This is a genomic window from Rhizobium sp. AG207R (assembly GCF_027109195.1).
GTDB classification, from domain to species: domain Bacteria; phylum Pseudomonadota; class Alphaproteobacteria; order Rhizobiales; family Rhizobiaceae; genus Rhizobium; species Rhizobium dioscoreae.
The window spans coordinates 56,616-114,286 of sequence record NZ_JAEPVT010000016.1 but is presented as its reverse complement, the minus strand read 5'-3'; the positions used below and the strand labels follow the sequence as shown (position 1 = coordinate 114,286).

Sequence of the window (57,671 nt, the reverse complement as noted above, 5' to 3'; positions counted from 1 at the left end):
GGGCACCTTCGTCAGCTTCACGGCCTGCGTGGCGGCGACCTATCTGCAATCTGCCCCGCTCATCGGTATCCTCATTCTGACGGCCGCAATTGCCGTCTATGCCGCGATCGGCATCGTCATCTATATCAGGGATCTGCCATCGATCGTCGTGACGCTCGGCATGAGCTTCGTCTGGGGTGGCCTAGCAGTTCTGCTGCTGCCGGCACCGGGCGGCACCGCGCCCGATTGGGCGCGCTGGCTGATGACTTCGAAGCCGCCGTTCATCCCGATTGCGATCATAGCCAGCATCGTCATCGCGCTGCTTGCCCATCTGATCGTCATGCGCTCTTCCTTTGGAGTATTGATCCGCGGTGTGGGCGGTAATCAGCGGTCGCTGCAGCGGGCTGGCTGGTCCGTTGTTGGTCTGCGTGCCGCCGCCTATGCGCTGGCGGGCTTCTTCGCCGTATTGGCCGGCATTGCCCTGGTTGGGCTTACCACCTCGGCTGATGCGAATATCGCGCTGCGCTATACCTTGCTGTCGATCGCAGGCGTCATCCTCGGCGGCGGGGAGTTTACCGGCGGCCGCGTCTCGCCTATGGGCGCCGTCATCGGCGCCCTGACATTGACCCTGGCGGGCTCCTTCCTGTCGTTTCTGCGGATATCGCCCGACTGGCAGATCGGTGCGCAGGGCGCGATCCTGATCATCGTGCTTGCCCTCAGGCTCTTGCTCAATCGCGTCGAAAAGCGGGAGAAACAATCATGATCGCGCTTGCCACGCTCGGCCGTAAACCCTGGATTTGGTCCTTCATCGCCGCAATCGCGGTGTGGATCATCACCGTTCTCTTCACCGGCGGCGCGAGTTCCATCGGCCTGTCGCAGGCGGCACTCACCTTTGCGGCATTCTCTGTCATCGTCGGCATCGGCCAGATGTTCGTCATCACGCTCGGGCCAGGAAACATCGATCTCTCCGTGCCGGCGACCATGACGCTTGCTGGCACCATCGCGCTGAAACTCATGAATGTCGAGGACAGTATGATCGTGCCGGGTTTGCTGGTGTCGGTCGTCATCGGCCTCGGCATCGGTCTCGGCAATTACGCCCTGATCAAGCTCTTGCGCATTCCGCCGATCATCGCGACGCTCTCCATGAGCTTCATCATTCAGTCGACCGCCATCTGGAGCAATCGCGGCCTTCGCATCAAGCCGCCCGAATATCTGGCCGAGTTCACGACATCGGGGGTATTCGGCATACCAAATGTCGCCATTGTCGCCTTGTTGCTCTCGGCGCTTGCCTGGATTCTTCTGGAAAAGACGATCTATGGCCGCTGGATCTCGGCGATCGGTCAAAGCATGTTTGCGGCGCGCATGGCAGGCATCCCCGTCGACGGAACGCGGCTTGCGACCTATGTGCTCTGCGCCATCCTCGCCTCGATCTGCGGCTATCTGCTGGCGAGCTTCTCCGGCGGCGCGGCCCTTAACATGGGCGCGGAATATCTGTTGATGTCGATCGCCGTCGTCATCATCGGCGGGACGGCGGTTGCCGGCGGCGATTCCAACGTGCCGGGCATCTGGGGCGCCTCGCTGTTCATGTTTCTGGTCGTCTCGATGCTGAACACCTATGGCTTCGGCGCAGGCCCGAGGCTCGTTCTCACCGGCCTGATCATTATTGCCGTCATTCTCGTGGCTGGCGGCCGTCCGATTGGCGGGCGCTGAATTCTCTCCCAAAAGACCCCAGGAAAACTGTGATGTCCAACGACGCTCCTTCCATTTACGAAATCTACGACACGCGCTTCCGCCATCTGATTGTCCCGAGCGCCGGCCTGGAGGAGCTTTATTCCGATTGCCGCTGGGCGGAGGGGCCGGTCTGGTTTGCTGATGCCGGATGCCTGATCTGGAGCGACATTCCCAACGAGCGCATGCTGCGCTGGGTGCCGGGCGGCAATGTCTCGATCTTTCGCTCACCCTCGAATTTCGCCAACGGCAATACGCGCGATCGCCAAGGGCGGTTGATATCCTGCGAACATGGCGGCCGCCGTGTGACGCGCACGGAGATCGACGGCTCGATTACCGTGCTTGCCGACAGCTATAAGGGCAAGCGCTTGAACTCGCCTAACGACGTGATCGTCCGCTCAGACGGAACGGTCTGGTTTACCGACCCGACCTACGGCATTCTCTCGAATTACGAGGGTTATAAGGCGGAGCCGGAGCAGCCGACCCGCAATGTCTACCGCCTCGATCCGTCGACAGGGGAATTGGATGTCGTGGCGGATGATTTCCGCCAGCCGAATGGCTTGGCTTTTTCACCGGACGAGACGAAACTGTATGTTGCCGACTCCGCCGCAAGCCACGACATCAGCGCCCCCCGCCACATTCGCGTCTTCGATGTCGTGGACGGTAAGAGACTCGCAAACGGCCAAGTCTTCTGCAACATCGACACAGGTATTCCGGACGGATTCCGTGCCGACATCGACGGCAACATCTGGACCAGCGCTGGCGACGGCGTTCATTGTTTTGCAGCTGATGGGACTTTGATTGGCAAGATTAAGATACCACAGACGGTCGCTAATCTTACATTTGGTGGTCCGAAGCGGAACCAGCTTTTTGTTGCGGCAACGCGGTCGCTTTATCGGGTCTTTACTACTGCAACTGGGGCGCAGATGCCTTGAAACTCTAACTCCTGGTGCCTTGTGTTACGCCGGCGCCTTGCGCAAGGTGGAGGACTATTGTCACTGTTTGATGCTGCACAATGGATTGAGGGCAGGCAAAGATGTCCAAGGAACCGGCTCTCTCAGTGCATGATCAACGGTTCTTGACCATGTAGTGCAGGCGGCTTTAGATGCCTGGCTTGGCAGAAAGCGGTTGCTACTATTGGATACCAGGGGCGCGTCTTGCCGAAATAACTAAACTTCGGAACAGATCGCGCAGCTTAAGGTTCCGCTCACCTGTTTGCCTGTGCATATTCTAAAGCTTGAACGGTTCTATTAAAATAATTAATGATGGGCTGATTTCCGGCCAAGCAGATGGATAAAAGTATGTGGGCTTCTAAAACGGACTATGCCAAACTTTACTCGCCTGAGTACTTTGGAAAGTCCTCCGGGAGTGCCAGCTACAATGGCAGCGATTTTGAACGCGTTTTTTTCAATCTCTGCAAGGCCAATAATATTGATTCATTGGTCGATGTTGGCTCTGGAAGTGGAAAGCTTAAGCAGTCGGCCGTATCAGCAGGGATGACGGTCTTCTCATGTGATTTTGATCCCGTAGATAAAGATGCTTTTCATTTTGATCTCTCGCTTGAAGATGCAGAAGCCGCAGCCACACTATATAATCAAATAGGCGATCGGGTTGGTTCAGCAGAGTATATTACTACATGTCTCGACGTTTTGGAGCATATTGACATCGAGGATGTCAGTAACGCTCTCTGGAACCTGCACACGATAATAGGAAACCTGGCTGTCGTATCCGTGTCCACACGACCAAGCAGCCGCGGAAATAAGTATCACTCGACAGTTTTGCCTTTATCAACGTGGAAATATTTATTCGAGCTTTCGGGGTTTGAGATTGTCGATCCGCATTTTTGTTCCGAAGGTCGCAGAATTCTGCCGCCCACTAGCAATGATCCGCTGCTAGGACTTGTCTCTCATTGGGCCCAGGCTGATATTTTCAAGGATCGGCTTGATGGTGAGCCGACCTATCTTCTATTGCGGAAAGCAAAGCGACCAACCGACAAAGAAAGCCGCCTGATAAAAATAGACGCAGTGCTCGATATTGCCTATAGAAAGGAAAAACGACTTGCTTTTCATGAGCGACGTTTACAAGCTATTGCTTTAAATATCGGTCATTTTCAGGACTTTCTAACTCTTCGTCCTCTGTTAGACATTATTCCAAGGGGGCAGTGCTCCGCGCTAATTCGGGGCGACGAGCTTCAATCCGACGAAATGTCAATGATCGTGGGCCACTTCGAGCGCAATGGGATTCCGATAATAATCTATCGGACAGTTGCCGAGATCGATTGGCGAGGACTGTCCGTCCGCACCCTTGTTTCCGGCTCCGAATCAACGGCGGCAGTCAGTCATGCATTAAACGCGCAGGTTATCGAAGCTGCAAAGTTGTGGGGCGTCAAAACGGTGTTGCTACAGCATGGGATATGGATTGAACCCATGCAAGATCGCGAAATCAATTTTGCCTCCGACACTATTTTAGCATGGGGCGCGGAACATGAGCGGTTTAGCAGCGGTAAGCATTCTGCAGCCGGGATTTCCAGATCTTATAGCGCGTTGAACAATGGTCGCTTTAAAGCGGCAGGCTCGCCAAAATTTCATGACTCGTTGCTGCAAACGAACTCGGATGTCCTCCGATGGCGGTTGGGTATCGATATATCAAACTACAGCGAACACGTCCTTCTAGGAACGAACTTGAAATGGGCGCAACATCATGATGAGAGGTTGCATATATTAGCGGGCATACGCCGGATGATTCAAAGCAATCCGGAAAAGTTATTCATCGTAAAACCTCATCCGTCTGAACGGCATTCTGAATATGCTGAATTGAGAGCAGATAACACACTTGTACTGGACGACATCCTACTGGGCTGTCTCGATTTATCGGTGTCGAGGCTGTTGGGCGGAATCGCAACAGTTGTGTCTTCTCTTTCGACCTTGTTGCTTGACGGTGCTGTGTTGGGTCGCCGTTGCATCCAGTACGATACCGGAAACAGGCTTCACTATGAATTATGCAAGCCGATTTCCGTTAACGATCTGCATCTTGCGATAAAGAATCCTCTCGCAGCTTCGTTGAGCAGCAAAGATTTTGCATCATACTATAACGATGCGGGCAACGATCATTTTTACGAAGTATTTGCTGAAGTTGTTGGCGACCAATCCTCCAGTGGCCACAGTTGAGGCGACGACCTCAATACTCTCCCCGCGGCGGATGTAGCGTAAGCTGGAGGTCGCGCAAGCCACGGCTGCCGTCGCGGCTGCCGGTTGCGGCGACGGCGGTGAAGATGCGTTCGGCGTCGTCGTACATTTTCAGATTGAGGTAGCAGTATCCGCGCAGCACCATCAGATCGACGCGCTCCTGCTGCAACTGCGCGCGCTGGTCGAGATAGAGCAATGTCTCGTGATAGCGCTTGCCCTCGAAGGCCGAGAGTGCGCGGTCGGCCAGTATGGCGACCTGCAATTCGGCAGCGCGCTGGTGGTTCATCGGCGCCTTGGTCGCAGCGACGGCGGCATTATTGGCAAGGCCGGCCCGCAGATAGGCAAGGCTCTGTCCGTAGGCTGCTTCTTCGCGCGATTTCGGATCCGTGTTGCTCAAGGCAACATCAAAGGCTTCTACCGCTTCCATTGGCCGATTGAGGTTCATCAGGCACCAGCCGCGAGAAAGAGCACTAGCAGGCGTCAGCAGCCGCGCATTGACGGTGGTATTGCATCCCGCCGCGTGCCGTGTCGAGCGGGTCGCCACCCGGGCACGCGTCTCCGGTTCGGCATAATTCGGGGACGGCGCACGGCGCACAGGGGCTACTCGTTGCACCGGGGGCTCAGCGTTGACGTAGGGCTGCGTTACAGGAGGCTGGGGCGCGACCTGAGAGGCCATCGGTTGCAGGTTCTGCGGTTCGCCTTGCTGCATCGTTGTCTGGGGCAAGGTTTGTGGGGCAGGCTGCAGTGTCTGATTGGGAGACGGCAGCGGTTCTGACGTCGGCGTGCGCGGCGCCGGCTCGCCGAGTACGGCGATACGTTGGGAGCGATCGGCCCACAGTCTCTGGACTTCGGCGACGCCCACACGATCGTTCAACTGGTTGCGCGTAATCGCAAGGCCGTAGGCGGAAGGCTCGTCGTCGGGTTTCCAGCGCAAAGCCGTCTCGAACCAGCGAGCAGCGGCCTGCGGCTGGTTCATCGAGCGAGCAAACCATCCGAACTGCTGAGCCGTCGGGACATATTTCTGCTTCACGACTTCCGCGGCGATACGGCCCAGAACATCTTCGCTAAGGCTGGCCGGCGGTTGGAGCGCCATCAGATTGGCGGTTGCCGCAAGGTAGGTCGCCATCGCGTCCTTGGATTCATTGCGCCATTTATACATGGCGTCTTCGGCTTCCTGCGGCTTGCGGTCGGCAATCAGCACCAGAGCCAGCCCCTGCGAGATTGTGGCAGAATCTTCCTTCTCATGCGCGGCTTTGAACCATTGCTCGGCGTCGGGATAATTGCCGCGGCGCAAATCGTACCAGCCGAGGAGCGCATCATCGGATGCAAGGCCCTGACTGCGCGCGACACGCTCCACTTGAGACAGATAGTCTTGCGATACAGTCAGTTTGGGATCGTCATTGCCCTGGGCAACGAAGCGGCGAGCCAGATCGGTCCTTATGCTATCGAATTCGCGCCCGCCGTTGCCGTCTGGTTTTTCCAGAGACAAGAGATCCTGCATCGGCTGATAGGGCAGCAGGGCCGCCGCCTTCTGGATGGTCGCAAGTCTCTCCTGCGGATTGGTGCAGGTCTTCAGAATATATTTGTAGGCGTCCTGGCCGCGGGCTGCACGATCGGTGCGGATGAAAGCTTCGGCGACGCGCCAGAGAACGTCGATATCGCTGCAGGTCAGGAGGCTCGGCGTTCTGGCGCCGATGTCGATCACAGTCTGATATTGCTTCAGATCGGAGGCGTTGACGAGCCGCGTGCGTGCTTCCGCGATATCCAGACGCTCCAGCAGATCGGCGGGCGGTTGCCATCCGGATTCGGTTGTCTGGCGGTCGGCAATGGCCTTGCGCACCTCGGCATAACGGCCCTCTGAATAGAGCTGCCACATGGCCTCGAGCTGCTTGTCGCTGTTTCGCGGAATGGCCAGCGGATCGGCAGGCGGCGTCCAGTTCGGGTAGAGCGTCTGCAATCGGGATATTTCTGCCTGGAGCCGCGCCTTGTCGCCACGGCTTGCAAAATAGCGCAATGCGCTTTCATCGACCTTCGGTTGATTATCGGCAGCTTGTGCCGGATTGGTCTGCTGAGCCGACGGCTGCATTGATTGCGGCTGCGCCTGCTGTTGTGAAGTTTGGGCGATTGCGTCGGGGGCGGTTCCGTTTGCCGGCTTGGAGGGTGGGTCGGAGAGAACCGCCGATGGTGCAGCCGCTTGTATATGGTCGGCGAGTGCTTGCAAGTCGATCGGCTTTCCCGAGCTACTATCAGCGACGAGTATCGCCTGCGGCTCGAGGCGTGCCGACTTTGCCAGCTTGATCTTGTCTTCCGGCGAATCGTGATCCTTCGTCGCGAGCGTAAATCCCGCCACGGCGACGGCCAGGAAAGCCATGATCAAGGTGGACTTTATAAACACTCCGGATGTCTCTCCGTGACGAAAGCCAGGCTCAACAGCTGCAAGGTGGCTGGATAGTAAAGCGATGGGGTGAACTGCCGAACCGAAGCAGGCAGTTTCGCTCCGCTCACCACACACGCCACAACATCGTTAACAATTCTATAACCCGGATCTGGAAGCAGGTCCTTCGGCTTCCCGGTCGTCAGATCGATCGTTGCAGGTTCGTCCTCCTCGACGGTCATGCCCTGCTGCAGACGCGAAAGCAGCGCCTTGTCGCCGATGCCTGCGCGCGCCAGGTAAAGCGGGATCCTGACGCTATTATAACCGAATTCCGCCTCGAAGCCGTCTGCCGGTTCCGGCTTCGCCTTCACGCTAACCCAATCGGCGGGAAGCTTGCGCGGACCAAATTGCAGGGCGCGCAGCAGGGCAAGGCCATCATCGCTGAGCTTCTGCCAGCGATCGGAAGGCACCAGCAGTGCCATGACGGGAATTGCCTCGAAGACCCAATAGGATGGATTGATGACGGGTCCATCCTTGCGCCCGGGCGGGCGATAGCCCTCTACACCGGGAATGAGCAGTGTCCGCCCTGCGGAACTGATGACGACATGGGACAGGATGGACTTGGCCATGCTCGCAGCCGCCTGCAGATAATCCCTGTTGTTCCAGGCCGAACCCGCCAGGGCCAGTGCGTAGGCAATCAGCAGATCGCCATCCGAAGCGTTGTTCGTGTCCGCCACATGTGGAACAGCAGTCGGATCCCATTTCCAGACGGCAAGGCCGTCGTCGCGCAGCAGTAGCTCCGTGCGGGTAAAATACCAGATCTGTTCGAAATCGGCGGGATTGTTGGCGAGATAGGCAAGCAGCATGCCGTAGCCTTGGCCCTCGCTGTGGCTGATGCCGCCATTGCCGTTGTCGATGATGCGCCCGTTCACATCGAGGAATTTCGCCTTATAGGCAGCCCAGGCCTGCGGATCGATTGCCGGCCGCTGGGCGGCAGCCGGTTGCGCTGCTGTCATCATGGCCGCGCTGCAGATGGCAAGAACAAGGTGCCGGAGTTTCATTCGCGCCTGCCGATCTTGGAAAGAACGCTTGCCGTGCTCACCCCGAGCAGGAAGGAACCCACCACGAACAGGAAGGCGTAGGACAATATGTTGCTGGAAAGCCAATTTGCGGCGATCAGCCGATAATTCGTCAGCGACCAGGGTTGGGAGACGACAAAGGTGAACCGGCTGACCGGCACGGTATCGATCTTTCCCGTCTTGCCGGAATAGACGGTGATGCGGCCGCTGATCTGCGACCAGGTATGCTGCGCACTCATCGCCTCGGCACCCGCTCGCAGGTCTCCGGCACTGGGCGCGGTGACAACGGTCCAGGTCGCGTCATTGGTTGGATTGGCCTCCTGAGCGATCAGGAAGCTGTTGGCATTCGATGGGGTGAACACCTGCTCTGAACTGGGGATGAAGCGAAGCGAGCTCAAGGTGATATCGAAATTGCGGTGCATCCATTGCTGGAAGCTCTGCATCTGCCCCTGCAGCAACCCGCCGCTGATGCGGGAGCGCCAATCGGCGATCGTCACGGACGCTTCAGGTATGCTGCCTTGGCCCGGGGCAGGCGGGCGCCAGGCCACCTGGCTCGAGGCGGAGATATTCATTTGTGTGAGGATCGTCGACGGCAGCTGCGAGACGGAACCGATGAACAGCGCATTGCGGCTCCCGACCGTACTCGGCGAGGCGGTCGGTTCGAGCGCGATGGGATGGCCGGCGACAAGCGCCATCTGGCCGAGGAGCGTCGCGGTCGCAGACAGCGTGTCGGTGTCTGCGCGGTCGATGAAAAGCGCGGTTGGCTCGGTTTGGCGGTTGTAGGGATAGCCAGTGCCGGCAAGGGCTGCAAGGTTCGGCCGCTGAGCGATCCTTGCAAAATCCGGGACGGTGAACTGGCTGGTATCGAACAACGCGAAGCGGGGCGTCGTGCTTGAGGTCGCTGCGGGCGCGCAGGCGGTATCCTCTTCTGCCAGCAACATGGCTTCTAGCGTGATCGTGTTCAGACCCGGCTTGAAATGGCGCATGGTGATACGGATGGGCAATTGCCGGAAAATGCCGCCCCCGGTTGCCGTGATCGGCTTGGTCGTGGCGATGCTGCCGTTGACGTACACGTCGATATGACTGCCCGGACGCACATCCTTGGCATAGGCCGCATCGAGCAGGATGGTGGCCTCGCCATAGGCATTCGCATAGAAGTCGGACGGGATCGCCACGTTGAAGCTTGTATGGAAACGCCGTCCGGAAAATTCCGTCGTCCTGACACCCAGCTGTTCGAAGGAAAGGCTAGTGCCCGAGTAGATGAGCGGGGCGTCGGGTGCGGACCATCGTTGCGTTAACAGCAGATCGCGGCGGGTATTGGGGTCGCGGTCAGTCGGCGAAACAACCATGTCGATCGCGGATGCGATCGCCTGCCAGGACGGGCCGCTGATAAGGAGAAGCTGCTGACCGCTGCGTGGGTCCGTCGCAAAGGTCGCCAAGGCCCCATTTTGGGCCGCGGCTGGAACGGCAAAGACGGGCTGCAGCTCCGCCGGCGTGCCGACGACGACGGTCATCTTGCCGGGGCCTGCTGGAGGTAGGGCATCCGTGCCGAACGAAAAGGCTTCGTTCGGCATTCCGCTCAAAAGCGCCAGTCCCTGTGCCAGACGCAGGATCGGCTTGGTCGTTCCCGGTTGAGCCAATGCCGGCACGACCAGATTGAACTGTGTCTTGCCGGTACCGTCGACACCGATCGCGCGGATGGCGTCGGTGGTGGTGAGTTTCTCCGCTTCGCGACTGGCGAAGCTGAGATAAGTTCTTGCGGGATCGATATCGGACCAGAGCTCGTACGTCGACGGAATGTCGCAGTCGACGCGGTGGCGCTGCGTCGCCTCGAAGGTCAACAGATTGGCGCCGGGCTGCAGCAGCCCGCGCGGGATATCGAAGCTGATATCCGACTCGTTGTCCGAGGAGCCGATCTGCTGCTGATGGACGGCGCGGTCATTCACGAGGACCGTAAGCTGCGATGCCTCCGGGGCGACGACCACCGCGTTCTGGTAGGCAAAGGTAAGTTTCGCGGGCGCCGCCGCCTGCTCCGGCGTCAGATAGATCGACCAGGATTTGCGGTCGGCTTCACCCTCCAATCGCAGCTTTGCGTAGGGAACGACATAGCGGCGGAATGCCGACGGGTCGGTGCTGGCGGTTGCCTGTTTCGCCTTTGGCGCCACTTGCGGTGTCGTCTGGGCGGGAGTGACAGGGGTTGTGACCTGCGGCGTTGCCGTCTGTGGAGTAACGGTCGGCGGCGTCATGACCAGGGGCGGAACAGCTTGAGGAGCTACGGTCTGCGGTGCTACGGTCTGAGGAACCGTGACCGGAGGCACCGCTGCCTTCGGTGGCTCTGTCTGCGGCACGGCAGTTTGCGGAGTTATGATCTGAGGCACTGTCGGCGCTTCGCCTTTCGGCCGCTCGCCGGACATGTCGAAAGGCATCGTCTGGGCCTGCGCCGTAACGGCGCCAAGGATAAGCAAGAGAGCGGGGAGGGCGCGGTTCATCAGCTTCTGGCCTTCGCATCCTGCCGCTGCTGTGTGCGATCCGAGCCAACACCCCTGAACAGGTAGATCAGACCCCGGCTGGTCTGATAGAGCGACATGCTCAGAAACCAGAAGGTTCCGCGGATGATGCCCGGATTGCGCCGCCGCGCCTGCTGGAACTTCGTCCATTGATCGGAATTGGCAAAGACGAGGTCGGCAATCAGGCGATGGTCGGCAGCACCCCTCGGAACATATTGGCAGCCGATGGCGGTAATATCGCCCATCTGCTCGATATTACGAACGACGACCGACAGGGTCACCATGTCGGCGCCACTATAGGGCTGGAAGCGGATGATGGCTTCCGAGCCGACCGCGACCGGTTCCAGATCCTTGTTGAAGACGTTCAACCTGGCGCCATGGACGGAGACGTCCTCGATGGAAGCGGAATTCCAGCGGCCGTCGATCCCGAACTCGCTGCGGCGGTCGACTCTGACGCGCCGCGAAGATGCACGCTCGCCACGTTCGGAGACGACGCCGAGAGCGCAGCCGGAAAGGACGAGGTTGATGATGTTCCAGCCGCCGACGACAAGCGTAACGTCGGCCTTATAGGGCTCCGCATAGACGCGGTAGATTGTGACCGCCAGTGCGATGATCTGAACGGCGAAAATAACGAAGAACGGGCGGCTGATTTCCGAAAGCCGGCTGACGGCGATCGATTCGTCCTTGGCCGTGACCTTGAAAGTCGGCTTGCGGGGATTGAGCATGACCGAGACGACGGCCGGCAACAGGTGCACCGTCTGTACATATTCATAGAGTTCGGAAATCCACGGCCAGCGGAACGACCCGTAGAGATAGTTCTGCATCATCAGGTTCACGAGCATATAGGCAAGGGTATAGGCGAGGAACTCGCTGCCCGATGCCGTGAAGATCTCGAGATCGAAGAAGAGGTAGAAGAGCGGCGCAAACAGGAAGATGACGCGCGGAAACGGAAACAGCCAGAACAGCGTCGACGACATGTAGCAGAGCCGTTGCGGCAGCGTCAGGCCGCGCTTCAGGAGCGGGAAGCGGAAACGCAGGATTTGCATCATGCCTTGCGCCCAGCGGCTACGCTGACCGATGAAGCTTGCGAAGGTCGCCGGCTGCAGGCCGGCAATCAGCGGTTTGTCGACATAGATGCTATTCCAGCCGGCGCCATGAAGCGCAAGCGCGGTTTCGCAGTCTTCCGTGATGCTGATGCCGCTAAAGCCATTTTGCGATTGCAGCGCCTTGCGGCTGAGCACGGCGGCCGAACCGCAGAAGAACGCGGCATTCCATTTATCGAGGCCGCGCTGGATGATGCCGTAGAACATCTCGTTCTCGCTCGGCATGCTGTCGAAGGTGCGCAGATTGCGCTCCAGCGGGTCCGGATTGATGAAGAAATGAGGGGTCTGAACGAGAAAAAGCTTCGGATCGTCCTCGAAGTAGCCGACGGTTTCGCGCAGGAAATCACGCGCAGGAGCATGGTCGGCATCGAAAACGGCGATCAGGTCGCCGTTCGAATGCTCCAGCCCGTTGTTGAGGTTGCCGGCTTTGGCATGTTCGTTGCGGTCGCGCGTCAGATATTCGACATCCAGATCGGCGCACAGCCGCTTGAGCTCGTCATGGCGCGCGATTGCGGCCTGCGATTCCAGGATTTTGGTCGAATTGCGCTTCTGCAATGTGCCGCCATCGTCGAGCAGCCACACTTTGAGCTTGTCGGCCGGATAATCCATCGCCTTGGCGGAGGCGAGCGTGTTGGCCAGAAGATTGGTATCTTCGTTATAGGACGGAACGAAAACATCGACGCTCGGGAAATTCTTGGTTTCGGAAGCGCGCTTGGTTCGTGGCGGCAGCGGAGTAGCAACGATGAAGAGGCTGAGCATCAGCATCGCCACGTTGTACATTTCGGCGAGATAGAGCAGCAGCCCGGGAATGAAGTTTTCCAGCTGGTTTACGGGCGGTATCGTATAGGACGTGCGCCAATAGACATAGCGCAGAACGATGGCCGTGCCGAAAGCGAGCGCCACGAGCCGCCATGTTCCCTGACGCTTGAGGATCTTGATGATCGCCATCAGGGTGACAACCACGGTGCTGGCAATCAGCTGCGTTTGAAGGTTGACCGGCAACGTGATCAGCACGATTCCGCATAGTGCTATCACGGCCCATATCAAGATGCTGCGTGCAGTCTGCATCGGTGTCCCTTCAAAGGTATTGCCAGACGCCATCCTGGCGCCCCCAAGCAGCGCCGCCTGCTAGCGGCACCCCTGAGATATGCCAGTTGCCCCGTTACAGTCCGGTAAAGGCACGACGATATTGCTTGCAGTATTTGCAGGTGGCGGCGCCGCCATCGAACTTGCACCATTCGCGCCATTCGTCTGCGGTTGATCGTTCTGCCCATCCGGCAGCGGTACGCGCGGGCCGATCATCGGCGGCAGAGCTGGCGCCGCCTGCGGCTGGGGCTTCATCATGATCGGTCGGCGCACGACCGTAGGACGCGGTGCGGCGGGGCGGTTCTGGTAGCCGATGCTGATGGGTGCCGTGCGATAAGGGGTGGCGTCGGGATAGACCGGTTCGCCGGGCTTGCCCAGAACGGCATCCGCGCCGCGGGGCGCGCCGAAAGGGTTGAGTGCGGCGCCGGCAAAATGGCCTGCGATCGTATAACCATAGACCGTGCTCAACAGCTGGCCTTCGCTCGCATGGGCGTCGCAGAGCCGGATGCGCACCTGTACCATGCCGAAATTGCGTTGCTCCTGGGGCGGCGCAAAGCCGGCCTTCACCTGCTGCCAGGCATAAAGACAGGTATCGCCGGCGCGGCTCTGGCCGGAGGCGTAACCGAAGGGGCCATAGTTGTTTTGAACGAAGGTTGCTGAGCGGGCGAGCCGAACGCCGGGCACGGCAGCCGCCATCTCACGTGCAATCGCGCCGTCGCTGATCGTATTGTAAGGCCGGCTTCCGAGTCCCGGATTGGAGCCTGTCAGCCCAAGAAACTGAACCTTCAGGAAATTCTGGCCTGAGACGGAAGATGAGGTGGAAAGCGCGATCGTCTGCTCGACATCCTTGCCATGCCTGCGCTCGACCACGTTTATGATCGCCGGTCCGCCTGGCGGCGGAAATGCCAGTGCCTTGTCACTCGAGACCGTTTCCACGCCGATCGACTGACGAACCTGGCCGGTTGTGGTGCAACCAGCGCCGATGCAGGCCAGTATCATCAACACTATCGTCTTTGAAAAATGCATCTCTTAGATCGCGGCAATCCTGTGTGATCACATTCATCGGCAAATTGCGCGACGGTCTTTGGAATCAAGTGCTTGTATTCACTATAGCAAATAAAGGTGATTATGGTTAACCAAGGGTTAATTTTAGCCGATTGGTGTACCGCAAGAGGCCTGAAATGCACGCCGAATACGCCCTCTCGCGCCGAATGCACGAAGAGCGATGCAGAGTCGGAGATTAAGCTACAACTTTAGGCCGCAAGCCTATGAATTTCAGGTCGATTTCTTTCTTTGAAATGCGATCTGGACGGCTCGGTTCAGCGCGACCGGGAGGACCGACATATGGTTCTCTCCCGCATATTCCTCAAAGGTAATCGTTTCTGTGGATGACGCCAGTTTGGCCCATCTCTCAGCCATGTCGCGGGCGAGTTCTATCGTGCGTGTTTCTCTTGCCCGTTCTTGTCGTTTTTGCTCCTCGGCGGTGCCTTTATGGAAGGGCGCCAAGGTCTCGCCTTCATACTGACCGGCGGAAAGATGCAGTTCCATATCGAGCGGCTCTTTGTGCCTGTCGAGGAATTCTCTCTCCATCGAAAGAATAGCGGCATCTTCCCAGTAGATCGCCGGGCTTGCGGAAATCCAGCGACTGAAGGCATCGGGTTTACAAAACAGCGCGTAGAGCGTGAACAGGCCGCCGAACGAATGGCCGAAAAGTGTCTGGCGTGAACGGTCGACCGGGACCTGCTGCTCTATCCAAGGCTTAAGCTCATCCTCGATGAGCGCCAGAAAACGTTCGCCGCCGCCGGTCTTCACATCCGGCGTATCGGGGAAGAATGGCGGATAGACGCGTCCGGGCGGTGGGCTCAAATCCCAGGAGCGGCGCAACGGGTCATATGGCTCGTCCGTGGGATAGCCGATGGCAACGATGACACCTTCCGCGACATTGGTTCCGTTCGGATAGCTCGCCTGTACTTTGACTGCGTCGACAGCGGTCGCAAAACAGGCGTTCCCGTCGGTCAGGTATAGGATCGGCCAACCCTCCCGCGGTGCCGGCTTGTCCGGGCGATAAAAAAAGATCCTGTGCGGATGATCGGCATTGTCGAACTTCAGGTCAATGAATGTGCAGCCGGGAAGGGTGACCGGCGCCAGAATGGCAGCGGCAGTATGTGACGAGGTATGGGACATGGCCTCTCCGGCTGACCGATCATGTAAGGCGCAGGAGCAACGGGCGCCGATGTTTGAAAGATGATGAAATTTCTCATATTATGAGTGGTGCGATCTGGCAAGCGGGCCAAATGCTTCGCTAAGCGTAATTTTTAGGTGTCTTCCGCAATCCGGTATTCGGCCGCCGGAGCCATTCTGCAACATGAGGGTGGAAACCAATAAAAAATATGACTCTTGCACTCATGTATTCTTGACGCCGGCGGTGCCTGCGAACTAATTTGCGCCATCTTTTTCAGAAACGGGCAGGCGCAAAGGGCTTATGAGGCAGAAATCCCATAATTATATCAGTAATTTGGCACGTAAGAGATTCCAGCTTGCGAGCAGCGCCACCGCACTTGCAACACTATTTGCTTTCAGTGGAAATGCCTTTGCGCAGGACGCTGCGGTCAATGCGAATGATGGAGGTGCCACCCAACTCGCGCCGATCGTCGTCAGCGGACAGTCGGGCGACGCAAGCGATAATACGACCGTAGCGGCAAAGAAGAGCCAGGGTGCCACTAAGATCAATACGCCCCTGGTCGAAACCCCTCGCTCCGTCTCGGTCATCACCAAGAAGGAAATGGAAGAGCGCGGCGCGCAGGACATCGTCGAGGCTGTGCGTTATTCTGCCGGCGTCCAGACCGGCTCCTATGGCTTCGATCCGCGCTTCGACCAGATCTATGTTCGCGGTAATGACATCACCACCGACGGCGACTATCGCGATGGGTTGCGTCAGCCCTATATGAACTACGCCATGTTCCGGACTGATCCCTATGCACTCGACCGTGTCGAGATCATCAAGGGGCCTGTTTCCGTTCTTTACGGTGCCGGTTCTCCGGGCGGCATCGTCAACAAGATATCGAAGCTGCCGACAGACGAGACGATCAGGGAGGTCGGTGTTCTCTACGGGACATCGGACCGCGCGCAGACGATGTTCGACTTCGGCGGTCGGGTCAATCAAGACGATGACAGCATGCTGTATCGCATCGTCGGTCTGGCGCGAAAGGGCGACACCAATTTCGATATCGCCGACGATCGTTATCTGATCCAGCCGTCCTTCACCTGGAAGCCGGACGACACGACGAAAATCACCATCTATGGCTCGGCGCAATCCACCGAGACGGACGCAAATCCCGGCGCAATGATCGGCCCCGATGGCAATGTTCTCGATTATCGCGACAGCGACCCGGATTACGATTATCAGAGGACCAAGCAGCAGCAGGTCGGCTATCAGTTCGAACACGAGTTCGACGGCGGCTTCACCTTCCGTCAGAACCTTCGCTTTTCGCATCTTGATCTGAAAGCACGCTATCTTAGCACCTACAGCTGGGTCGGAGACGTCGCCCAGCGCGGTGCGACTGCGATCGGCGACAGGATGAATGTCTTCCAGGTCGACAACCAGCTAGAATCCAAATTTGATACCGGCCCGGCAGCCCATACCATGCTGTTCGGTCTCGACTATACCCGTATGAGCGATTCATTCGCCTATGGGATGGATGCAACGACCAGCACCGCTTATGACTTCGATATCGACAACCCGACCTACGGAGTATCGGGTCCGACGCCCGCCTATAATGTCAGCCGGGTTGATGGCCGCCTGCAGCAGTTCGGCGCCTATGCCATGGATCAGATCGAACTCGACAAGTGGCGCTTCACGCTTGGCGGCCGTCAGACCTGGGTGAAGCAGTCGACTGACACCACCATTGTCTCCACCGATACGACCACGAACGACAGCCTCAACAAGAATGCGTTTTCCTACCAGCTCGGTGCAGTCTATCTTTTCGACAATGGCATTGCGCCTTTCACCAGCTATTCGACCTCCTTCAATCCGGTCACGGAGCGGTCTGCATCCGGCAGCATCCTCGATCCGGCTAAAGGCGAGCAGTATGAGCTTGGCGTGAAATATCAGCCGCCGGGCACCGACATCCTGCTCTCAGCCGTTGCCTATCACCTCGTCGAGAAGAACAAGCCGGTCCTGGTCGACCCGCTGACGCTCGTCTATGAGTCGCTGGGTGAGGTCACCAACAAGGGGATTGAGCTGGAAGCCAGGGCTAATATCACCGATGGCTGGGACGTGATTGCCGCCTACTCTTACAACCATTCCGAAATTACGCGGGGCGACGATCAAGGCAACGCGCCTGCGGTGACGCCAAAGAACATCGTCAGCCTATGGTCGAATTATACCTTCCAGGAGGATTCGGCTGCCAAGGGTCTGACCGTCGGCGCCGGCATTCGCTATACTGGCGAGACCTACACCAGCACGGCCAATACCGCCAAGAACGACGCGAGCTTCTATCTCGACGCTGCGCTTTCTTACGACTTCGGCGCGATCGACCAGAAATACAAGGGCCTCACCGCTTCTGTTGACGTCCGCAACATTGCCAACCGCCGCCTGACGGTCTGCAACGAGGGCTATTGCTACCTCGGACAGGGCCGCAACGTCACGGCTTCATTGAAGTATCGCTGGTAAATTTATCGGGGCGCCGTATTCTGTGCGGCGCCCGCTCCGCCCTGATAGTCTCCTCGTCGGCCGAACTCGACCTTATTGTAAGCAAGGCTACCTTCCCGCCTGAGTCTATCGCGCAAGATATCCGCATTCTTGCCGATGCGGCGATGAGGCTGTAGCCTGGCAGAAAATGTGCCCGACCATTCCAGGGGGAGGTTCCGTATGGCGGAGGTCCTTTTGTTCCACCACGCACAAGGATTGACCCCGGGTGTGTGCGCGTTCGCTGATGTGTTGCGGGGCGCCGGTCACATCGTGCACACGCCTGACCTATTCGACGGGCGCACTTTCCAGAGCATCGAAGACGGGCTCGCTTATATCGAGGGGATTGGATTCGACCATATGCGGGAGCGCGGTGCCCGCGTCGCCGACGAGCTGCCTGCTGCACTTGTCTACGCCGGGTTCTCGTTCGGTGTGCTACCTGCCCAGAATCTGGCCCAGACACGGCCCGGAGCCCGAGGAGCTCTCTTCTTCCATTCCTGCCTGCCGATCAGTGGCGAATGGGCCTTCGGACCTTGGCCGCATGGCGTCCCGGTCCAGATTCATGGGATGGAAAACGACCCAATCTTCGTAAGCGAAGGTGATATCGATGCCGCCCGTGAGATCGTGGCAAGGGCCGAGGACGCGAAGCTTTTTCTTTATCCCGGCAATCAGCACTATTTCGCCGACAGTTCCCTCCCGTCGTATGATGCGGATGCAACCGCACTACTGACGAGCCGAGTGCTTGAGTTCCTGGATCGTGTCTGATCGAAGCCAGTGTAGCAACACACGCACACTGCCCGTCTTCGGCTACAGGCATCCCGTTTGCATATATGCGCGCTCGGGGAGCGTCTGCTACGTCAGACTATGCCGCTCTGCGCCGCTTCATCAGCAATATCAGCAGCAGCGGAGCGCCGACGAGGGCGGAAACCAGGCCGGCGGGCATCTGGTAGGGAAAGGCGATCATTCGGCCGAACCAGTCCGCGAGCACCATGAGGCCGCCGCCGGCGAGTGCCGCGCCAGTAAGCTGGGGTGCGGCGCGACGCAGGCCGAGCTCGCGTGCCAGATGCGGCCCCATGAGGCCGATGAAGCTTAAGGGGCCGACAACGAGGGTGGCGGCTGCGGTCATGGCTGCGGCAAGAGCAAAGAGGCAGGCCCGGGCAAAGTTGACGCGAACGCCGATTGCCTGGGCCGCCTGGGTCCCAAGCGGCAGCAGATCGAGCCAGCGACGGGTCAGAAAGGCAAGCGCAAGGCCTGTCGTTGCTGCTGTCGTTGCAGAGATTGCCTTCGTTGTATCAACGAGATAGGCTGATCCGCTCATCCATTGCATCACGATCATTGCACGCGGATCGCCGCTCGCGGCCAGCACGCTGATGAAGGCATCCAGCATGGCTCCGAGCGCAATGCCGGTCAGAAGTACCCGTTCCGGCGCGAAGCCGGACCGGATGCCGAACAGGAAGATGGCGATGAGGACGGCGAAGGCACCGATACCACCGAAGCTTAGTTGGGCGGCCATGCCGGGAGCGGGCAGAAGGAAAAGTGCGACGGTGACGCCAAGGGTAGCGCCTGCCGAAATGCCTAGAACCTCCGGACTTGCCATTTCGTTGCCGCTGAGCCGTTGCAGGATGGCGCCGACGACGCCAAGCATCGCGCCCGCAGCAAAGGCACCGGCGACGCGTGGAAGGCGATAAGGCAGCACGTCGGGCCAATGGGGATAGGCAAGCAGCGTCCATGTTCCATCCGGTGCGCGCCCGAAGAAGACCGCGCCGGCCAGCAGAAGCACGAGTGCCGGAACTGATGCAAGCAAGAGTACGCGCGGCGTATGTAAGGCGCTGTTCGCATTCCGAGAGGGAGACGGCGTGCTGCGTTGCACGGCCTTCAGGCGCGGCAGCATCAGGAGCAGCAATGGCGCGCCCAGCAAAGCGGTGATGGCACCCGTCGGCAGGAAGGTCGAAGAGGCCCCAGAAAGCAGCATCACGGCCTCATCGGTCAGCAGCAGCAATCCTGCGCCGATGAGGGGCGACCAGACGAGCTGGCTTTTCATCTGTCGGGCGCCGGCAAGCTGAGCGATGCGTGGCGCGATGAGACCGATGAAGCCGATGACGCCGACCGCGCTGGTGACGATCGCGGCAAGCGCAATCGCGATGCAAACGGCAGCAATGCGCGTGCGCTTGACCGACAGACCAAGTCCGCTCGCGCCGTTATCGCCTAACTCCATGAGTCCCAAAGGCCGCGCCATGAGCAAGGCCGCGGAAGACAGGATGAGGATTTTCGGAAGAAGGGAAAGCGGAATGGTCCAGCTTTGCTGCGCCAGCGATCCAGCCCCCCAGATGAAGAGGCCGGAGAGATAGCGATCGTTCATTAGGACGAGAATGGCGGCAAGCGCTCCGCTCCAGACGCCGACGATCAGGCCGGCGAGCACGAGTGCCAAGGGCGAGAAGCCCCGCCTTGCACCGATCAGGAAAACGACTGCCGCAGCGGCGGCGCTGCCGAACAGGGCAACGGCGTCGCGGCTGAGGCCCTGAAGGGCCGGAAAGGCGAGCATGACGGCGACGAGCGCAAGATTGGCGCCTGCGGAAATACCAAGTGTGGATGGCGAGGCGAGCGGATTGCGCAGTGCTTGCTGCAGCAGGCTTCCAGAGAGCGAAAGTGCGGCGCCGGCCAGCAATGCGGTAACGATCCTCGGCAGGGTTGAATAGACGAGCAGCAAGCGCTGCGGATCGTAACCTGCTTCCTGCTCGAACAAGCGTGAAAGGTCAGGCGCCAGTTGATGCCAGGCAAGCAGGCTGGCGAGCACGAACAGCGTCAGCGCCACGGTTGGAGCACCGAGGACGTTATTTGCTTCGGTGCGGATCATGCGACTGTTTCCAAATGGTCAAGCAATATGCGCGCGAAGCGCTCCGCTTCCTGCACCATGCCGAACATCAATGTGCCCGGCAGCACGGAGACGCGTCCGTCTCTAACGAAAGGGAGGCTGGTCCACAGCGGACTATCCTGCAGATTGTCGAGAACGTTCGGCGGTAGCAATGGTTCGAATGCGATGAGGCGCAGGCTTTGATCGAGCGTCGCCAATTGCTCCAGCCCGATCGTCTCGAAGCCCCAGTAATCGCCCGGTCTGGCCCAGGCGTTTTTGAGCCCAATCCTGGTCATGACGTTCTGGTAGAGGCCAGCGCCGCAATAGATGCGGGCATGGCGCGGGTCGACAAAATTGATGAGCGCCAATGGTGGAGGGTTGAGCTTTTTGACGCGGTTTGCGCAGTCGTCGAAGAATTGTTCCGACCGGGCAAGGAATTCTTCCGCCTGTTGCCGCCGGCCGATGGCGTCGGCCAACTGACGCGTCGCCTCGATGGAGCGTGGCAAAGCTTCGCCGCCTTCGGCATAGATCGTCAGTTCCAGGACCGGCGAAATTGCCTCCAGTTGCGGCTTCAAAGGCGTGAGATAAGGCGTCGTCAGGATCAGAGCCGGCTTGACGCTTGCCAGGACCTCGAAATTGATCTCGCTGGTGGTGCCGAGATCGATGACACCTCCAGGCATTTTCGGTTCGACGACCCATGTGTCCCAATCAGCAAGCGAGGCGATGGCGGCGGGCGTGACGCCGAGCGCGAGCAGTGTCGACGCCAGGCCGTAATCGAGGGAAACGATCGGGCCGGACATGGTTTCTGCAGCCACATCCGCTTGCGGAACGGCAAAAAGTGCCGCAGCAGCAAGCAGCGTGCGGCGGGAGAGCATCAGGTTCTCGAAGCTGCTTTCAAATGACATAGGCAAGCGGCGTTCCATGCACGGGATGGGCGGTGACGCCCATGTTGGTGCCGTAGATCGTATTGAGCGTTTCGGCCTTCATGAGGCTTGGCGACGGGCCTGCTGCAATGAGGCGCCCTTGCTTCAGCGCATGCAGATGATCGCAGAAATGTGCCGCGACATTGATATCGTGCAGGACGAGAATGACGCTCAGATCCTTCGTCCGGCAAAGCTCGCGCACGAGCCCGAGGATTTCCATCTGGTGGGCGATGTCGAGTGCCGATGTCGGCTCGTCGAGCAACAGGCAGCGGCTGTCCTGGGCAACCAGCATCGCGATCCAGACACGCTGGCGTTCGCCGCCGGAGAGCGTATCCACCATCCGGCCTGCCAGCGTATCGACATGCGTGAGCTTCATCGCGGTCTCGACTTTTTCCCGATCGATATCGGTGAACCGCCCGAGCGCGCCATGCCAGGGATAACGCCCGCAGGCGACAAGCTCCTCGACGGTCATGCCAGCGGCCGAACTGGTATCCTGCGGCAGATAGGCGACGGCGCGGGCAAAGGCGCGCATGTCATAGGAGCTGGCGGCTACGCCATCGAACAGGATGCGCCCGCCGGTCGGCTGAATCTGTCGAGCCAGCAGTTTGATCAGCGTGGATTTGCCGGAGCCGTTATGGCCGATCAGACCGGAAATCTCGCCCGCCTTGAAGCTGATATCGAGCGGGTGAAGAATGGTCTTGCCGTCGACCTCGAAACGCAGGCCCTCCGTCGTGAAGACGGTTGCGTGATTCTGATCGTATCCGGTGATCGTTTTGTCGTTCATGGTCATTATCATTCCTGCTGAAGCGTGCTGGCTTCGTGAAATTCCGATGGCCGGCGGGTGGCCGGCTTAGTTTATCGAGGTCAATGGCTTGACGAAGAAGAGGCACGGATCGCTTTCACGCCAGAGGGTCGGGAATATCTCGGCGCGGATGAAGCCGTTTCTATCGTAGAAGGCGCGGGTCTTTTCATATTGCGGTTCGTCCCTGCCGCGCGGCGCGAGCGTCTTGACCGTCAGGAGCTTGCAATCGGAAGAGCGGGCGAAGGTCTCGGCTGCGGCCAGCAATCGCTTGCCGACGCCGCTGCGATGGTGTCGGCGCCTGGTTGCTATCACGAGAATCTCCATGGCGGCTGGCGGATGGGCGCGCAGCGCAACGAAGCCGGCAACGGTATCCGCCTCGACGCAGCCGAACATCGGCAGGGTCTCCACGGCACCCGCACAGGCTTCGATGACATCGGGGTCGGTAAACCAGTCGGTCAATTCCGACATGATGTCACGACAGATGGCGCCTTTAGATTTGGTTATCTCGATGGCTTCCTGCATCTGTTCTTCCCTTTCCTGGCGGTGGAGCGCGGTTCGCAGGCGATGGTGGCGAACCACCATCAGGCCCGCATCTCGCGCACCCGTGTTGTTCGGTTTCGTTTGTGATTGCCGCCGGCAGCGCAAGCATGGTCGGCCTCGAGCGAGATGGCGGCGAGGCATCGCGAATGCGCCTCCCGCAGAAGGCCGCAAACAAGGGCGCAGGATACGCCCGCCTCTTTGGCAATGATGTTTTGGGGGATATCGTCGAAATAGTGCTCTTCGTAGAACTTCCGGGTTCTGGCGGGCATGGATTCGACCGTGCAGCGGAAGGCCTTGTAGGCCTCGGCCTCGTGAAGATGCTCCTCGGGGCTTCCATAGGCCGAGGTATTGCCGCCGACTTCCTCTTCGACGAACAGGCCGCGCTCATATTGCCGGCGCCGCATATGATCGGTTGCCAGATTGCGCACCATGCGCATCACATAGGGCGTCGGAGCCGCTATATCCTCCTTCAGTGGCTTGGAGACCAGTTGCAGGAGAACTTCCTGCACGACATCCTCGGCCAAGCTCATGCAGCCTGTGATCCTGCGTGCGACGGAGAGGAGCTTCGGATAGGCGTGAAGTGCTGTTTGGAGTTGCTCATTGGAAGTCGACTGCGAATGGTTGGCAATCATGTCGGGCTCTCGCTGAAATCCAAAGTTGCATTTCTGTGTGCCCCTCTTTTTGAGAGGGAACCTATAAAACATGACAATGATAGTCAAGATAGCGGAGTCGAAAAGTGAAGCATCTCCTAAATCAAGGTTTATCCACCTGATTTTATTTTAATTTTTTTAGCAATCTAGAAGAAAATCCCGCTTTTGTGATGCTGCCATTGCGGCCGTGCCACAGCTCTTGAGGTCGCGATAGCCCATTGAAAATCCCCGCTTTCTCCATTGCTGATCCTGCCGGAATGGATGAAAATCGCTTCGTCCGATATCTGGCTTTTGCTTTCAAAGGTTGTATTTCCCGGCGCCAGCATCACGCCTTGCGGGTCGGCCAGAAAACCCTGGCCGAAGCATTTCAACGCAGCCTCTTTCTGAACCCAGCAGGCGAGAAAAACATCGTGGCGATATCGCTCATCCAATTGATGCACCTGATTGAGCTCTTGTTCGGAAAGGATCATCGGCATGATCTCGAAGGCTTCCTTCTCCGAAAATGCGTCGAGGCGCTCGATATCGATACCGATGCGGCCGCCGCGACAGATCGCGAGCGCTATGTGGTCTTTGGTGTGCGAGAGATTGAAGTCAATGTCGGGGTAATCACGCAGGTAGGGCCTGCCGGAAGGGGTAATCGCGAGACAAAGTGCTTGCGGGGCGCAGCCAAGCAGATTGGCGATAATGCTTCGGCACAGCACCCGTCCGGCAACGAAAAGGCGCCGCGCCGGGCATGATCTGAATGCTGCGGCACGGCTTTTTTCTGCCTCGCTCAAAATCGAGTCCGGTACGGGAAGCTCGTCAGACAGGTACAGGCTATGAAGCTCTACCTGCGCTGTCTCTTCCCCCGGTTGGGCCGTCTTCACCTATTCCGCTGCCTGTCCCATGTGAGAGGGAAGGTTCGACGGCTGCCCGTGCGTTTCCCACTGTACGATGGGATCGAGCTGATCGAGATCGAAATGCGGGCGACCGAGCAATGCATTGGCAATCACGGCGCTGCGCCATGCGGCGAGGCTGAGCTGCGGTTCGGCGATGCCGTGGCTATGGCGCCCGGCATTGAGAACGAAGATGCGGTTTTCGCGCGGCCCGTCCCATGCCAGCGAGAAGTCGCTTTCCAGCACCGGTTCACCGATGGAGTTGAGTTCGATGCGATTTTCAAGCGAATGCAGGAATTGCGGAAGGACAAAGCGATAGCCGGTTGCAAAGACGACCATGTCGACAACAAGCGTCTCGACGCTGTCATCGAAACCGTTGCGCATGGTCAGCGTGATTTCGGGACCATCCTGCTCGGCTGCGATGACATTGCGGAACGGGCGCAGCGATATGCCGTGATCGGGGTGGCCGCCTGCATCGAGCTTTCGTTCGTAGAGGCGGCGATAGAGCTTTTTCAAGGTGGAGGCGGAAACGCCGTCGCTCGCCAGCACCTGCCGGCGTGTGTGCGTGAGCCGCAGCTCTTCGGGAAGTCCGTGGAAACGCTCCATATAGCCTGGCGTGAAGAGCTCGTTGGTGAATGGCGTCGCGTCGAGCGGCTCGAAATTCGGCCGGCGGCTGATCCAATGGATGGACGAAACCCTGTTCAGATCCATAAGCGCATCGACGATCTCCGCCCCGCTTTGGCCGCCGCCGATGACGGCAACACGGGGCGCTTTGACATCACCCATACGCTGCGTCGCTTCGCTGCTGTGGAAGGTCATGGATTTGGGTAGTTGTTCGGCCCAGGCTGGACGAGACGCGATCTTGCCGACGCCGACGGAGAGATTGCGGGCGCTGATCGCGCCATCCTCGGTGGCAATGGAGAAGAAGCCGTCGTTGGCGTGGACCTCCCGGACGCTGGCGCCGAAGCGCAGCGACGTCAGGCCGCGCGCGACCCATCCGAGATAGTCGGCGAATTCTTTGCGCGGAACGGCTTCATATTCCGCATTGAGAAATTGATAAAAGCGTTTATGCGCAACAAGATAGGAGAGGAAGCTCCACGGACTTGTCGGGTTGGTGGCGGTTACCAGATCTTTTAGAATGGAGGTCTGCATCTCTGCGCCCGGCAGCATCATTCCTGGATGCCATGCGAAGGATGGGCGCCGCTCGAAGAAGCGGACGGAAAGTTGCGGTATGGAATCGAGCTGAGCGGCAAGGCTGAGGTTGAAGGGACCGATACCGGCCCCGGCGAGGTCGAGCACGTGCGATGTCATGATGCAGCTCCAGAATTATGTCGAAGAGGGGGTTACTTGACGGCGTCTTTGGACAGCGGCGCCGGCGCAAAGGCATGATCGAGCCGCCGGGCGAAACGCTGATGGAAGGGCGTCTTGCCGATGATCGTCAAATGGTTGGTGCCGGTGACGATCTCCGATGCCGTGGCATTTGGCGAATAGCGCCGCCAGTCGATGACGTTGAGGGCGCGCGTGAGGGAATCCTCGGCCGCAAAGGCATGGATGCGGAAATCGGATTGTTCCAGGCGGTAGTTACGGAAGATCATCGCGTTGTCGATGAGAATCCAGAACGTGTGCTCTTCCGAGCCGATATCGGGGCCATCCGTCGGCAGTTTGACATTATGCTTGACGACATGGTGGAGGAACTGTTCGTAAACCTCCTCGTTCATAGCTGCGAACAGCCTTTTCCAATCCTCGCGCATCGGCGTGGTGGCAAGCCAGCTCTGCACGGCAGCATGGGTACGATCTCGGATGCCGTCTTCGAAGCGCGGCATGATGCCGACGGTAAATTCCTCGTCCATGTCGCAGACATCGACCATGCCGATCATGCGCAGATCGATGTCATTGCCGAGCTGACGGGCGGCTTCATAGGCGAGCAGCCCGCCCCACGACCAGCCGAGGAAGGCGCATGGCCGGCCCTTGGCTTGTCTGCGCACGGCTTCCGCATAGCGCGCCGTGATATCTTCGACGCGGGTACTCAGCGTCTTGGTCTCGGTCAGTGAATAGCAGATGAAGCCGGTCGCCGGCTGTTCCGGCCCGAGATAGTCGACAAGCCGCATATATTCGCGCGTGCTGACGAGCAGGCCCGGGAAGCAATAGAGCACCGGCCGGTCGCCATTGCGTCTGAGGTAGACGACGTCGACGCCGGTTTCATCGCGACTGCCGTCTATCGCCAGTGCCAGATCGCGCACTGTCGGATGGTTGAACATGTCGGCGATCGACAGCGGCCATTCGGGATGGCGCATCTTCAGGCGCGAGACGATGCGCACGGCCATCAGCGATTGCCCGCCAATATCGAAGAAATTCTCCGTGACACCGATATCGCCGATGTCGAGGATGTCTTTCCAGACATCCAAGATTGCTTTTTCCTTGTCATTGACGGGCGCCGCCATTTCCCGTTCGATGCGCGGTGCCGGCAGGGCGGCGCGGTCCAGTTTGCTGTTCGGCCCCATCGGCAGCCTGTCGATCAGCATGATCGTTTGTGGCACCATGTAATCGGGCAGGGCGGTCATGGCGGTGCGGCGCAGTTCTGTCACGCTCAAGCTTTCGCCCTCGCGCGGCACCACATAGGCGACCAGAGAACTACGTCCGCCGTCATTGTGCAGGAGGATGACAGCCTCCGCGACACGTTGGTCCGAGCGCAGCACAGCTTCGATTTCGCCCGGCTCGATGCGGAAGCCGCGCAATTTGATCTGGTGATCGACGCGGCCGGCGAATTCGACAATGCCGTCTTCACGCCAGCGGCCGAGATCGCCCGACTTGTACAGTCGTCCGCCCGGTGTGAAGGGATCCGGAATGAAGCGATCAGCCGTCAGCTCCGGCTGGCCGAGATAGCCGCGGGCCAGGCCGCTGCCGCCGATATAGATTTCGCCGATTACACCGACCGGGACGGGCGCGAGGTCGGCATCGAGCACATAGATGCGTCGATCGCCAACTCCGCGGCCGATCGGCGCGACGGTCCCTTCGAAGCGAGTTCCCGCCGGGATCTTCCAGATCATCGGCGTCATGATCGTTTCGGTCGGACCATAGCCGTTGATCAGCAGCTGCGCCTTCAGGTTCTCGGTGATCATGTCAAACACCGCCTGCGACAGCGCCTCGCCGCCGAAGGAATAGAGCCGCAGCCGCGGGATTTCGTTGTTCTCGCCCGCATATTCGGCAAGGCCGCGCACATAGCTTGTGGGCAGGCTGGCATTGTTGACGCCGTGCCGCTTCATGGCTGCAAAGGCATCTTCAGGCGTGGCAAGCTTGTCTTGCGTCAGCACCACACCGCCGCCTGCCATCAGTGGCACCATCCAGCGCTCATGGCCGCCGTCCGAAGTGAAGGGCAGTACCGGATATTCGCAGGACTCCTCGCTCATTTCATAGATGCGCAGGGTCGCCTTGCAATGGTGGGCGAGCGGGCCGTGCTCGACGGCGACGCCTTTCGGCACGCCCGTCGAGCCTGACGTGTAGATCACATAGGCAAGTTGCTGCGGGGCAATGATCGTTGCCGGTGCGTCGACGCTCTCCGCGGACAGGTCGATGGCATCGAGATTAAGATAGGGTGTTGCGATATTGCTCGGCAGGTTGGCGATATGCTTTGCCCGGGAGATGACGAGCGAGAGGCCCGGAGCGGTCAGGATGTGACGATTGCGGGCCTCAGGATGATCCGGTTCCACCGGCGTGAATGCGCCGCCGGCCTTCAATACAGCAAGAATGGCGATGATCGCGTCGATCGATTTCTCAAGGGCGATAGCCACGCGTTTTTCCGGGCCGATCCCCATCGCGATCAGCCGATGGGCCAGCCGGTTGGCGGCAGCTTCGAGTTCGCCATGTGTCACGGATTTCTCGCCCTGTGCGACGGCAAAGGCGTTCGGCCGCCTTTTCGCCTGCGCGGAGATGACCTCGTGGATCGGTGTGCCGTCGTCCGCTTCCGGTGCGTCGGGATAGGGTGCGGAAAGTCTCTCCAATTCCTCTGGCGACACGAAGGGGATGTGTTTGACCTGTGCAACGGGATTGGCATTCAATTGCGCAAGCGCAATGGCAAGATCATCGGCGAAGCGGATGATCTGCTTTCGATCATGCTTCTGCGGGTCGAAGCCGATGCTGATGCGCAGTTTGCCTGCGGATGCCGGGGAAACGGTAACGACCAGATCGGCATCGCGGCGCGGCTGCGGTTCGATGGGGCTGCGCAACGCGACGTCGCTCGAGGTTGCTTCCAGGAGACGCAGGGGCGGACGCACATCGAGGAGCGTCTTGACGAGGCCGGTGGTGTCGAAGGATTCTTCCCGTCTTATCAACGCGTCGGCAAGGGCCTCGAAGGGCAGGAATTGCCGATTTACGGTCTCGATTTCCTTGACGAATGCATTGCGAACGTCCTTGAGCGTCATGGCACCGTCGAGTTCCGGCGTCAGGATCAACACGTCCTCGTTGCGGGCGGCAACTCTTTGCCTTTTCGAACGCGTGACCAGGCCGATCCTCTGAGTGCCGTATCCGGTATGGCGCCGCAGGGCGATCCCGAGGGAGGCAAGCATGTCCTCGGAGATGTCAGCGGACGATTGTATCGGCACGTCGAGCGTATGCTCGAACCATGCCTCGTCGGCCGTGTTCTTTCCTGCCGATGTTTGCGGCAGGAGCGACGCAATATTCTCCTGACCCGTCAGCCGCTGGAACCAGAAGTCGATTAGCTCCGGTGCCGCAAGGCGTGGTGCACCATTGGCAATCATCCACGAAGCGGCGTCGGGCAACGCCGTCTCTACGATATCCGCTGGGTCATGACCGTCGATGTTGCGAAGGAAATCCGTTGCAAGCAGGTCGAGCGCCGCAGCGTCGGCGAGGATGGCGTGGAGGGAAAATAGGGCACCCACCGCCCGCCCTTCTTGCGCCAGGAGAATGAAACGGGCCGGATTGCCATCGGTAAGGTCGATCGGGCGGGCCTGTTCCGCCGTAGCCGCCGCGGTCAACGCCTCGTCCGGGTTTTCGCCTGCAGTCAGCGTCGTCTCGATGATCTCGACGAAACGGTCGTTCTTCAGGATCTGCTGGACGGCGCCGCCCGCCCGCGTCTCGAATTCCGAGGTGATGAGGGGATGTTGTCGAGAAAGTTCTGATAGGCCCTCGCGCGCGAGGTCAAGAGAGATCGAAGAGAAGACGATCCCGAGTATTTGTCGCCCGTAGACGACTTCGTTACCCGTCTCCGATAGGAGCCAGATACGTGACTGTGCTGGCGATAGCGAGCATTTGGCGAGGTAATCCGTATCGTTTGCTGCCTTGGCGTTCCGATCGTGGACAGTCATTTCTTCGCCATTCTCCCCGGGTGTACTGAAATACATATCTAATCAATCGAAATAAAATAGCGTATACATCTCAATATCTATTGTAGATATTAAGTTTAATCGATTGATATCTCTGACTTCTGGCGTCGATAAACTCGGTTACTCCGAAAATTACATCGATGCAGCTGCATGACGAATGGAGTTTTGGAAAATTCAGGAGATTTTCAAAAAATATTTTCGGAAAATATTTTGAATTTCTGCCGATGTCGTTCGTCACCGCAGAATTAGCGCTGTGCTTGGCCTGCCGATCTCAGCCGGCGTGTTTCTGAAGATATGGAGATGAAATATGGATGCTTCCCTGGCGATCAGGAGCGATAGGGCGGCGGAGAGATCCTTTGATCTGCGACTGCCGGCTTCGGGCTTTGAGAGCAGTGCGCTTGCCTGCGGCCAGCCGCTCATCATATCGGCAGGGTCTACACCAGGAAGTTTCCGCGTCGAGCATCATGAAGTGAAAGTGGCCTCAGGTCATCTATCGGGGCCGGCCACCAATGTTCTGGTCTTCGATACAATCTCGGCGGCGGTTCCGCTGCCTTCCGGCGCGGATATCGTCAACGCCGTGTCAGAAGCCATTCTGGCATGCAATCCGCATCTGATTTGCTTCGAGATCGCGCTTGCGGATGATGATCTTGCAAGGCGACTGCTGGAGACCGGCGCGATTGAACGTAGCGGCGAGCGCCTCATCGTGCGGCCCGAATCCTTTTTCCAGCAGGCGGGATCCTGGCTCGGAAGTGCGCCCAAGGCCTATCCGGAATTGCCGATCCTGACGAATGGCGCCCTTCATCCGCAGCGGCCTCCGAAGCCTACCGGCCGCGTCTACAGCCGCTTCATTCCCTGGCTGAATACTCAGCTTGGCTTCCATGTCGCCGATATCGAGGCCGATCTTGCGCATTTCCATCGCTGGATGAACGATCCGAGGGTTGCCGCCATATGGGAAGACAGCGGCGATCTTTCCTATCATCGTGATTTCATCGCAGGCCGCCTTGCCGATTCGCGCACGCTGCCGCTGATCGGAACCTTCGGCGGTGTGCCCTTCGGTTACTTCGAACTCTATTGGGCAAAGGAAGATAGGATCGGCCCGCATTACGACGCCGACGGCTACGACCGCGGCTGGCATGTGGCGATCGGTGAGGATGATTTCCGCGGAAAAGCCTTCGTCAGCGCCTGGCTGCCATCGCTGATGCACTACATGTTCCTGGCTGATCCGCGCACCCGCCGTATCGTCGGCGAGCCGATCCATCATCACGCCCAGCAAATCCGCAATCTCGATCGTTCCGGCTTCGCCAAGGTCAAGCATATTCAGTTCCCGCACAAAAAGGCGCTGCTGGTCATGCTTCTGCGCGAGCGCTTCTTCATGGACCGGCTGCTGCTGCCGGATCTCACCGGCTTACCTACAGAGGATGGGCAGCCTGTCCTTGGCTCGCTGGCGCGAGGCGCCTGATGAAAGCAGCCGTCGATATGAACGATCCGCGCGTCAAGCGGCTCGTTCTGGCGGTCGCGCTTCCGGCCGTGGCAGGATTGGCCGCCAGTGCCGGCCATCATGCGATCAACGCGATCTTCCTGGGAACGCTCGGTCCGGACGTGCTGGCGGGCATCAGCCTGGTCATGCCGCTATTTCTGCTTGTCGCGGCCGCCGGTCAGGGGCTGGGTATCGGGCTTGCGACACTGCTTGCGCGCTACCTTGGCGAAGGGGATATCAAAGCCGCAGCGTCGGTCGCCACGACAGCGCTCGCGGCGACGATCCCGCTCGGCATCCTCTTGTCAATCCTGATCTATCTCGGCCTGCCGGATTTTGTCGGCGCGCTTGACGCCAGCGACAATCTCCTTGCCCCAGGGCTCGATTATGGGCGGCTGCTTGCTTTCGGGGTGACGCTCGGGCTTTTGCAGGCTATCTGCGATTTTATCGCGATCGCCGAAGGCAATTCACGTTTCTCGATGATCGTGCTGATCGCGAGCTTCGCATTGAACGCGGTTCTCGACCCTGCCTTCATCTTTCTCTTCAAGCTCGGTGCGTCCGGCGCGGCACTGGCGACCATTGTGTCGTCCCTTGCAGCCCTTGCATGCTATGCCGTCTACTTCCTGCGCCGATGGGGAACAGTGAGCGTGACCGGCGGGGCGATTTGCTGGCAACTGCTTTGGCCGATCGCGCGGATCGGCCTTCCCGCTGCCGCAACAAGCATAGTCACGGGTCTCGGCTTTCTGGTCCTGATGCGGGAGGCCGCTGTCCATGGCGGCGATACCGGCGTCGCCGCAACGGCGATTGCCATCCGGCTGATGACTTTGGGACAGCTTCCGTTGTTCGGTTTTTGCCTCGGCGCCCAGAGCGTCGTCAGTCATGCCTTCGGCGCTGGCGATGCCGAGCGTCTGAAAGCCGTGATCCGGTTCATGCTCGCTGTGACGATGCCGGTCGCATTGCTCTATTCCATCTTGCTGTTCCTGGCTGCCGAGCCGATCACACGCCTGTTCACGGATAACCAGGACGTCGTGGATGAGGCAGTCGCCTGGTTGCGGCACCTCTTTCCGATCTTTCCGCTTGCAGCTTTTCAATCCGTCCTGCTTGTCATGCTGCAATCGCGGGGCCGGGCCGGCTTGTCCGCGCTCGTGGGGCTTGCACCGCAGGGATATCTGCTGATCCCGCTTCTGCTCCTGCTGCCGCTTTGGATGGGCTTTGCCGGCATCTCTGCTGCTGCCGCTGCCGCAGCCATTCTCGCTGCCGTCCTCGGCGGCTTTGTCGGATGGAGGGAATGGCTCGCCATTCTGCCGACCGATGCACCGGGCCGCCTTGTTGGCCAATCGACACTTCACTCCTGACCCAAGAGGAACGCCATGAACGAGACGCCGAGATTCGATGCCTACCGCCACGCTATTCCAGATGCGCTGATGCCGCCGCGCGACGATCCGTTCGACGCGGCCGTGCCGCCGATCTACCAGACATCGCTCTTCCTGTTCGATAGCTACAAGGAACTGGAGGACGTCTTCGCCGGCCGCTCGAAGAAGCCGATCTATTCGCGCGGCGACAACCCGACCGTGCGGCTTCTGGAGCGCAAGATCGCCGAAATGGAAGGCGCGGAAGAGGCACGTGCCTTTTCGAGCGGCATGGGCGCGATTGCTGCTGCAGTTCTCGCCTTCGTCGGACCCGGCGATCGTATCGTCACCGTCCGGCACGTCTATAGCGATGCCTTCCGCTTCTTCGAAAAAGTCCTGAAGCGCTTCGGCGTCGTCGTCGACTATATCGACGGCACCGATACGCAAGCCATGCTTGCCGCGCTTCCGGGTGCCAAGCTTGCCTATCTCGAAAACCCGACCTCGATGGTTTTCGAGCTGCAGGACCTGACTGCGATCGCTGAGGCAGCTCGCCGCCATGGCGTCGTAACAATGGTCGACAATTCCTGGGCAACGCCGCTCTTTCAGAAGCCGCTCTCCGCCGGTATCGATATCGTCATTCACGCCGCCTCGAAATATCTTGGTGGACAGAGCGACACGGTGGCGGGACTTGTTACCGGCTCGAAGGCGCATATCGACCGGATCAACAGCGAAATCTACCCCTATACGGGTGCAAAGCTCGCGCCGTTCGAAGCATGGCTCGTCCTGCGTAATTTAGAGACACTGCCATTTCGCATGCGCCATCATCACGAAGCCGGGCTCGAAGTGGCGTCCTGGCTCGATGCCCATGCGGATGTGACCAACGTCATGCATCCCGCACTTGGCGACCATGCCGGAAAGAGCACCTTCAGCGGCTTTGGCGGGCTGTTTTCCTTCGAGGTTTCGGACCGCATCGATGTGGCCGATTTCGTCGATGCATTGCGCCTCATTCGCATCGGAGTGAGCTGGGGCGGGCCGGAAAGCCTGGTGGTGCCGGCAAAGGCAGCACTCAGCATTTCGCCGGAGACCAACGTCTTCGCGCGCTTTGGTGTCAGTGACCGCACGATCCGCCTGAACGTCGGGCTGCACGCTGCCAAGGAGATCATTGCCGATCTCGAGCAGGCACTTGCCGCCGCCAGGCGCTAACCGGCTGCAGCACTCTTGTATCCACAAAGGGGCGGAGTGACACGGTCGCTCCGCCCATATTATTATTCATTGTTGATCCATTCCCGCCCTGACCCGATCGAGACAAGATGACCATCCCTTCCAATGAAACGTTGAGCGCGCTTGCCGCCGAATATGGAACGCCGCTCTGGATCTATGATGTCGCTGCGATCCGCCGCCGCATCGCGCAACTCTCCGCCTTCGACGTCATTCGCTATGCGCAGAAGGCCTCATCGAACATTCATATTCTGAAAGAGATGCGCAAAGCGGGCGTGCGGGTCGATGCCGTCTCGCTCGGCGAGATCGAGCGGGCGATGCGGGCAGGTTTTTCCGCTGGGAATCCGTCGGGAGCTGCGGAGATCGTGTTCACTGCCGACGTCTTCGACCGGCCGACATTGGAACGTGTCATTGCCGACAAGATCGAGGTGAATATCGGTTCCATCGATATGCTGCATCAATTGGGTGAGCGCTCGCCGGGTCATCGGGTCTGGCTGCGCATCAATCCCGGTTTCGGGCATGGCCATAGCAAAAAGACCAATACCGGCGGCGAGACCAGCAAGCATGGCATCTGGTTCGAGCAGTTACAGGAGGCCGTGGCGCTGACGCGTCAATATTCTTTGAAGCTCGTAGGACTGCACATGCATATCGGCTCCGGCGTCGATTATGGGCATCTGCAGCGCGTCTGCGGAGCGATGATCGGATTCTGCCGCGCGCTGGATGCCGATATCGAGGCCATCTCGGCTGGCGGCGGCCTGTCTGTGCCCTATAGGGAGGGTGAAGAAGAGATCGATCCTGCCCATTACTTTTCGCTCTGGGACAAGGCCCGGCGCGAGATCGAGGCGCACTTTGGCCATACAATCCGGCTGGAGATCGAACCGGGGCGCTTCCTGACTGCCGATTCCGGCGTATTGCTTGCTGAAGTCAGAGCCGTCAAGATGATGGGCCGCAACCGCTTCGTGCTCGTCGATGCCGGCTTCAGCGATCTTGCCAGACCGGCTATGTACGGCAGTTATCACCATATCTCAGTCATTCCAGGCACAGCGCCTCGCGATACCGCCGGAACTACCTTCCCGTCAGTCGTGGCAGGCCCCCTTTGCGAATCGGGTGATGTTTTCACGCAGACGGACAATGGCACCGTAGAAACGCGCGATTTGCCCGAGACCCATGTCGGCGATTATCTCGTGTTTCATGGCGCCGGCGCTTACGGGGCAACCATGTCGTCGAATTATAACAGCCGTCTTTATGCACCGGAGGTCCTGATCGACGGCGAAACCCATCGCTTGATCCGCAGGCGCCAGACTTTGGATGAGCTGCTTATGCTGGAGGCGCTTTAGGCACGGTCGATCGCAAGGCGAAAGAAGAGCCTCTACTTTGGCCAAGCGAGGGCTTTTCTGCGGTTGCGAAATGAATATAGTGACCACGACCGTGCGTCGTGGCGCTCGGCCGTTCTCACATCGTTACCGGCCGCAAGGCGCGAAAGTTCTGCACCGCTATGCTGGCCTGGCTCGATCAGAAAACCGAAATCGTCGAACACGCCGATCAATCCGCGCAATATTTCGAGCCGGCCCACGCCGCCTATTATGGCGGCAAGCCCGGCCAGCCGCTGAAGCTTATGCTGCAGGCGCGCAGCGACTTTCTGTCGATCTGGCGTCGCGCGGATTATCGCGAGCATGTGGCGGAGTTCAAGCTTCTGGGCCGGCAGCTCGTCATCGTCAATTCGCCCGAGGCTATCCGCTATGTGGTTGCCAAGCGCCATGAGAACTTCGAGCGCAAGACGCCGCAGATGCGACGCGCGCTGGAATATCTGCTGGGTGACGGCTTGTTCATTTCCGACAAAGAGACCTGGAAGCAGCGCCGGCCGCTGGTCTCCGATATCGTGCATAAAAACCGCGTCCCGGCCTTCGGTTCGATCATGCAAAGTACCGCAAGCGAGCTTGCCGACCGCTGGCAAAGCTTGGGCGAGGGCGCGGAGGTCAATGCCTTGTTCGAGATGGCCGGGCTGACGGCGGAGATCATCTCGCGCAGCGTCTTCGGCAATGATCTCGGCGAGGAGAGCGCCAATGCGGTCACCGAAGGCTTTGCGAACTACCAGTCGCTGGTCGATTCCGTCAATTTCGGCTATTTTCTCGGCTTCGATGAGGGGCTGCCGATCATCAGGACGCCGAGCTTGAGCCGGTCGGTGAAACGCATTCACCGGATCATCGATCAGGTGATTGAAGATCATCTGGCTGGCAAGGGCGACAATAGTTCCATGGTCGAACTGCTGATCCGCCGGCAGCAGCGCAATCCCGAGCTGAAACTCGATGTCGTGGCGCTTCGCAACGAGGCCGCCACCATCTTCATGGCAGGCCACGAAACCACGGCGGCAACCCTGACCTGGGCCTGGTATCTGCTCGCAGGGGCACCCTGGGTGGAGGAGGCGGTTCATGCGGAAATCGAGGCTGTCTGCGGTGATCGGGTCCCCTCGATCGACGATGTCGCGAAGCTCGACTGGTGCCGCGCGGTGATCGAGGAGACGCTGCGCCTCTATCCCCCGGTACCGATCCTGGCACGGCAGGCGGCCGAGCCCGACCAGATCGGCGACGTGAAGATACGCAAGGCGGCACTGGTGCTGATCGTGCCATGGATCCTGCATCGCACGGATTCTCTCTTTCCCGAGCCGCATCGCTTTTATCCGGAGCGTTTCCTCGGCGAGGCGCGGCCAGCGCCTTACAGCTATATTCCCTTCGCGGCCGGCCCGCGTGTATGTCCGGGCCTGCAATTCGGCCTCACCGAGGCGATCCTCTGCCTGGCGATCTTGGCTCAACGTTTTCGCGTTCGGGTCAGAGATGGACATAAGGTTCAGCCACAATGCCGCCTGACATTGCGTCCGCGTGACGGCATGCCCGTGACACTGCATAGGCGCCGGGGATGACGACCAAGACCGATAAAGAAGTCACCGCCGGTAAGCGCAAGGCGTGGACCTATGAGCCGCCGAAAGCTCCGCCCCTTGCCGATTTCGTGGCTGGCGGCGACCGGCGCAAGGCATTTCTGCGCTATTGGCTTTATGAGAATATCGACAACGCTATCGATCTCTTCCTCTATTTTGCCTTCATGCTATTGCCGGCGAGCGTCTGCTCCGACCTTGGCGGTTGGCTCGGACGAGTTCTGGCTCCGCGCTTTCATAAAAGCGCTTATGCGCGCGCCGCAGCTAATCTCAAGATGATCAGGCCCGAGCTTGGCGATGCAGAGCTCGATAAGCTCTTCAGGGCTTATGCCGATTCTCAAGGGCGGCAGATGGCGGAATATTCAGTCGTGCCGAGACTGGCACGACGGCACGTTCGCATGATTGGCACCGAAGGACTGGTCGAGCGTTGCAGTAAAGGGCCGGTGATCTTCATCGCGCCCCATATCAGCAATTGGGAGGTACTCTGGCATTGCCTTCTCGACATGGGACTCGACGTCACCATGAATTACGACCCGCCCAAACGCCGCTCACGCCACTATATCGTCAACCGCTTGCGCAAGAGGGCGGGACTTGGAATCTTGAAACCCGGCCGCAGCTTCGTGCGCCCGGCCCTGAGAATCCTGGAGAACGGCGGCAATCTGCTGATGTTCTGTGACGAGGGCTTCAACGGGCATATCCGAGCGCCGTTCTTCGGAAGGCCCGTGCATCTTGAGGGCAATTATGCGCTCATCGCGCGAATGGCTCGAAGGACGAATGCCTTAATCTATCCGATTTATATCGTCCGGGAGACGGGGGTGCGATTTGCGCTGACGGCCCTGAAGCCTTTCGTGCTCCCTGAAGGATCAGACGTTAGGAAATATCTTGTTCATGATGTCGCACATTTGAATACGGTAGTAGAACCCATAGTGCGCTCGCACATGGAGCAATGGTATTTTGTCGATAATCGGCTGTAACTGAGAGTAGTGAATCAATCTCCATATTTCGCAGGTAGCCTACGCGCCGGTGGATCGGGAACGCGCCTCCACCCGCTGACACTTTAGTGAACTCCGAAACTTTTGGCTGAGCAATTGAATTGGAAAGCGGCCCAGATCAGGCCTGCGCTGCCTTAAGGGCCGATGGAAGGCTTAACTTGTCCAACCCTATTACCACTTCACCCCCAGATCTTCGTTTAGGCTCAAGCAGACCTCTCATCGGCGCACTCAAGAATAGCGCGCCGCGATCTGTCGCAGCTCGGGCATTCCCGATTTACTGCCGGCCTTATCCGCCCAATCCAGAAAAGCATGGATGCGGCGGGCCACCTTTTCGGGGTGGTGCTGGCTGATGTCGGCGATGCGATGGTCTAGAAAAGGATTGAGGAAGCGGTCGAGTGTCGTAGCGACATAGGCCTTCGCCTCGTCGCCCATGCCGTTTGCGGCAAAGCCGGGCAGCACTTCGTTTTCGTAGAGAGTATCGAGTCTCGCCCTTACGCCCTTGTCGGCCAGTATGGCGCGCACGGTTTCGTCCGCCGGACGACTTTCGCGCTGCCAGATTTCGGCAAGGAAGGTGTGGCCGAGATTGAGGATATGCAGTTTCAGGCGCTCATAAGGGGCGAGATCGTCGGTCAGTACGATGCTTGGATGGTGGCATGGCGCGCGGACACCGGGCGCGCGTTTGATCGCCCACAGGGCATAGGGTTCGGCAACAGCGCCGATCGGCTCGATCGGCTCGGAAACGATGCGATCGACCAGGGTGTCGGCGAAGGCAGCGTGGCCGTCGAGCCAGGTATAGAATTCAGCCGGCACATCGTTGAGCCGGGCGCAATCGATGACCGTCTGTTTCAGAACGCGGCCGTTGCCCGTCATCAGTTCGCAAGGAAGGATGACCAGGGGGCGCCCGGAGGCCTGCCAGCGTCTGACGAGGAGCGCGGCAAGCTTGGCGGGGAAAGATCGCGGAACCTGGCCGTTTGTGACGAAGCGGTCTTCCTCCGGCCATGTCTGGTAGCCGGTTTCGCCGGTGTTGGAGATGACGAATTCCGCATCCTCGGCAAAGAGCCTTGACAGCTCCCCCCAGTGTTCGACTGCAGAGAGGCCGCGATCGACGCTCATGACCTGGACGCTGCGATCGACGGGTTGCCCATCCGACATGCCGCGTATGATGACGGGATAGCCAGCCGGATTGCCGAAGGCAGCGACGCGCCCGCTGCGGCTGCTGGCGCCTGAAACCTGAACGACAGCAATGGGACCAGCATCCTGGCCGGATTGTCGTGCCTCGTGCACGAAGAATGCCGCATGCGCCTGCAAGAACCGGCTGGTGCCGAGCTGGATGATCCGCGAGCTCACGCCACTTTCCTCCCATATTCGATGTTGATGAATAGGACCGTCCGGCTGAGGCAACATGCAACTTTCATGCAGTCCGGCCGGCTTCTGTTTTTTATCTATAGAAAACAGCGAAACCATGAGCAGTCAATGTTTTTATGGAAGTGAATGCAGGTTGGGCTGCCGCAGCAGCTCGAGGAGCACGGACTCGATCGCGTATTCTTCGATTGTTTATTCAGTGACCCGTCATGCCTCGCCGTTGCCGGCAAAATGACGATCAATAATGGAGCCGCGGCGCGATCGGATCTCTCCCGCAGCTACAGTAACCTCTATTCCCCACATTCGAGACTGATCTCCTTGTGAAAATCGAAGAAAATCTCACAAAAACTGTGATTTTGTCATATTTTGCCGTTATGTTTGTACTGGAGGATGCCTTGCTGTCTGCATGCCCTGTTTGCCGGATTGTAGCGTAGTCACATACTGACGGCGCACATCTCCATAACGAGGTCGGGCAAATAGCAACATCCACGCGATCTTAGCCGCCCATCATGACCCAGGGGAGAGTTGAATGGCACGTATCACCTTAAGGCAATTGCTCGATCACGCCGCTGAAAACGGCTACGGCGTTCCAGCTTTCAATATCAACAATATGGAACAGGCGCTCGCCATCATGGAAGCGGCCGATGCGGTCAACGCGCCCGTGATCATGCAGGCGTCGAGGGGGGCCAGGGCTTATGCCAACGACATCATGCTGAAACACATGATGGACGCAGTCGTGGAAATCTACCCGCATATTCCCGTCTGCGTGCATCTGGATCATGGCAACGATCCCTCGAGCTGCATGACGGCGATCCAGGCCGGCTTCACCTCGGTCATGATGGATGGATCTCTGAAGGCGGATGCCAAGACGCCGGCAGATTGGGACTACAATGTCGGCGTGACCAAGACGGTGACCGACATGGCACATCTCGGCGGCATTTCCGTCGAGGGTGAGCTTGGCGTGCTCGGCTCGCTGGAAACCGGCATGGGCGAAGCTGAGGATGGTCATGGGGCGGAAGGCAAGCTGTCTCATGATCAGTTGCTCACCAATCCGGACGAGGCGGTTAAATTCGTGCGCGAGACCAAGGTCGACGCGCTGGCGATTGCCATGGGCACCTCGCATGGCGCCTATAAGTTCACGCGCAAACCGGATGGTTCGGTGCTGGCGATGAGCGTGATCGAGGAGATCCATCGCAAGCTGCCCAATACCCACCTTGTCATGCATGGCTCCTCCTCGGTGCCCGAGGAGTTGCAGGAGATCATCAACAGATACGGCGGCAAGATGAAGCCGACTTGGGGCGTGCCGGTCGAAGAGATCCAGCGCGGCATCAAGAACGGCGTACGCAAGATCAACATCGATACCGATGGCCGCATGGCGATGACGGGCCAGATCCGCCGCGTGCTGCAGGAGGATCCGAGCGAGTTCGATCCTCGTAAATATATGAAGCCCGCTATGGCTGCACTGACGAAGCTCTGCAAGGAGCGCTTCGAACAGTTCGGCACGGCCGGCCACGCTTCGCGTCTCCAGCCGCTTTCCGTTGCCGAAATGGCCAGGCGTTACAAATCCGGTTCGCTCGACCCGGTTTTCTCCTGAGCCAGATGATCAGCGTGCAGCCGGGCCTGCCGCCTGGCGCACGCTTTCTTCGCTCAGCGTCTGGCCGTGAAATTTCGATAGCGATACAACGACATCGTCGATCTCCTTGGCCAGTCGCTGCGCATCCCACTGCAGGGCTGCTGCGGCGATTGCACCGATTTCGCGTAATCCCTGGATCGTCAGCAGGCCCTCGATCGCCATGGTCGTACGCCGGAAGACAATGTCGGAGAGATGCACGACCATCTCCTGCCGCGCGATCCAATCGATCTCGAGCGCGCTGTGGCGAGGTGCGCCGCTGATGCGTTGGCCGTCTTTATAGTCCGAAGGGCGAGTGAGAATAGCTGCGGCAGTCGTGCCGTATCGGCCGAGCAACTCATCCACTCTGCTTGCCTCGGCTCCGGTCTTTGCGGCGACCGATCGGATCCAGCTCGCCCGCTCATCGAAATTGACCGGGAAATCCCGGCCGCCGCCGATCGCAAGCCGCTCCGTGGACATCTTGCGGCCGCGTTGAAGGCGCGCCAGCACAGTATCGGCAACCTCTTCGGCAAAGCCGCGGAATGTGGTCCATTTGCCGCCGACCAGAGAAATGATCGGAAAGGGGCGTCCGGCCTGCGGCTCGAAAACGGGTGCGGAGTGATCGCGGCTGATCAGGCCCGGCGACGAGGCGTCCGAGGCGGGCAGGGGGCGAATGCCGCTATAGCTGTAGGTCACCTGATCGCGATCGAAGCGCAGGCTCGGAAGGAGTGATCTGACGCTGTCGAGGAAGTAGTCGATCTCGTCTTCCTCGCAACGCACATTGTCTGGATCGTCGCAAGGGATATCGGTCGATCCTACAAGCGCCTGGCCGAGATAGCCGTAGACTAGGCAGATGCGCCCGTCATCGGCTTCGAAATAGATCATGTGGCCGTTCAGGCTGCGCACCAGTTCGGGATGATCGAGCAAGATATGCGATCCCTTGGTGCCGCCGATCAGATGGGCCGGCGCACCGAGAGCGGCGTTGACGTGATCGATCCATGGACCGGCGGCATTGATCACGAGCTTCGGCTTGGCCGAAAAGGCATAGCCGTCGGCGCGCTGGAAGGTCAGCAGGCCGTCGGCTGACGAAACAAGCCTTGTCGCATTTGCGGCGAGCGAGCACTTGTTCGCCTCCAGTCCGTCATTGACGAGCTCATAGACCAGCCGTTCCGGCCGGCTGATCTTGGCATCGTAATAGATACCGCCGGCGACGATCTCAGGCGTGACATGCGGCATTTCCTTCAGCGCACGGCGCTTCAAAAGGAACCGGTGGCGCGGCATGACACGGTTGCGCGAACCGAAGAAGTCGTAGAGTGCAAGCCCGATCTTGATAAGCAAGGCGCCACGGCTGCGTGGGGCGGTGGTCGAGCCCGTCAGCGTGCGTAGGGCTGCCCAGATGCCGCGTGTCCATGAGAAGATCGGCACGAAGGTCGGCAGTGCTTCGACGCAATGCGGCGCGTTCCTGAGCAGAAGGTTTCGCTCAAGCGCCGATTGCGCGACCAGGCCGAATTCGCCTGTTTCCAGATATTTCAGGCCACCATGGATCAGCCTGGATGGCGCAGCACTCGTTCCCGAGCCGAAATCTGATTTATCGACGATCAGGCAGTTGATGCCCTGCAGCGACAGATCGCGAAACAGCCCCGCGCCATTGACGCCTGCGCCGAGGATGACAACATCGACATCTCCGTCTTGAAGCTGCGAGAAGCGTTGTTTCAGATCGGCGGTCCTATCGGTCATAACATCATTGTCCTGGTGAACTGCCGCGACAGAGTCTTCTCGCGCGGCGCAATTTTGGTTTAGGCTTGGGAGTGCTGGGTCGCGAGATTGCCGATCCGCGGCCAGAGCGGCGTCATTGCTTCAGCGATGTCGCGGAAGAGGTCGTAGCGGACGCGATAATCGGCGCTGCGGGCGGAATCCGGATGATAGGTTCTGGCGATCTTGCCGACATCGCGCGGATCGCTTTGCGGGCTGGCATAGACACCGATCCCGACACCGGCGCAAAGCGCGGCCCCCCAGGCCGCGGCTTCGTCGGTTTCGGTGACGGTGACCGGCATGCCGAGCACGTCGGCAAACATCTGCACGACGATCGGACTGCGCGAGACGCCGCCTGCCAGCCTTGCCTGATCGAAAGAAAAACCGTCGCTTAGGGCATCGACGTGAATCTTATGGTTGAAGGCGATGCCTTCGAGGACGGCGCGCAGCATATCGCCGCGATCATGCCAGCCGCCAAGCCCGAAAAAGCTGGCGCTTGCCTCAGCGCCATAGGGGGAGCCGAACAGATAGGGGTGGAAGAGCGCGCTCGATGGCCGGTTGAACGCCGCCTCGATCTCGGGGCCGAGCACGGCATGGATCGACTTGCCCGCTGCTTCCGCGCTTGCAATTTCTCTGGCGCAGAGCTTGTCGAGGAACCATTCGTAGTTCGCCGACGACGCCGGCGAGATTGACATGTTGTTCCATTGGCCCGGTGCAATGGCATTGCGGCAGAACCAGCGGCCGTCGACGCGCGGTTCCGAGGAGAGCGTCTCGTTGATCGAATAGGTGCCGGCAATAACGGCGACGACGCCGGACGCATAGCCGCCGGCTCCGAGGGCTGAGGCGGTCACGTCGTGCAGGCCGGCAACGACGGGCGTATCTTCGGCAAGGCCGGTTCGCTTCGCGACGGCTTCTGTCACGTATCCTACGATTTCGTCGGATCGCGAGACAGGTGGCAAGGCACCCGTCACCTCGGCAATGCCGAAAAGCTCCAGGGCATCTGCAGAATAATCCTGCGTCGAAACATTGGTGAAGGAGGTGCTTGCTTCGGTACGGTCGGTACCGGCAACGCCAGTCAGGCAGAATCGCAGCCAGTCCTTGCAGCTCAAAATGTGGCCGATTTCAGCAAAGCGCTCGGGCTCATTGACCTTGATCCAGGCAAGGAGCGCCGATGGGGCCGAGACATGCGGCAATTGACCGGTCAGCTTCAAAGACGCTTCGGCAACAGGAGTCTTCAACCATTGTTCGACGATCGATCCGGCGCGGCTGTCGAGCGAAAGAATGGCGCGTCCGAGCGGCTTCTTTGCCTTGTCGAGCAGATAGATGCCGTCGCCGTGTGCGGTTGCGGCAATTGCCTGGATGTCGCTTGCCGGGCGGTTGCTGAGCCTGATCGCCTCGGCAATGGCGTCGGCCGTCTGGTTCCAGAGTTCGTCCATGTTCCGCTCGACATGGCGTGCCTTCGGCATGAACTGGGTCACCCGACGGCGCGCAACGGCGAGCGGCGTTCCGTCAATGTCGAAGATGACGGCTTTGGTGACGGTCAAACCGCTGTCAATTCCGAGCAGACTCGGCATTCCCGTGACTCCTGATCATGAACGAAAAGAGGTGGCCGTTGCGGGCTTCAGCCTCATGATCGCTCCTTGTCGCCTTTGGCGACGACCACGTTGATATTCTTGTTGCGCATACGCTCCAGATGGGCGGCGGGTGTCTTCTCGTCGACGATGACGACATCGAATTCGCTCAGATGCGCGAAACTATGCAGCGCCCGCCGTTCGAACTTCGTATGATCCATCAGCAAGATGCGCTTGGCGGCACTATCGAACATCGCGCGCTTGATATCGACGATCTCGGGCGACTGATGGAAAACGACATCGTCGATGATGGCCGACATCGAGATGAAGGTGACATCGGCCCGTAAGCGATTGATTTCGTTGATCGTCATCCGCCCCATGAAGGCATTGCACCAATTATAATATTGCCCGCCGAGCGCCAGAAGCGTCACGTCATGCATATCCTTCAGCGCATTCATCAGCGTCAGCGAATTGGTGATCGCCGTCAGAGGAACCTTGGCCGGCAGCTGCGAAGCCATCTGCAGGACGGTGGTGGAATCGTCGAGGAAAATTGCCTGGCCAGGCTCGATGAACTGCATGGCAGCCGCGGCGATCATCTTCTTTTCGCTTGCCTGCCGGTTGGCGCGATAGACGTCGCTCGATTCGATCAGGCTGGTCGCTGCGGCCGATACGATGCCGCGCGTCTTGCGAAACAGGCCTCGGCTGACCAGTTCGTCGACATCGCGATGAGCCGTCATCAGGCTGATGCCGAAGCGCTCAGTCAGATCCTCGATGCGCATCGAGCCTTCCGCCATGACGGCTTCGGCGATCATCTGGCGCCTGGCAATCTGGCGCGAATGCCGGCTGTCGCTCGGCAGCTCGTCTTGCAGGAATGATACGGGGCTTGTCTTGTCTGTCACTTTGGCCTCTGACGCTGAACCTTGCGGAGATTAACTTGCTGCGGCGAACGTCACGTTATAGAAAAAGATATAAAGAACAGTTCGCTATCAGAGTTTCTGCAAGTTCTGTCTAATGTTGAGCCAGGGTGCCGCCCGCCGCGGTCTAGGGATAGGGGCGCCGAGTTCCGGCGCCCCCGATATCATTACTCGGACAGAACGAAAGGTGCCGTGTACTTGTCGACATTATCCTTTGTGATCAGGATGCAATCGAAAAGTTGCTTTTCGCTCTTGGCACCGGTCTTGCCGGTCTTGATGAAGCTGTCGGCCTGCTTGACGGCTTCTTCGGAGAAGACGGCAACCGGCTGCAGGACGGTGTACTGAAGCTCACCGGCCTTGATGGCGGCAACAGCGTCCGGCGAACCGTCGAAGCCGCCGACCTTGACGTTGGCGAGCTTGCCGGCTTCCTTGAGAGCGGCAATCGCGCCAAGGGCCATTTCGTCATTGCCGGAGATCACGCCGGTGATGTCCGGATGCGCCTGCAGAATCGACTGCATCTTGTTGTGGCCCTGGGTGCGGTCCCAGTTGGCAACCTCCTTGGCAACCTTCTTCAGGTCGGGATATTGCGTCAGCACGGTTTCGTAGCCGTTCGAGCGGGTAGCGGCATTGTTATCGGAAGGCGAGCCGAAGAGTTCGGCATAATTGCCCTTGTCGCCAACGGCTTCGACCCACTGCTGAGCGCCGATCGCCGCACCCTGGGCGTTGTTGGAAACGAGCTGAGCCTTGGCAAGGCCTTCCTGGTTGATTTCAGCGTTGACGAGGAAAACCGGGATTCCGGCTGCAACGGCCTTCTTGACTGCACCAACAGAGCCGTCAGCATTGGCCGGATCGAGGATGATGGCGACCGACTTGTTGGTGATCGCCGTATCGATCAGGTTGCTTTCGGTGTTGGTATCGCCCTTATGCGCACCGACTGTGGCGGTATAGCCGAGCTTCTCGGCGGTTGCCTTGGCGATATTGCCTTCCGTCAGCCAGTAGGGGTTGGACGGATCGTTAACGATGACGGTGATCTGACCGGCGGCCCAGGCGGCCCCCGTTAGAAGCGGTGCCACAGCAACTGCTGCCATGACGATGCGCAAACCTTTTTTGAACATTAGTCTCTCTCCCTTTGATGAGCTCTGGTAATGCCGGCGAACCGGCGGTCCTTTCTCCGATCGGCATCTCACCGACCGGGGACAAGTCTTGATGCAGTGTCAGCCGGATTTGGTCCGGCGCCCGTACTGGATGCTGTTCATGAGCACGGCGAGCACGATGACCGCGCCGGTAAAAACCGTCTGCCAATAGGCCGAGACACCGATGATGACGAGGCCGTCCGCCAGGAAGCCGATGACGAAGGCGCCCAGCATGGTGCCGCGCACCGTACCGCGGCCGCCCGTCAATGCGGCGCCGCCAATGACGACGGCGGCAATTGCGGTCAGCTCATAGCTGGTGCCGGCATTCGGACCGGCCGAGGTCAGCTGCGAGGACAGGACGAGGCCGGCAATGGCAGCGCAAATACCTGAAAGCACGTAGACAGCGATCTTGACCTGCTTGACCGGAACGCCGGAAAGATCGGCAGCGCGCTCGTTGCCGCCCGAGGCGTAGAGCCAGCGGCCGAAGGCGGTGCGGCTGAGAACGATACCGCAAATGATCGCAAGCACCGCAAGGACGATGACGCCGATCGGGACGCCGGCGAGGCGGTTGAAGCCCAGCCAGTTGAAGCCGGTATTGCCGAGTTCGGGGCGGCCACCGAGATTGTTGTAGGTAAGCCCGTTCGTCATCAGCAAGGCGATACCCCGGGCAACATAGAGGACGCCCAACGAAGCGACGAAGGCCGGGACGCGCAGGTAGGCGATGAGCACGCCGTTGACCGCACCGACCACGCCACCGAGGATGCAGGTCAGCACGACGACTGCCCAGACCGGCGGATAGAGGATGACGCCGAAACTCGACAGCGTGACGCCCTGCATCAGGAAGCCGGCGATACAGCCGGCAAGGCCAAGCGTCGAGCCGACCGACAGGTCAATGCCGCCATTCAAGATGACGAGCAACATGCCGATGGCGAGGATGCCGAAGATCGCAACATGCGAGGCCATAGTCAGGAAGTTGCTGAGCGAGAAGTAGTAGGGCGACAGGAAGGAGAAGACCGCGATGATGACGATCAGCGCAAAGAAGGCGCGTCCTTCCAGGATCAGCCGCACGAGACTGAAATTCCGCCGCTGTCCGTTGGATACTGGTTTCTTATCTGTAATGTTCGTGACTGACATAATCAGTGCTCCATGAATGCGGCTAGTGCGCGACCACTGCTTCGCCCGAGGCGGCCATGATCTTTTCCTTGGTGACATCAGGACCGAATTCGGCAGAAATCTTGCCGCGGTGCATGACGATGATGCGATGGGCGATGCTCAGGCATTCGGCGACTTCCGAGGTCGAATAGATCACCGCCAGACCCTCTTTGGCGCGCTCGGCGAGCAGCTTGAAGACTTCAGCCTTCGCGCCGATGTCGATACCGCGGCTTGGTTCGTCGAGCAGGATCACGCGAGGCGCCGTTGCCAGCATTTTGCCGATAACGACCTTCTGCTGATTGCCGCCGGACAGAGAGCCGATTGCGGCCTCGCCGCCATCGGTCTTGATGTGAACTTTGCGGATCGAGTCGTTCACCAACGACCGCTCACGGCCGCTCGATGTGAAAAGACCCTTGGTAAAGGCACCGATGCTCGCAAGCGACAGGTTCGAGCCGACGGTCATCGTCTGAACGAGACCGTCGCGCTGACGATCTTCCGGCACCAGCACCAGCCCCTGCGCGATCCGGCCGGCAATGGAAAGACCGCCGACATCGGTGTTGCCTAGGAGCACGCGGCCGCCGCTCGACCGAAGCCGCCCCGCCACACATTCGAGCAGCTCAGTACGACCGGCGCCCATCAGGCCGTAGATGCAGACGATCTCGCCGGCGCGGACTTGAAGCGACAGGCGGTCGACAGCGTTATAGGCGGCGCCCGACGGGCCGGGGACGGTGAGATTATCGATCGTCAGCGCCACATCGCCCATTTTATGGCCTGCCGGCGGGCTGCCGAGGTCGAAATTGTCGCCGACCATGTTGCGCACGATCCATTCGAGATCGATGTCCTTGCGTTCGGCATAGGCGGTCATGTTGCCGTCGCGCAGAACGACGGCGTGATGGGTGATTTGCAGCGCCTCTTCCAGATGATGCGAGATATAGACGATCGACACGCCGCGGTTCGTCAGATCGCGAATGACCTTGAAGAGAACTTCGACTTCGCTGGCGCTGAGCGCCGAAGTCGGCTCGTCCATGATCAGGATGCGGGAATTAACGGAAAGCGCGCGAGCGATCTCGACGATCTGCTGCTGGCCGAGGCGAAGATCCTCGACGGGTGTGAGCGGATCGATATTTTCCTCGAGCTCTTCCATCAGCGCACGGGTCTGGCGCTCTTCCTCGGCAAAATCGACTACGCCACCCTTCATGATCTCGCGACCCATGAAGATGTTGTCGCGGACGCTGAGATTCGGTGCCAGGCTCAATTCCTGGTGGATGATGGAAATGCCGCAGGCGCGCGCATGCGTGGAGGAGGCAAAGGAGATCGGAGCGCCATCGAGAATGATCTCACCCGATGTCGGCTGGATGACGCCGGAGAGGATCTTCATCAGCGTCGATTTGCCGGCACCGTTCTCGCCGAAGAGGGTGGTGACTTCGCCGCGACGAATATCGAAATTGACGCCCTTCAGCGCATGGACGCTGCCATAGGATTTGGCAACATTGCGCGCGGCGAGAACAACTTCGCCCGTGGTGGCGCCATTGTGCTGAACCTGGCTCATTTCACATCGACCTTTACCGGGGTGACGAGCCAGTTCTTCGGATTAATGAGCTTGAAAACGCCGACGACCGTCGCCGTCTTGCCCGTCAGCTTCTCCGGATCCAGACTGCCAAGCGTCGCCTTCTTCATCTCATTGTTGATGGCGGAGCCCGCGTCCTGATATTCGATCTGGTTGGTGAACTGGCCGAATTCGATCTTACCCGTGGCATCGCGAAGATCTGTACCGTTGATTGCTGGACCTGTTTGGACGCGGACGGTGATGCCTTCGGGCACGCCGTCGACCTTGAATTCGTTGAGGTTGGCCTTGCGCTCGCCGAACGTGCCCGTCAAAGAGACAGGGAGGACGGGGCCGGTTGTGGTGGCGACGCCATATTTCTCGCCCGCCGCCTTCTTGTCGGCCAGAACCGCACTGGCGAGCGTTACTGCATCGACGGCGCGCTTTTCGACATCGGCTTGGACTTTCGGGAATTCGGTAGCGCCAAAGGTCTCCGGCTGGAAGCCCTGCTCGCGCACGTCGTGTTCCGAGCCGATCTTGACCACCTTGGTATCGGCAGCGATGGCGCCGATTACGATCACCACCGCGGCGATGCCGGCGACGATCTTGAGCTTGGAGCCAGTCGGCTTGGCAGTTGCATATTGAGCTTGCGTATTCATGTTCGAACGACCTTGGGCATGTCAGCCGGATTACCTGATGGAGAAAGGGAGAAAAGTCCGATGGTTCCGGCTTAACGGAAGCACGGCTCGCGCGTTCGCACCGTGGAGCGCTCCGCTTGGCTTCGGGCGGCGCCGTCACCGGAAAGGAAATTCAACATCAGGAAGCCTCCTCAGCGTGCGGACGGCTGTCTCCTCCAGTCGCCCACCTTGGGTTCGCAATCGCCGCATCTATGCGACAATTGTGATATAAGTATGTTAAGTTCTGCATTTCATATGTTATAAATCTTTGGGCGTGTCAACCGAGATTTAACAGATCCGGTATCCGGCCGGTATCTTTGGTTCTCAGTGCTTCCCGCCTTTTCACATTCGAAGCTCTCGCTTTGTCGGCCTTCTTCCGAGGTTCGCCGATCGGCGTCGTTTTGGCCGACCTGATATAAAAGTTTCTCGATAATAATTTGATATAACTCAAAATTATAAGATGGTCGCCTGGCGCTTTTCACCGGCCTCCCTGATTTGATCCAAGAGATTCAGGTCGTTGATCCGTGTTCCTCCAAAGCGTTGCTGCAGTCTTTCCCTGCTGCGGCTTGCCTATTAACTACATCCATTTTATATGAAAAAAATTACAACGCCAGAAAAATATTACTGTAACAACGATATGATTATGTTATAAAGCCGCGAGCTGCTTGATGGGTCGCGGCTGTGCGTCGGATCCATTGCGTGGCTGGTATCGGGTGTGCGCTGGTGCTTCGTTCGCGATCCTCCCTTTGGAGTGGAGAGTACGATGGCGACGATAGATGCGACCTGGCGTAGATTATGCCCTCGGCCGTGTGGGGAGGAATGAAAATGTTTGTGATGGTTGCCGATGCTCTTGCCGGAGAGTGTCGCGTGGTGGAGCTGGCTTGCAATGTCTAAAAGCGACGGGATCATCATCGGGATCGATGCGGGTACCTCGGTTTTGAAGGCAGTTGCCTTCGAGCTATCCGGACGGCAGATCGCTTCGGCTTCAGCGCGCAATCGCTATGAGACGGGAGAGGATGGGTCGGTCACTCAATCGCTCGGCCAGACGTGGTCGGATTGCCTCAGTGCATTGCGCGGCCTTGGGGAGAGGGTGGGCAACCTTGCCGCCCGAACGGCGGCGATCGCGGTTACCGGACAAGGCGACGGCACCTGGCTTGTCGGCTCCGGCAATACTCCGGTCGGTGATGCCTGGCTGTGGCTTGACGCCCGCGCGGCATCCACCGTCACGCGCCTGAGCGCCTCGGCCGACAACCGCGCCCGGTTCGAGGCGACGGGTACAGGGCTCAACACCTGCCAGCAGGGTGCTCAGCTCGCCCATATGGACCGCTTCATGCCCGAGATTCTCGATCGGGCGGAGACAGCGCTGCATTGCAAGGACTGGCTCTACCTGAACCTCACCGGCATACGGGCGACCGATCCATCGGAGGCGAGCTTCACCTTCGGCAATTTCCGCAACCGCCAATATGATCCGGTTGTCATCGATGCGCTCGGCCTTGCCCGCCGGCGCTCGCTTCTGCCCGAGATTGTCGACGGAACGGAGATCAGCCATCCCCTGACGGAGGCCGCCGCCAAGGCCGCCGGCTTACGTGCGGGAACGCCAGTCTGCCTGGGTTACGTCGATATGGTCATGACCGCGCTTGGTGCAGGCGTCCGCACTGGCGGTCGGAACGCCGCCTGCTCGACGATCGGATCGACGGGCGTGCATATGCGAGCCAAGGCCGTGCCCGATGTCCAGCTCAACGAAGAGGGGACGGGATATGTTATCGCACTGCCGATCCCCGGTATCGTCACGCAGGTCCAGACCAATATGGGCGCGACCATCAATATCGATTGGATTCTCAAGGTTGCGGCGGATCTGATGTCAGCTGGCGGTAGCGAGATTTCCTATTCCGACCTTATTCCGCGCATCGATGCGTGGTTTGCCGAAGCGCGTCCGACGAACCTTCTCTATCACCCCTATATTTCCGAGGCCGGCGAGCGCGGTCCCTTCGTCAACGCACATGCGCGTGCCGGCTTTACCGGACTTTCGACGCGGCATGGCTTTGCCGACATGCTGAGGGCCGTGGTCGAAGGGCTGGGCATGGCAACGCGGGATTGCTACGCGGCCATGGGCGACATGCCTTCGGAGCTGCGCATCACCGGAGGGGCCGCCCGTTCGCGCGCTCTACGAGGTTCGCTATCTGCCGCCGTCAAGGCGCCGGTGCGGATTTCGGATCGCGAAGAGGCGGGGGCTGCCGGTGTCGCGATGATGGCTGCCGTCGCGATCGGCGCCTATCAGGACATGGACAGCTGCATTGCCGACTGGGTGACGCCCTTGCTTGGCGAGGCCGAGGCGCCCGATCCGGCAAATATCGAGCGCTATGATCGTCTGTTCGATGCCTACAAGGACGTGCGTCAGGCGATTGCGCCGGCTTGGGACAAATTGGCCCAGCACTAGCCAATGACGAAGCCGGCGAGGAGCTTGGCCTTAGAAGATTGAATTGATGATGCCACGGGCATCCTTAGGAGCATGACATGATGGAACCGGAAATCTATGATCTTTTCGTGATCGGCGGAGGCATCAATGGTGCCGGCATTGCGCGCGATGCAGCCGGCCGCGGCCTTTCGGTTATCATGTGCGAGAAGGGCGATCTCGCGGAGGGTACGTCCTCGCGCTCCGGCAAGCTGGTGCATGGCGGCCTGCGCTATCTTGAATACTACGAGTTCCGCCTGGTACGTGAAGCCCTGATCGAGCGTGAAGTGCTGCTGAATTCGGCAAGCCACATCATCTGGCCTATGCGCTTCGTACTGCCGCACAGTCCGACCGATCGTCCCGCATGGTTGGTGCGTCTCGGCCTCTTCCTCTACGATCATCTCGGTGGCCGCAAGAAGCTGCCGGGCACGCGCTCGCTTGATCTTCATCGCGATCCGGAAGGGGCGCCGATCCTCGACCAATATTCGAAAGGTTTCGAATATTCCGACTGTTGGGTTGACGACGCCCGGCTCGTTGTCCTCAACGCTCTCGATGCTTCCGCCAAGGGCGCGCAGATCCTGACGCGCACGGCCTGTGTCAGCGCGCGCCGCGATCAGGGGAGCTGGGTTGTCCAGATGCGCGACGAGCGTTCCGGCGAGGTGCGGACCGTGCGCGCCCGCGTGCTGGTCAATGCCGCCGGCCCCTGGGTCAACGACATTATCGGCCGTGTCGTCGGCTCGAACAGCCAGCGCAGCGTCCGGCTCGTCAAAGGTAGCCATATCATCGTTCCGAAATTCTGGGCAGGCCAGCAGGCCTATCTCGTCCAGAACCACGACAAGCGCGTGATCTTCATCAACCCTTATGAAGGCGACAAGGCGCTGATCGGCACGACCGACATTCCCTACGAGGGCAAGCCGGAGGAGGTGAAGGCCGACGAGAAGGAAATCGATTATCTGATCACGGCGGTCAATCGCTACTTCAAGGAGAAGCTGCGCAGATCCGACGTGCTCGAGAGTTTCTCCGGCGTCCGCCCGCTGTTCGACGACGGCAAGGGCAATCCCTCGGCCGTCACGCGCGACTATGTCTTCGATCTCGACGAGACCGGTGGTGTGCCGCTCCTGAGCGTCTTCGGTGGCAAGATCACGACCTTCCGCAAGCTTTCCGAACACGCCATGCAGCGGCTTGCAAAATTCTTCCCGAAGATGGGCGGCGACTGGACGCGGGGCGCCACGCTTCCGGGCGGCGAGATTCCGAATGCCGACTACGTTGCCTTTGCCGATACCCTGCGAGCGGCCTATCCCTGGATGCCGCGTGCGCTCGTCAATCACTACGGCCATCTCTATGGCGCCCGCACCAGACAGATCGTCGGCAATGCGATGTCGCTTGCTGAACTCGGCCGCCATTTCGGCGGCAATCTCTATGAGGCCGAGGTTCGCTATCTCGTGGCTTCCGAATGGGCGCAGGCGGCCGAAGACGTGCTGATGCGACGCACCAAGGAAGGTCTGCGTATGACCGCTGAAGAGAAGGCGGATTTCGCGGCCTGGTTCGACGCCGAGCTGGCGCTCGCCGCCTGAACCAACAGACCTTGCCGGGAGACCTAAAATGCCCTTGACGCTTTCACTCAACACCAATCCGCTTGTCAATCGCTTTGCCGAGCCGGCCGACCTGATCGAAACGGTGGCGCGCGATCTGCGTATCCGCGATCTGCAGCTGACGCACGAATTCATCAATCCGAGCTGGCAGGCGCCGGTCATTCGCCGCCTGACGCGCGACATGCAGGAGGCATTGAAGCGCACCGGCGTTCGCGTAACCTCAGGAATGACCGGTCCCTATGGCCGTCTCAACCATTTCGGACATCCCGACAAGGATGTCCGCCGCTATTACGTCGACTGGTTCAAGACCTTTGCCGATATCACCGCGGATCTCGGTGGTCATTCCGTAGGAACGCAGTTCGCAATCTTCACTTACAAGGACTATGACGATCCGGCCCGGCGCGAGGAATTGATTGAGATTGCGATCGATTGCTGGGGCGAGGTGGCCGAACATGCTCGGGCTGCCGGCCTCTCCTACATCTTCTGGGAGCCGATGAGCATCGGCCGCGAATTCGGCGAGACGATCGATGCCTGCCTTTCCCTGCAGGACAGACTGACGAAGGCGCCCTTCGCCATTCCGATGTGGATGATGGCCGATATCGATCATGGCGATGTCACCTCGTCCAATCCCGACGATTATGATCCATATGCGTGGGCGCGTGCCGTGCCGAAGGTGTCTCCGATCATTCACATCAAGCAGAGCCTGATGGATAAGGGTGGGCATCGCCCCTTCACGGTGGAGTTCAATGCCAAGGGCCGTATCCAGCCCGAACCTTTGCTCAAGGCTTTTGCCGAAGGAGGCGCCAAGGACAACGAAATCTGCCTGGAACTGTCGTTCAAGGAGCGCGAACCGAACGATCGTCAGGTCATCGCGCAGATTGCCGAAAGCATCGCCTTCTGGGCGCCCCATATCGACACGGGCGCTGGCGACTTGCATATCTAGCCGGTGGGGCGGACGAGTCCCGATTCCCTGAACGCCAATCCTTTCGAGGAGGTAGCCGGATCGGGGCGCTATGGCCGGAGAGAACAGGCGAGGACGATGCAGAGCAAAATGAAAGGGAACGGACGATGACGGATGCAGATGCTTCGCTCGCCGTGCGGGCGGCCTGGTTGCACTATGCCGGCGGGTTGACGCAATCCGAAGTGGCAAAACGTCTCGGCGTTCCCTCGGTGAAGGCGCATCGCCTGATTGCGCGCGCGGTCGCCGAAGGCGTCGTCAAGGTGACGATCGACGGCGATATCGTCGAATGCGTCGAGCTTGAGATGCAGCTTTCGGCACGCTTCGGCCTGCAATATTGTGAGGTCGCGCCCGATCTCGGCGAAGACGGCTTCGAGTTTCGCGCGCTCGGCCAGGCGGGCGCGGGTTTCCTGAGGCGAGAAATCGAGAGCGGCAACAATAAGGTCATCGGTCTCGGCCACGGGCGAACGCTTTCTTCCGCCGTCCATCACCTGTCGCGCGTCAGCGCCAAGGATTTGCGCTTTGTGTCGCTGCTCGGTGGCCTGACGAGAAATTATGCTGCCAATCCCTATGACGTCATGCATCGCATTGCCGAAAAGACCGGCATGCAGTCGCATGTGATGCCGGTGCCGTTCTTCGCCAATACGCGCGAAGACCGCGACGTGCTGCTTGCCCAGCGCGGCGTGAAAGAAGTCTTCGATCTTGCAAACGGCGCCGATCTCAAGCTGGTCGGTCTCGGCACGGTCGATACCGACGCGCAGCTCGTCTTGTCGGGGATGGTGGAGCCTAAGGAGATCAGGGAAATCACCGCGGCCGGTGGCGTCGGCGAAATTCTCGGCCATTTCTTTGATGCCGACGGCAATATCCTTGAGACCACGCTGACCTCTCGCACATTGTCTGCCTCCCTGCCGCGCATGAAGGGCGAGCGGCTGGTGGCACTGTCAGGCGGGTTGCCAAAGGTCGAAGCCATCCGCGCGGTCCTTAAGAGCCGCTGTCTCTATGGGCTAATCACGGATGAGAAAACAGCGCAGGCACTGTTGAAGATCTAAGAATGATGCTGGCTTCTAAACACGAATTTATCTCAATGTAACAACAGAAATGTTGAATTGTGAGATTTTAATGTTATATTTCTCGGAGTTCCATTTCGGGCCGATGGCCGGAGTAAAAGGTGAAACGGGAAGAGCGCCAGCAATCGATCATCAATCTGCTCATCGAGCATAAGACCGTCGATCTCGACGATCTGGCGGATCGTTTCGTTGTGTCCAAGATGACGATCCACCGCGATCTCGATGATCTCGAGCAGGCCGGCGTGCTGCGCAAGGTTCGCGGCGGCGCGACCATCGATGCCGGCACCCAGTTTGAAAGCGATTTTCGTTTCCGCGAGCGTCAGGGCCATGACGAGAAGCTGGCGATGGCGCGCGCAGCACTCGATCTGGTCGAGCCCGGCATGACCGTCATGATTAATGACGGATCCATGGCCGCCGTTTTAGGCGAGATGCTGCTGCAGAAGCGGCCGCTGACGCTGATCACCAACAATGCCGCAATCATAGACCGCATGAGGAACGAAAGCGGCATTACACTGATCGCGCTCGGTGGCGTCTATTCCGCCAAGTTCAACGCCTTTCTGGGCGTCGTTACCGAGGAAGCACTATCGCGCCTGCGGGCTGATATTGCCTTCCTGTCGACGCCGGCTGTTTCCGGCAGGCTCGCCTATCATATGGACGATAACGTCGTGCGCACGAAGCGGGCGATGATTGCGTCGGCGGCCAGGAGCTGCCTGCTCGTCAGCCATCAGCGCATCGGCCATACGGCTCTGCATGTGATGGCCGATCTTACCGATTTTGATGCCGTGATTACCGATCACGCGCCTGATGCCGCCATTGTCAAGCAATTTCGTCGCGACGGCATCGCCCTTACCATCGCCTCGAACCAGGATATGACATGACTGAAAAGCCTCGCTATTGGATCGGCACGAGCTGGAAGATGAACAAGACGCTCGCGGAGGCGCGCGCTTTCGCCGAGGCCCTGCGCGCCGCCGATACCCTGCGTGACGACCGTATTCAGCGGTTCATCATTCCGCCGTTCACGGCCGTGCGCGAGGTCAAGTCGATCCTGTCGGAAAGCTCCGTCAGGGTCGGTGCCCAGAACATGCATTGGGCCGACCAGGGTGCCTGGACAGGGGAAATCTCCCCGTTGATGCTGAAGGATTGCAATCTCGACATCGTCGAGCTTGGCCATTCGGAGCGTCGCGAACACTTTGGCGAGACCAACGAAACCGTCGGATTGAAGACCGAGGCAGCCGTCCGTCATGGTTTGATCCCGCTTATCTGCATCGGCGAAACGCTGCAAGATCGCGAGAGCGGCCGTGCAACCGAGATTCTGAGCGAGCAGGTCATCGGTGCGCTATCGAAGCTCTCCGACGCCCAGAAGCGGGCTGAAATCCTGCTGGCCTACGAGCCGGTCTGGGCGATCGGCGAAAAGGGGATTCCCGCCGAGCCCTCCTATGCCGATGCACGCCAGGCCGAGATCATTGCGGTCGCGCAAGACGTGCTCGGCCGAAAGATTCCGTGCCTCTACGGCGGATCGGTCAATCCGCAAAACTGTGAAGAACTCATATCCTGCCCGAACGTAGACGGGCTTTTCATTGGCCGCTCGGCCTGGAACGTCGAAGGCTATCTCGACATCCTCGCCAAGTGCGCCGCCAAACTCTGAGGAGCATACAATGAAGCTTGCTATTGCTGGAGACAGCGCCGGCGAAGGCCTCGCCAAGGTTCTTGCCGACCACCTGAAGGACCGTTTCGAGGTGAGCGAAGTCTCGCGCACTGATGAAGGCCCCGATGCGTTTTATGCCAATCTTGCGGACCGCGTGGCCTCCGGCGTCATCGACGGCACCTATGACAAGGCGATCCTTGTCTGCGGCACCGGTATCGGCGTCTGCATCTCGGCCAACAAGGTTCCGGGCATCCGTGCGGCACTGACGCATGACACCTATTCGGCGGAGCGCGCCGCTCTGTCGAACAACGCCCAGATCATCACCATGGGCGCTCGGGTCATCGGTACCGAACTCGCCAAGGCAATTGCAGACGCCTTCCTCGCCCAGACCTTCGACGAGAACGGCCGCTCGGCCGGCAACGTCAAGGCCATCAACGAGGTCGATGCGAAGTACAACGCCCGTTAAGAACAGCTTTGGTCTGAAGGCTGAAACCGAGTGGGTAGCGAGCGTTGGCTGCCTCGCGCCTCTTGGCAGCTAGCTGCCTCTCAAATGGCATCAGCCTCCAAAAAACGG

At 59.4% G+C, this 57,671-nt stretch carries 42 protein-coding genes (1 of these 42 only partly in view); 20 read left to right on the top strand and 22 right to left on the bottom strand.

The window, feature by feature from the left end; translation table 11 throughout:
- From JJQ51_RS30010 to JJQ51_RS29995, 4 genes are all read left to right on the top strand, one after another.
- Positions 1-742, top strand: the 3' portion of a protein-coding gene (locus JJQ51_RS30010) for an ABC transporter permease (protein ID WP_145635592.1). Its footprint begins 203 nt before the window's first position; the window shows 742 of its 945 coding nt (coding positions 204-945); its start codon lies off the left edge, out of view; the stop codon is at positions 740-742.
- A complete protein-coding gene (locus tag JJQ51_RS30005; RefSeq protein WP_069615646.1) occupies positions 739-1,689 on the top strand; it encodes an ABC transporter permease in 951 nt (316 codons plus the stop codon). Before JJQ51_RS30010 ends, JJQ51_RS30005 begins: the two co-directional genes overlap by 4 nt.
- A gap of 32 nt (positions 1,690-1,721) precedes the next feature.
- Positions 1,722-2,642, top strand: a complete 921-nt coding sequence (locus tag JJQ51_RS30000; RefSeq protein WP_113333612.1) for an SMP-30/gluconolactonase/LRE family protein — start codon at positions 1,722-1,724, stop codon at positions 2,640-2,642.
- 354 nt (positions 2,643-2,996) lie between these two features.
- A complete protein-coding gene (locus tag JJQ51_RS29995) occupies positions 2,997-4,874 on the top strand; it encodes a hypothetical protein (protein ID WP_145635594.1) in 1,878 nt (625 codons plus the stop codon).
- 10 nt (positions 4,875-4,884) lie between these two features.
- Here the strand turns inward: JJQ51_RS29995 and JJQ51_RS29990 are convergent, their stop codons facing one another.
- From JJQ51_RS29990 to JJQ51_RS29965, 6 genes are all read right to left on the bottom strand, one after another.
- Entirely contained in the window at positions 4,885-7,287 is a 2,403-nt protein-coding gene (locus JJQ51_RS29990; RefSeq protein WP_442966513.1) for a cellulose synthase, read from the bottom strand.
- Positions 7,278-8,327, bottom strand: coding sequence for a glycosyl hydrolase family 8 (locus JJQ51_RS29985; protein ID WP_145635596.1), 1,050 nt, complete (start codon positions 8,325-8,327; stop codon positions 7,278-7,280). Before JJQ51_RS29985 ends, JJQ51_RS29990 begins: the two co-directional genes overlap by 10 nt.
- On the bottom strand, positions 8,324-10,834 hold the full coding sequence (locus JJQ51_RS29980; RefSeq protein WP_113352456.1) for a cellulose biosynthesis cyclic di-GMP-binding regulatory protein BcsB: 2,511 nt from the start codon (positions 10,832-10,834) through the stop codon (positions 8,324-8,326). The genes JJQ51_RS29985 and JJQ51_RS29980 overlap by 4 nt, the downstream gene beginning before the upstream one ends.
- The gene (gene bcsA, locus JJQ51_RS29975; RefSeq protein WP_113352455.1) at positions 10,834-13,023 is read right to left on the bottom strand and encodes a UDP-forming cellulose synthase catalytic subunit; all 2,190 of its coding nucleotides are present in this window, start codon (positions 13,021-13,023) and stop codon (positions 10,834-10,836) included. The genes JJQ51_RS29980 and bcsA overlap by 1 nt, the downstream gene beginning before the upstream one ends.
- A gap of 60 nt (positions 13,024-13,083) precedes the next feature.
- Entirely contained in the window at positions 13,084-14,040 is a 957-nt protein-coding gene (gene bcsN, locus JJQ51_RS29970) for a cellulose biosynthesis protein BcsN (RefSeq protein ID WP_246661199.1), read from the bottom strand.
- Between the two features lie 276 nt (positions 14,041-14,316).
- Positions 14,317-15,225, bottom strand: a complete 909-nt coding sequence (locus JJQ51_RS29965) for an alpha/beta hydrolase (RefSeq protein ID WP_113352453.1) — start codon at positions 15,223-15,225, stop codon at positions 14,317-14,319.
- Between the two features lie 298 nt (positions 15,226-15,523).
- Here JJQ51_RS29965 and JJQ51_RS29960 point away from each other — a divergent pair, with 298 nt between their 5' ends.
- Together JJQ51_RS29960 and JJQ51_RS29955 are read left to right on the top strand one after the other, a co-directional pair.
- A complete protein-coding gene (locus JJQ51_RS29960; RefSeq protein WP_113352452.1) occupies positions 15,524-17,713 on the top strand; it encodes a TonB-dependent siderophore receptor in 2,190 nt (729 codons plus the stop codon).
- A 198-nt stretch (positions 17,714-17,911) separates the two neighbouring features.
- Positions 17,912-18,493: a dienelactone hydrolase family protein gene (locus JJQ51_RS29955; RefSeq protein ID WP_113352451.1), complete on the top strand. Its 582-nt coding sequence runs from the start codon at positions 17,912-17,914 to the stop codon at positions 18,491-18,493.
- 97 nt (positions 18,494-18,590) lie between these two features.
- On the opposite strand, the gene fhuB is transcribed toward JJQ51_RS29955, so the two are convergent.
- The 8 genes from fhuB to JJQ51_RS29915 form a co-directional block, all read right to left on the bottom strand.
- Positions 18,591-20,582: a Fe(3+)-hydroxamate ABC transporter permease FhuB gene (fhuB, locus tag JJQ51_RS29950; protein ID WP_269245638.1), complete on the bottom strand. Its 1,992-nt coding sequence runs from the start codon at positions 20,580-20,582 to the stop codon at positions 18,591-18,593.
- Positions 20,579-21,454, bottom strand: coding sequence for an iron-siderophore ABC transporter substrate-binding protein (locus JJQ51_RS29945; protein ID WP_186450356.1), 876 nt, complete (start codon positions 21,452-21,454; stop codon positions 20,579-20,581). The genes fhuB and JJQ51_RS29945 overlap by 4 nt, the downstream gene beginning before the upstream one ends.
- A 19-nt stretch (positions 21,455-21,473) precedes the next feature.
- The gene (locus tag JJQ51_RS29940; protein ID WP_186449575.1) at positions 21,474-22,286 is read right to left on the bottom strand and encodes an ATP-binding cassette domain-containing protein; all 813 of its coding nucleotides are present in this window, start codon (positions 22,284-22,286) and stop codon (positions 21,474-21,476) included.
- A gap of 66 nt (positions 22,287-22,352) precedes the next feature.
- On the bottom strand, positions 22,353-22,826 hold the full coding sequence (locus JJQ51_RS29935; RefSeq protein WP_113352450.1) for a GNAT family N-acetyltransferase: 474 nt from the start codon (positions 22,824-22,826) through the stop codon (positions 22,353-22,355).
- 59 nt (positions 22,827-22,885) lie between these two features.
- The gene (locus JJQ51_RS29930) at positions 22,886-23,476 is read right to left on the bottom strand and encodes a sigma-70 family RNA polymerase sigma factor (protein ID WP_145635602.1); all 591 of its coding nucleotides are present in this window, start codon (positions 23,474-23,476) and stop codon (positions 22,886-22,888) included.
- 164 nt (positions 23,477-23,640) lie between these two features.
- Complete coding sequence (locus tag JJQ51_RS29925) at positions 23,641-24,360, bottom strand: 4'-phosphopantetheinyl transferase family protein (protein WP_145635605.1); 720 nt, start codon at positions 24,358-24,360, stop codon at positions 23,641-23,643.
- A complete protein-coding gene (locus tag JJQ51_RS29920; RefSeq protein ID WP_145635607.1) occupies positions 24,361-25,680 on the bottom strand; it encodes a lysine N(6)-hydroxylase/L-ornithine N(5)-oxygenase family protein in 1,320 nt (439 codons plus the stop codon).
- Positions 25,681-25,712: 32 nt separating this feature from the next.
- Complete coding sequence (locus tag JJQ51_RS29915) at positions 25,713-29,690, bottom strand: non-ribosomal peptide synthetase (protein WP_186450354.1); 3,978 nt, start codon at positions 29,688-29,690, stop codon at positions 25,713-25,715.
- A gap of 325 nt (positions 29,691-30,015) precedes the next feature.
- On the opposite strand from JJQ51_RS29915, the gene JJQ51_RS29910 reads away from it, so the two are divergent.
- The 6 genes from JJQ51_RS29910 (at position 30,016) to JJQ51_RS29885 (ending at position 37,652) form a co-directional block, all read left to right on the top strand.
- Entirely contained in the window at positions 30,016-31,167 is a 1,152-nt protein-coding gene (locus JJQ51_RS29910) for a GNAT family N-acetyltransferase (protein ID WP_145635611.1), read from the top strand.
- Positions 31,167-32,537 carry an MATE family efflux transporter gene (locus JJQ51_RS29905; RefSeq protein WP_113352445.1) on the top strand — a complete coding sequence of 457 codons (1,371 nt, stop codon included), beginning with the start codon at positions 31,167-31,169 and terminating at the stop codon, positions 32,535-32,537. Before JJQ51_RS29910 ends, JJQ51_RS29905 begins: the two co-directional genes overlap by 1 nt.
- A gap of 15 nt (positions 32,538-32,552) precedes the next feature.
- Positions 32,553-33,734, top strand: coding sequence for a PLP-dependent transferase (locus JJQ51_RS29900; RefSeq protein WP_113333893.1), 1,182 nt, complete (start codon positions 32,553-32,555; stop codon positions 33,732-33,734).
- Positions 33,735-33,841: 107 nt separating this feature from the next.
- On the top strand, positions 33,842-35,086 hold the full coding sequence (lysA, locus tag JJQ51_RS29895) for a diaminopimelate decarboxylase (protein WP_113333892.1): 1,245 nt from the start codon (positions 33,842-33,844) through the stop codon (positions 35,084-35,086).
- Between the two features lie 98 nt (positions 35,087-35,184).
- On the top strand, positions 35,185-36,666 hold the full coding sequence (locus tag JJQ51_RS29890; RefSeq protein ID WP_246661200.1) for a cytochrome P450: 1,482 nt from the start codon (positions 35,185-35,187) through the stop codon (positions 36,664-36,666).
- Positions 36,663-37,652: a lysophospholipid acyltransferase family protein gene (locus tag JJQ51_RS29885; protein WP_113352444.1), complete on the top strand. Its 990-nt coding sequence runs from the start codon at positions 36,663-36,665 to the stop codon at positions 37,650-37,652. The genes JJQ51_RS29890 and JJQ51_RS29885 overlap by 4 nt, the downstream gene beginning before the upstream one ends.
- Positions 37,653-37,898: 246 nt before the next feature.
- On the opposite strand, the gene JJQ51_RS29880 is transcribed toward JJQ51_RS29885, so the two are convergent.
- Positions 37,899-39,017, bottom strand: coding sequence for a mannitol dehydrogenase family protein (locus JJQ51_RS29880; protein ID WP_113352443.1), 1,119 nt, complete (start codon positions 39,015-39,017; stop codon positions 37,899-37,901).
- A 544-nt stretch (positions 39,018-39,561) separates the two neighbouring features.
- Here JJQ51_RS29880 and fba point away from each other — a divergent pair.
- Complete coding sequence (gene fba, locus JJQ51_RS29875) at positions 39,562-40,626, top strand: class II fructose-bisphosphate aldolase (RefSeq protein WP_113352441.1); 1,065 nt, start codon at positions 39,562-39,564, stop codon at positions 40,624-40,626.
- A 9-nt stretch (positions 40,627-40,635) separates the two neighbouring features.
- On the opposite strand, the gene JJQ51_RS29870 is transcribed toward fba, so the two are convergent.
- The 7 genes from JJQ51_RS29870 to JJQ51_RS29840 all read right to left on the bottom strand — a co-directional run bounded on the left by JJQ51_RS29870 (position 40,636) and on the right by JJQ51_RS29840 (position 49,365).
- The gene (locus JJQ51_RS29870) at positions 40,636-42,378 is read right to left on the bottom strand and encodes a glycerol-3-phosphate dehydrogenase/oxidase (protein ID WP_152095905.1); all 1,743 of its coding nucleotides are present in this window, start codon (positions 42,376-42,378) and stop codon (positions 40,636-40,638) included.
- A 59-nt stretch (positions 42,379-42,437) separates the two neighbouring features.
- Entirely contained in the window at positions 42,438-43,967 is a 1,530-nt protein-coding gene (locus JJQ51_RS29865; protein ID WP_113352439.1) for an FGGY-family carbohydrate kinase, read from the bottom strand.
- Between the two features lie 53 nt (positions 43,968-44,020).
- Entirely contained in the window at positions 44,021-44,776 is a 756-nt protein-coding gene (locus JJQ51_RS29860; RefSeq protein WP_350223831.1) for a DeoR/GlpR family DNA-binding transcription regulator, read from the bottom strand.
- Positions 44,777-45,045: 269 nt separating this feature from the next.
- Positions 45,046-45,993 carry a D-ribose ABC transporter substrate-binding protein gene (locus JJQ51_RS29855; RefSeq protein WP_069615621.1) on the bottom strand — a complete coding sequence of 316 codons (948 nt, stop codon included), beginning with the start codon at positions 45,991-45,993 and terminating at the stop codon, positions 45,046-45,048.
- Positions 45,994-46,092: 99 nt separating this feature from the next.
- On the bottom strand, positions 46,093-47,145 hold the full coding sequence (locus tag JJQ51_RS29850) for an ABC transporter permease (RefSeq protein ID WP_041678207.1): 1,053 nt from the start codon (positions 47,143-47,145) through the stop codon (positions 46,093-46,095).
- A gap of 22 nt (positions 47,146-47,167) precedes the next feature.
- On the bottom strand, positions 47,168-48,712 hold the full coding sequence (locus JJQ51_RS29845) for a sugar ABC transporter ATP-binding protein (protein ID WP_113352438.1): 1,545 nt from the start codon (positions 48,710-48,712) through the stop codon (positions 47,168-47,170).
- Positions 48,709-49,365, bottom strand: a complete 657-nt coding sequence (locus JJQ51_RS29840; protein WP_113352437.1) for a DUF2291 domain-containing protein — start codon at positions 49,363-49,365, stop codon at positions 48,709-48,711. The genes JJQ51_RS29845 and JJQ51_RS29840 overlap by 4 nt, the downstream gene beginning before the upstream one ends.
- 904 nt (positions 49,366-50,269) lie before the next feature.
- Here JJQ51_RS29840 and JJQ51_RS29835 point away from each other — a divergent pair.
- The 7 genes from JJQ51_RS29835 to derI all read left to right on the top strand — a co-directional run bounded on the left by JJQ51_RS29835 (position 50,270) and on the right by derI (position 57,563).
- A complete protein-coding gene (locus JJQ51_RS29835) occupies positions 50,270-51,820 on the top strand; it encodes an FGGY-family carbohydrate kinase (RefSeq protein WP_269245637.1) in 1,551 nt (516 codons plus the stop codon).
- A gap of 77 nt (positions 51,821-51,897) precedes the next feature.
- Positions 51,898-53,409 carry a glycerol-3-phosphate dehydrogenase gene (locus JJQ51_RS29830; protein WP_113332812.1) on the top strand — a complete coding sequence of 504 codons (1,512 nt, stop codon included), beginning with the start codon at positions 51,898-51,900 and terminating at the stop codon, positions 53,407-53,409.
- A gap of 28 nt (positions 53,410-53,437) precedes the next feature.
- A complete protein-coding gene (locus JJQ51_RS29825) occupies positions 53,438-54,370 on the top strand; it encodes a sugar phosphate isomerase/epimerase family protein (protein ID WP_113352436.1) in 933 nt (310 codons plus the stop codon).
- Between the two features lie 125 nt (positions 54,371-54,495).
- Positions 54,496-55,434, top strand: coding sequence for a sugar-binding transcriptional regulator (locus JJQ51_RS29820; RefSeq protein WP_113352435.1), 939 nt, complete (start codon positions 54,496-54,498; stop codon positions 55,432-55,434).
- A gap of 119 nt (positions 55,435-55,553) precedes the next feature.
- Positions 55,554-56,330 carry a DeoR/GlpR family DNA-binding transcription regulator gene (locus JJQ51_RS29815; protein ID WP_113352434.1) on the top strand — a complete coding sequence of 259 codons (777 nt, stop codon included), beginning with the start codon at positions 55,554-55,556 and terminating at the stop codon, positions 56,328-56,330.
- Positions 56,327-57,097, top strand: a complete 771-nt coding sequence (locus JJQ51_RS29810) for a triose-phosphate isomerase (RefSeq protein ID WP_113352433.1) — start codon at positions 56,327-56,329, stop codon at positions 57,095-57,097. The genes JJQ51_RS29815 and JJQ51_RS29810 overlap by 4 nt, the downstream gene beginning before the upstream one ends.
- A 10-nt stretch (positions 57,098-57,107) precedes the next feature.
- Positions 57,108-57,563 carry a D-erythrulose-4-phosphate isomerase gene (gene derI / locus JJQ51_RS29805; protein WP_069615612.1) on the top strand — a complete coding sequence of 152 codons (456 nt, stop codon included), beginning with the start codon at positions 57,108-57,110 and terminating at the stop codon, positions 57,561-57,563.
- Positions 57,564-57,671: the final 108 nt, after the last annotated feature.

Excerpts from the sequence above, each read along its gene's own strand:
- JJQ51_RS29955 (WP_113352451.1), top strand. The coding sequence starts at position 17,912 with ATGGCGGAGGTCCTTTTGTTCCACCACGCACAAGGATTGACCCCGGGT.
- JJQ51_RS30005 (WP_069615646.1), top strand. The coding sequence starts at position 739 with ATGATCGCGCTTGCCACGCTCGGCCGTAAACCCTGGATTTGGTCCTTC.
- JJQ51_RS29960 (WP_113352452.1), top strand. The coding sequence starts at position 15,524 with ATGAGGCAGAAATCCCATAATTATATCAGTAATTTGGCACGTAAGAGA.
- JJQ51_RS29860 (WP_350223831.1), bottom strand. The coding sequence starts at position 44,776 with ATGATCGCCGAAGCCGTCATGGCGGAAGGCTCGATGCGCATCGAGGAT.
- lysA (WP_113333892.1), top strand. The coding sequence starts at position 33,842 with ATGACCATCCCTTCCAATGAAACGTTGAGCGCGCTTGCCGCCGAATAT.
- JJQ51_RS29840 (WP_113352437.1), bottom strand. The coding sequence starts at position 49,365 with ATGAATACGCAAGCTCAATATGCAACTGCCAAGCCGACTGGCTCCAAG.
- JJQ51_RS29870 (WP_152095905.1), bottom strand. The coding sequence starts at position 42,378 with ATGACCGATAGGACCGCCGATCTGAAACAACGCTTCTCGCAGCTTCAA.
- JJQ51_RS29980 (WP_113352456.1), bottom strand. The coding sequence starts at position 10,834 with ATGAACCGCGCCCTCCCCGCTCTCTTGCTTATCCTTGGCGCCGTTACG.
- JJQ51_RS29830 (WP_113332812.1), top strand. The coding sequence starts at position 51,898 with ATGATGGAACCGGAAATCTATGATCTTTTCGTGATCGGCGGAGGCATC.
- fba (WP_113352441.1), top strand. The coding sequence starts at position 39,562 with ATGGCACGTATCACCTTAAGGCAATTGCTCGATCACGCCGCTGAAAAC.
- JJQ51_RS29855 (WP_069615621.1), bottom strand. The coding sequence starts at position 45,993 with ATGTTCAAAAAAGGTTTGCGCATCGTCATGGCAGCAGTTGCTGTGGCA.
- JJQ51_RS29965 (WP_113352453.1), bottom strand. The coding sequence starts at position 15,225 with ATGTCCCATACCTCGTCACATACTGCCGCTGCCATTCTGGCGCCGGTC.
- JJQ51_RS29825 (WP_113352436.1), top strand. The coding sequence starts at position 53,438 with ATGCCCTTGACGCTTTCACTCAACACCAATCCGCTTGTCAATCGCTTT.
- JJQ51_RS30000 (WP_113333612.1), top strand. The coding sequence starts at position 1,722 with ATGTCCAACGACGCTCCTTCCATTTACGAAATCTACGACACGCGCTTC.
- JJQ51_RS29820 (WP_113352435.1), top strand. The coding sequence starts at position 54,496 with ATGACGGATGCAGATGCTTCGCTCGCCGTGCGGGCGGCCTGGTTGCAC.
- JJQ51_RS29915 (WP_186450354.1), bottom strand. The coding sequence starts at position 29,690 with ATGACTGTCCACGATCGGAACGCCAAGGCAGCAAACGATACGGATTAC.
- JJQ51_RS29905 (WP_113352445.1), top strand. The coding sequence starts at position 31,167 with ATGAAAGCAGCCGTCGATATGAACGATCCGCGCGTCAAGCGGCTCGTT.
- JJQ51_RS29845 (WP_113352438.1), bottom strand. The coding sequence starts at position 48,712 with ATGAGCCAGGTTCAGCACAATGGCGCCACCACGGGCGAAGTTGTTCTC.
- JJQ51_RS29940 (WP_186449575.1), bottom strand. The coding sequence starts at position 22,286 with ATGAACGACAAAACGATCACCGGATACGATCAGAATCACGCAACCGTC.
- JJQ51_RS29900 (WP_113333893.1), top strand. The coding sequence starts at position 32,553 with ATGAACGAGACGCCGAGATTCGATGCCTACCGCCACGCTATTCCAGAT.
- JJQ51_RS29835 (WP_269245637.1), top strand. The coding sequence starts at position 50,270 with ATGTCTAAAAGCGACGGGATCATCATCGGGATCGATGCGGGTACCTCG.
- JJQ51_RS29995 (WP_145635594.1), top strand. The coding sequence starts at position 2,997 with ATGGATAAAAGTATGTGGGCTTCTAAAACGGACTATGCCAAACTTTAC.
- JJQ51_RS29810 (WP_113352433.1), top strand. The coding sequence starts at position 56,327 with ATGACTGAAAAGCCTCGCTATTGGATCGGCACGAGCTGGAAGATGAAC.
- JJQ51_RS29865 (WP_113352439.1), bottom strand. The coding sequence starts at position 43,967 with ATGCCGAGTCTGCTCGGAATTGACAGCGGTTTGACCGTCACCAAAGCC.
- JJQ51_RS29885 (WP_113352444.1), top strand. The coding sequence starts at position 36,663 with ATGACGACCAAGACCGATAAAGAAGTCACCGCCGGTAAGCGCAAGGCG.
- fhuB (WP_269245638.1), bottom strand. The coding sequence starts at position 20,582 with ATGATCCGCACCGAAGCAAATAACGTCCTCGGTGCTCCAACCGTGGCG.
- JJQ51_RS29910 (WP_145635611.1), top strand. The coding sequence starts at position 30,016 with ATGGATGCTTCCCTGGCGATCAGGAGCGATAGGGCGGCGGAGAGATCC.
- JJQ51_RS29920 (WP_145635607.1), bottom strand. The coding sequence starts at position 25,680 with ATGACATCGCACGTGCTCGACCTCGCCGGGGCCGGTATCGGTCCCTTC.
- derI (WP_069615612.1), top strand. The coding sequence starts at position 57,108 with ATGAAGCTTGCTATTGCTGGAGACAGCGCCGGCGAAGGCCTCGCCAAG.
- JJQ51_RS29985 (WP_145635596.1), bottom strand. The coding sequence starts at position 8,327 with ATGAAACTCCGGCACCTTGTTCTTGCCATCTGCAGCGCGGCCATGATG.
- bcsA (WP_113352455.1), bottom strand. The coding sequence starts at position 13,023 with ATGCAGACTGCACGCAGCATCTTGATATGGGCCGTGATAGCACTATGC.
- JJQ51_RS29850 (WP_041678207.1), bottom strand. The coding sequence starts at position 47,145 with ATGTCAGTCACGAACATTACAGATAAGAAACCAGTATCCAACGGACAG.
- bcsN (WP_246661199.1), bottom strand. The coding sequence starts at position 14,040 with ATGATACTGGCCTGCATCGGCGCTGGTTGCACCACAACCGGCCAGGTT.
- JJQ51_RS29935 (WP_113352450.1), bottom strand. The coding sequence starts at position 22,826 with ATGCAGGAAGCCATCGAGATAACCAAATCTAAAGGCGCCATCTGTCGT.
- JJQ51_RS29945 (WP_186450356.1), bottom strand. The coding sequence starts at position 21,454 with ATGCTCTCCCGCCGCACGCTGCTTGCTGCTGCGGCACTTTTTGCCGTT.
- JJQ51_RS29930 (WP_145635602.1), bottom strand. The coding sequence starts at position 23,476 with ATGATTGCCAACCATTCGCAGTCGACTTCCAATGAGCAACTCCAAACA.